At 41.5% G+C, this 57,671-nt stretch carries 36 protein-coding genes (2 of these 36 running past the window's edge); 21 read left to right on the forward strand and 15 right to left on the reverse strand.

All coding sequences use genetic code 11. The features are described 5' to 3' along the window. The 6 genes from F824_RS0112410 to F824_RS0112440 all read right to left on the reverse strand — a co-directional run. A protein-coding gene (locus F824_RS0112410; protein ID WP_019598223.1) for a hypothetical protein crosses the window boundary here: on the reverse strand, nt 1-2,002 show its 5' portion. The gene continues 281 nt to the left of window position 1, outside the view; the window shows 2,002 of its 2,283 coding nt (coding positions 1-2,002); it begins with the start codon at nt 2,000-2,002; its stop codon lies off the left edge, out of view. 24 nt (nt 2,003-2,026) lie between these two features. Continuing rightward, nucleotides 2,027-3,055 carry a hypothetical protein gene (locus F824_RS0112415; RefSeq protein ID WP_236613254.1) on the reverse strand — a complete coding sequence of 343 codons (1,029 nt, stop codon included), beginning with the start codon at nt 3,053-3,055 and terminating at the stop codon, nt 2,027-2,029. Between the two features lie 42 nt (nt 3,056-3,097). Further along, nucleotides 3,098-4,093, reverse strand: a complete 996-nt coding sequence (locus tag F824_RS0112420; RefSeq protein ID WP_019598225.1) for a hypothetical protein — start codon at nt 4,091-4,093, stop codon at nt 3,098-3,100. A 182-nt stretch (nt 4,094-4,275) separates the two neighbouring features. After that, nucleotides 4,276-5,226, reverse strand: a complete 951-nt coding sequence (locus tag F824_RS0112425; RefSeq protein ID WP_019598226.1) for a hypothetical protein — start codon at nt 5,224-5,226, stop codon at nt 4,276-4,278. Between the two features lie 20 nt (nt 5,227-5,246). After that, a complete protein-coding gene (locus F824_RS0112430; RefSeq protein ID WP_019598227.1) occupies nt 5,247-6,533 on the reverse strand; it encodes a S8 family peptidase in 1,287 nt (428 codons plus the stop codon). Nucleotides 6,534-6,882: 349 nt separating this feature from the next. Beyond that, nucleotides 6,883-8,322 (reverse strand): hypothetical protein, encoded by a 1,440-nt coding sequence (locus F824_RS0112440; RefSeq protein WP_019598229.1) that lies wholly within the window; start codon nt 8,320-8,322, stop codon nt 6,883-6,885. A 595-nt stretch (nt 8,323-8,917) separates the two neighbouring features. On the opposite strand from F824_RS0112440, the gene F824_RS0112450 reads away from it, so the two are divergent. From F824_RS0112450 to F824_RS0112475, 4 genes are all read left to right on the forward strand, one after another. Beyond that, nucleotides 8,918-9,787, forward strand: coding sequence for a sugar phosphate isomerase/epimerase family protein (locus F824_RS0112450; RefSeq protein ID WP_019598231.1), 870 nt, complete (start codon nt 8,918-8,920; stop codon nt 9,785-9,787). A 1,085-nt stretch (nt 9,788-10,872) separates the two neighbouring features. Continuing rightward, on the forward strand, nt 10,873-13,167 hold the full coding sequence (gene katG, locus F824_RS0112460) for a catalase/peroxidase HPI (RefSeq protein WP_033405337.1): 2,295 nt from the start codon (nt 10,873-10,875) through the stop codon (nt 13,165-13,167). Between the two features lie 637 nt (nt 13,168-13,804). After that, nucleotides 13,805-18,058, forward strand: coding sequence for an HYR domain-containing protein (locus F824_RS26825; RefSeq protein ID WP_019598235.1), 4,254 nt, complete (start codon nt 13,805-13,807; stop codon nt 18,056-18,058). Nucleotides 18,059-18,638: 580 nt separating this feature from the next. Beyond that, the gene (locus tag F824_RS0112475) at nt 18,639-23,180 is read left to right on the forward strand and encodes an HYR domain-containing protein (RefSeq protein ID WP_019598236.1); all 4,542 of its coding nucleotides are present in this window, start codon (nt 18,639-18,641) and stop codon (nt 23,178-23,180) included. Nucleotides 23,181-23,447: 267 nt separating this feature from the next. Here the strand turns inward: F824_RS0112475 and F824_RS25820 are convergent, their stop codons facing one another. After that, the gene (locus tag F824_RS25820) at nt 23,448-27,434 is read right to left on the reverse strand and encodes a hybrid sensor histidine kinase/response regulator transcription factor (protein ID WP_019598237.1); all 3,987 of its coding nucleotides are present in this window, start codon (nt 27,432-27,434) and stop codon (nt 23,448-23,450) included. Nucleotides 27,435-27,875: 441 nt separating this feature from the next. Here F824_RS25820 and F824_RS0112490 point away from each other — a divergent pair, with 441 nt between their 5' ends. The 5 genes from F824_RS0112490 (at nt 27,876) to F824_RS0112525 (ending at nt 31,916) form a co-directional block, all read left to right on the forward strand. After that, complete coding sequence (locus tag F824_RS0112490) at nt 27,876-28,481, forward strand: hypothetical protein (RefSeq protein ID WP_019598238.1); 606 nt, start codon at nt 27,876-27,878, stop codon at nt 28,479-28,481. A 124-nt stretch (nt 28,482-28,605) separates the two neighbouring features. Next, nucleotides 28,606-29,301 carry a hypothetical protein gene (locus tag F824_RS26830; RefSeq protein ID WP_139189794.1) on the forward strand — a complete coding sequence of 232 codons (696 nt, stop codon included), beginning with the start codon at nt 28,606-28,608 and terminating at the stop codon, nt 29,299-29,301. 311 nt (nt 29,302-29,612) lie between these two features. Next, nucleotides 29,613-30,164: a hypothetical protein gene (locus tag F824_RS26835; RefSeq protein ID WP_022582384.1), complete on the forward strand. Its 552-nt coding sequence runs from the start codon at nt 29,613-29,615 to the stop codon at nt 30,162-30,164. Nucleotides 30,165-30,528: 364 nt separating this feature from the next. Beyond that, the gene (locus F824_RS26840) at nt 30,529-31,068 is read left to right on the forward strand and encodes a hypothetical protein (RefSeq protein ID WP_019598242.1); all 540 of its coding nucleotides are present in this window, start codon (nt 30,529-30,531) and stop codon (nt 31,066-31,068) included. A 107-nt stretch (nt 31,069-31,175) separates the two neighbouring features. Further along, nucleotides 31,176-31,916 carry a hypothetical protein gene (locus F824_RS0112525; RefSeq protein WP_139189792.1) on the forward strand — a complete coding sequence of 247 codons (741 nt, stop codon included), beginning with the start codon at nt 31,176-31,178 and terminating at the stop codon, nt 31,914-31,916. 537 nt (nt 31,917-32,453) lie between these two features. Here F824_RS0112525 and F824_RS0112530 read toward each other — a convergent pair. Further along, on the reverse strand, nt 32,454-33,698 hold the full coding sequence (locus F824_RS0112530; RefSeq protein ID WP_019598244.1) for an Ig-like domain-containing protein: 1,245 nt from the start codon (nt 33,696-33,698) through the stop codon (nt 32,454-32,456). A gap of 939 nt (nt 33,699-34,637) precedes the next feature. On the opposite strand from F824_RS0112530, the gene F824_RS25840 reads away from it, so the two are divergent. The 12 genes from F824_RS25840 to F824_RS0112600 all read left to right on the forward strand — a co-directional run bounded on the left by F824_RS25840 (nt 34,638) and on the right by F824_RS0112600 (nt 50,073). Continuing rightward, nucleotides 34,638-36,512: a histidine kinase gene (locus F824_RS25840; protein ID WP_161629751.1), complete on the forward strand. Its 1,875-nt coding sequence runs from the start codon at nt 34,638-34,640 to the stop codon at nt 36,510-36,512. A 19-nt stretch (nt 36,513-36,531) separates the two neighbouring features. Then, nucleotides 36,532-37,293 carry a LytR/AlgR family response regulator transcription factor gene (locus F824_RS0112545; RefSeq protein WP_019598247.1) on the forward strand — a complete coding sequence of 254 codons (762 nt, stop codon included), beginning with the start codon at nt 36,532-36,534 and terminating at the stop codon, nt 37,291-37,293. Nucleotides 37,294-37,913: 620 nt separating this feature from the next. After that, complete coding sequence (locus tag F824_RS0112555) at nt 37,914-38,237, forward strand: DMT family transporter (RefSeq protein ID WP_019598249.1); 324 nt, start codon at nt 37,914-37,916, stop codon at nt 38,235-38,237. 249 nt (nt 38,238-38,486) lie between these two features. Beyond that, a complete protein-coding gene (gene hsdR / locus F824_RS0112560; protein WP_019598250.1) occupies nt 38,487-41,720 on the forward strand; it encodes a type I restriction-modification system endonuclease in 3,234 nt (1,077 codons plus the stop codon). Between the two features lie 9 nt (nt 41,721-41,729). Then, nucleotides 41,730-43,193: a class I SAM-dependent DNA methyltransferase gene (locus F824_RS0112565; RefSeq protein ID WP_019598251.1), complete on the forward strand. Its 1,464-nt coding sequence runs from the start codon at nt 41,730-41,732 to the stop codon at nt 43,191-43,193. Next, nucleotides 43,190-44,662 carry a restriction endonuclease subunit S gene (locus F824_RS26845; RefSeq protein WP_019598252.1) on the forward strand — a complete coding sequence of 491 codons (1,473 nt, stop codon included), beginning with the start codon at nt 43,190-43,192 and terminating at the stop codon, nt 44,660-44,662. The genes F824_RS0112565 and F824_RS26845 overlap by 4 nt, the downstream gene beginning before the upstream one ends. Nucleotides 44,663-44,756: 94 nt before the next feature. Beyond that, entirely contained in the window at nt 44,757-45,275 is a 519-nt protein-coding gene (locus tag F824_RS0112575) for a hypothetical protein (RefSeq protein WP_139189790.1), read from the forward strand. Continuing rightward, on the forward strand, nt 45,268-46,269 hold the full coding sequence (locus tag F824_RS0112580) for a hypothetical protein (RefSeq protein ID WP_019598254.1): 1,002 nt from the start codon (nt 45,268-45,270) through the stop codon (nt 46,267-46,269). Before F824_RS0112575 ends, F824_RS0112580 begins: the two co-directional genes overlap by 8 nt. Before the next feature lie 186 nt (nt 46,270-46,455). Further along, the gene (locus tag F824_RS0112585) at nt 46,456-47,739 is read left to right on the forward strand and encodes an AAA family ATPase (RefSeq protein WP_019598255.1); all 1,284 of its coding nucleotides are present in this window, start codon (nt 46,456-46,458) and stop codon (nt 47,737-47,739) included. Next, entirely contained in the window at nt 47,739-48,419 is a 681-nt protein-coding gene (locus tag F824_RS0112590) for an RloB family protein (RefSeq protein WP_019598256.1), read from the forward strand. Before F824_RS0112585 ends, F824_RS0112590 begins: the two co-directional genes overlap by 1 nt. 92 nt (nt 48,420-48,511) lie before the next feature. Continuing rightward, entirely contained in the window at nt 48,512-49,567 is a 1,056-nt protein-coding gene (locus tag F824_RS0112595) for a helix-turn-helix domain-containing protein (RefSeq protein WP_026333682.1), read from the forward strand. Next, nucleotides 49,567-50,073, forward strand: a complete 507-nt coding sequence (locus tag F824_RS0112600) for a PIN domain-containing protein (RefSeq protein ID WP_019598258.1) — start codon at nt 49,567-49,569, stop codon at nt 50,071-50,073. The genes F824_RS0112595 and F824_RS0112600 overlap by 1 nt, the downstream gene beginning before the upstream one ends. A 17-nt stretch (nt 50,074-50,090) precedes the next feature. Here the strand turns inward: F824_RS0112600 and F824_RS26850 are convergent, their stop codons facing one another. From F824_RS26850 to nrfH, 7 genes are all read right to left on the reverse strand, one after another. Next, the gene (locus tag F824_RS26850; protein ID WP_022582321.1) at nt 50,091-50,408 is read right to left on the reverse strand and encodes a hypothetical protein; all 318 of its coding nucleotides are present in this window, start codon (nt 50,406-50,408) and stop codon (nt 50,091-50,093) included. Next, nucleotides 50,395-51,129 carry an ImmA/IrrE family metallo-endopeptidase gene (locus F824_RS0112615; protein ID WP_019598259.1) on the reverse strand — a complete coding sequence of 245 codons (735 nt, stop codon included), beginning with the start codon at nt 51,127-51,129 and terminating at the stop codon, nt 50,395-50,397. Before F824_RS0112615 ends, F824_RS26850 begins: the two co-directional genes overlap by 14 nt. Continuing rightward, on the reverse strand, nt 51,110-51,466 hold the full coding sequence (locus F824_RS0112620; protein ID WP_019598260.1) for a helix-turn-helix domain-containing protein: 357 nt from the start codon (nt 51,464-51,466) through the stop codon (nt 51,110-51,112). Before F824_RS0112620 ends, F824_RS0112615 begins: the two co-directional genes overlap by 20 nt. A 145-nt stretch (nt 51,467-51,611) precedes the next feature. After that, nucleotides 51,612-54,740, reverse strand: a complete 3,129-nt coding sequence (gene ccsA, locus F824_RS0112625; RefSeq protein ID WP_019598261.1) for a cytochrome c biogenesis protein — start codon at nt 54,738-54,740, stop codon at nt 51,612-51,614. Nucleotides 54,741-54,744: 4 nt separating this feature from the next. Then, entirely contained in the window at nt 54,745-56,067 is a 1,323-nt protein-coding gene (locus F824_RS0112630) for an alginate export family protein (protein ID WP_026333683.1), read from the reverse strand. A gap of 13 nt (nt 56,068-56,080) precedes the next feature. Next, nucleotides 56,081-57,571, reverse strand: coding sequence for an ammonia-forming cytochrome c nitrite reductase subunit c552 (locus F824_RS0112635; RefSeq protein WP_026333684.1), 1,491 nt, complete (start codon nt 57,569-57,571; stop codon nt 56,081-56,083). A gap of 7 nt (nt 57,572-57,578) precedes the next feature. Next, nucleotides 57,579-57,671, reverse strand: partial view of a cytochrome c nitrite reductase small subunit gene (nrfH, locus tag F824_RS0112640; protein WP_019598264.1) — the final stretch only. The gene runs 558 nt beyond the window's last position; the window shows 93 of its 651 coding nt (coding positions 559-651); its start codon lies off the right edge, out of view; its stop codon occupies nt 57,579-57,581.

The following is a 57,671-nucleotide window of genomic DNA, read 5'->3' on the forward strand; positions in this document are numbered from 1 at the left end:
GCTTCATCAACTCATTGTAGGCTTCCAGACTTACTTCCATACCGGACATGATTTTTGTGCTGATTTTGCGTCTGTAATCTGACGACTCATCCCGGGCTGAATCGTGGATAACTTTCCGCCTTACCTCTAATTTCTTTATGTTTTCACTTTCCTCATTGATATGGTAATAGTATTTGCATTCCATGTCAATATTCCATCTCTTGTGCGTGGATGGGCCTCCTTCCCAGATCTTATGCCAATAATTTCGGAATCGATTGACATCATTTAGCATGAAATGATCCCGCATACGGCCACCGACTCTCTGGAAGAGGTACCCGTTTGAGAGGTAGATATAGTGGTTTTTAAATGTACCCACTGTTTTATTTCCTCTTTTCCAATTGAAAGTCAATTCTACTTTCAGGTCTTTTTGTAGTGGCAATTTGGAGATTTCATCCGCTTCTAGGAAAATATCTTGGATAGGGAGACCTAGAGGTATGTTTTTGACGCGGTACTTTTTTTCAAGCAATATTTCCATCGTATTTCCATCCTGAATGATCAATTGAAAAATACCTTTTGGAATATTTGCTTCTTGTTTTGATTCCGGGTCTTCATTCATCAATTGAACAGGAAAATGGATTTTCTGCCTAGAGTCATACACTACTTTCGCTTTGCCGGAGATGGGAGTAGTATGTGCATGAAGGAATTTTATGGACAAGGAATCATCGAATTTTGCCTTAATCGAAACAGCTGATTTAAAGCTCATTGAATTCACTATTTGATCCAAAGCAGGATCATCCACACCTGGGTTTATCCTTTCGAGATGATCCAGTTCCTGCTTGGAGTGTTTAAGACCTGCATCTGCGATGGCATTAAAAAGTTTCAAAGGCTGTTCTCCTACAGCTTTAATCGTTTCTGGAGACAATAAATTCTGCAGCAATGGCATAAGGGCTGGTAGGGCCGCCAACAAGGCCGGAGCGACTTTTGCCTGGCTATATTTGCTATTGGCACCATTGCTACCATTGGGATGTCTCATTGCTGAAACAATTTTATCCAACCCGGTATCATTTACACCCGGGTTAATTTTTTCCAAATGATCAAGTTCCATTTTTTGAAACTTCAGGGCACTGTCAGAGACTGCCTGAAAAAGCTTTACTGGACTGTCTCCTATGGCTGTAATGGTTTCTGGAGAAAGTACTTTTTCCAGCAAAGGCGCAAGCTGCAGCAACAGCGCGGGATTGATGGATAAATCACGGCTGAAGATGGATTTGTTTTCTGCCAATCCGTTTCCATTTTCTGTTTTTGGCGTTTGGCTTTGAATAACTTGTAAAATTGCCTGTAAAACTTCAGGAGAAATCTGCTGCATGATCTGTTGCAAGCCTCCCTGCCCAGGTTTTTCGGTCTGGGGGATTGTTTTCCCGATTTCAGGCAACACTTGTCCGGCAGTTTCCACTATTTTTCCAATGGTAGGCAGGGCATTCACCAAGCCAGGAATCAACTTTCCAATTGCCGGTAATGCAGTCCCCAACAAAGAAGGCAAGGCTCCGATAAGAACATTGAAAAACATGGCCTCACCTAATTTCTCTTCTTTTAACCGAAATGGAGCGTGCTCAACGATAATGTCATGATTCAACATTGGTTTTTGAGTTGATAACGTCATAATCTTAGGTAATTTAAAATCATCATTTTCCCCTGAAACCGTACCTGATAAGGTGACAACCTCTGAAATGGCAGGTGATAATTGGCTGGGGTTTTTGAAGCTGAAAAGCTGAATAAACCTTGAATTCCTATCCATCACATTTTTTGGCACCGCAATCGGGAATTTCGTATTGAACCCATTTCTGTTAGGAACCCGGGATAGAATTGATTCAGATTGGTATTGAATGTCATCTATGAAGTCCAGCCCATTGAAATTTCTTTTTGATTTCCCAATCTTATATTGATAGTATGCATTGGTACCAATATCCGCTTCGAAAATATATTTATCACCTACATTATTGATGTGTTTCAGTATCGCTAAAGCCATGGGTTCTACCTTTCAGAAATTCCATCACCTCTGTTGGGTTGCTGCATTTTTCTCTTCCTGTGAAACAGGACCATACATTTGGGCAAAATTATCCAGTTTGAAATAATCTGTTTTGAACTGAATTTTAACAAATCCTCTCAATTTTGCCTTTAATTCATCTTCTGATTTACTTTTTGTTGTGGAGACACTGAATTGGGTTTGTCTTGTACTGCTAGTACTCCCGAATCTTGGCCCCCCAAAAATAGAACCCAATAAGCCCCCACTGAAGCCTCCCGATGTTCCGGAGGAGGAGCTGGTTTTTACCGCGGCTTTATCAGCTTTGTCTAAATCACGTGTTCCCTTGAATTCAAAATTGACTTCAGCTTCCACCTCTCCCTTTTCTACCACCAATCGAGTCACTCCCATCAAAATCATTTCCCGCAAGGCTGCACGGTGTTCTTGGGCCATTTTGATTTTGGCATCCATGATTTTGGCTTTTACCTCATTGTCTCCAATGTCCACTTTTTCTCCTTTGGCATTGGTCAATTCCATCTTTTCTCCACCTTCTTTATCATCCTCCATTACAATTCCAAACTCATCACTGTTGTTTTCTGCGAGGTAAGCAAAAGTGGTCGTATTGTCCACTTGCTGTATAAAGGTGGACAATCCTGTTGTAGCCTGCTTCATCAACCGGATATAGTCATCCGTTTGGGCTTTCATCACAGAAATGTTCGCGTCAAAAACAGCTTTGAGCAGGTCTCTTACAAATTTTGGGAAATCAACAGAATCAATTAAATCCTCAAAAGCGTCTACTCCTCCCTCAAAACCTCTTTCATGGCGTTTGTCATTCAATAAATCACTCGATTTTTTTACGGTATTTTTATTCATTTGAGAGGCAAGCTCATTGTTTCCATTGCCCATCATTATTGCCATCTGTTCATTCATGACATCCTGGTAAATTTTCTTTTGGTCCACATAAGGCATGTGAGGGAAAGTGGAAGAACTTGCCAAAATGTTCCTTGTCCGCTCTTTGGCGGCTTCTTTCATATCAGTAAAATTGGTTGATCGCATCATTTTTTATGTTTTTAACTTTAAGAAAGTTAGTTTTCAAACCATTTAGAAATCCCAATCATCTTCCCCAAATTCATCCATTTCAGCTTTTTTAGGCTTCAATTTCTCCTTCTTATTTTCAGTCGTGCTTGGAGAATCCCCTAATTGGCTTTGGGAGATGATGAAGGATTCAATATTTTTCAAAAATTCCTGAAAAGCACTTTCAGACATCAAGCCTTCATCAAAGCTGGCAATAGTGGCAAAGATTTTATGACCACTTACCGCAGCGGTCCTCATCGCAGAGACATTTGGCTTGTATTGGAATTCTTCCTGACAGATCCTTTCAATTACATTCCACATGGATCTTCTATATCCCCAACCCAATTGGGCCTTTACATTATCATCATCAATGATGGCAACTGCTTTTTCGAATTGGGTATACATTTCCGGTAGGATTGCCTTTACCATTCCACTGGAATAGGTCGTCAGATTATATTGAAGTTCCTTGATCGCCTGAAAAATCCCAGCTTTGGATATGATATTAAAGTTGTTGTCCTTGGACTCATATTTGTCAATATATTTGACCGATTCTGTCATCAAAGAATCCCATAAAGGTGAAAAATCTCTATTTATGGCCATCTCATCCAGAACCTCTCCGTCTCCACTATCGAGTACAATCTTATAGAACATGGACCTTTCTTCAGCCGAAGCATAAGCGTCACGCATTTTATAATAACTGTACAATTTATTGGCGGTATTCCCTTGGGGGATGTCCAACATACCGGAAGTCCAACGCATTAAAACCGCATCAGCCACCCTCATAATACCCAGATCATCGGCAAGGGTCTTGATGTAATACAGGGTCCCAGCCGCTAAGATGTTTTCAACATCAACCCCTTGTTCATCTGCCGTCTCAAAATAATCAACCACATAGTTAAAAGAATAGGGGCTTCCATTCTGAAAAACATTGGTTACCGGATCATCTGTCTTTATTGACTTTTTAAGGGCATCTGTGTATGCCAAAGCCAGAAATTCATCATACTGTTCGAGAACATCTTTCATGGGTTTATTTAATTAATGATTAGCAATAGCAATGATTTGAATGACACTGGTTCTAATATTTTAAGTGTTTTGATAAATACAGGGCTTGACTGTTGTGGCCCAATTCCCTGGCAATAAGGTATCTGATTTTCAATTTGTGCGCTTTTCGCTTTCCAGATAACCTCCCTCAGTTTTATTTACCTTTATCCACCAAATGATTCAGTAGAATCCTCCTGAAAATCGCTTGCTTCCCGGTCATCTTCTTGATAGTCATCAGAATCATTGGAGCCACCCTGAACTCCCTGACCTTTTTGCTTGATTTTTTCAATGTCCTGATCCGTTATTTTAAGACCAATTTCCGCAAGGTATTTGACCATATGCTGCCGAATCTGTGGCGTTCCCCTCAACGGGTCAATACCTCCTGATTCAAAAAACTCATCAACCAAGGAATGAAGATTTCCATAATTCAGGTATTTTGTGATGATTTTTTGAATGGCATTAATGGGCACCCCATTCAAGTAGGAAATATTGGATTTCGCTACTTCCTCGAATATTTTTTTGCTTTGCTGCTCTTGAAGATTCAGGTGTTTTCCTTTGATGACCTCCCGTGCAAGCAACCTGTTAAAATAAGGCTTAATCTCTCTTTCACAGGTAATGATCACCCTTTCACTGATTCCCGCTGCATCCTTGACTTTTTCTTTATAGATGACATAGCTCAAGGCATACACATACAGATATTCGTGACTGAGTAAAAAGCGGAAGGAATGATCTGTACTGCTTCTGTTAATTCTGCTGCTGACATCCCCAATCACCGCATTGAAGCCATCCCGAGTTAGTTTTGCTTTGGTATTCAGATTTGCATCTTCGGAGGCTAAAATTTCACTCAATTTCCATCCCTTAATTTTTGAATTGTAGCTAAAACTTTTTTTGGACAGCACATCATTTACCTTAGTAGTCAGTTTGATGATTGCCGGATCAATTTTCACATTCGGGGCATGGATCTTAAAATCAGAGGGAGCGCGAAATTTCCCCAAGTTCAACAGGGGAAAATCAGGGATGGTCGGCTGTTCTAATACTGCTGCCCGAGACCCGTTTCCCAATCCCAGTATGGATCCTTCAAAGGGGAATTTTGGTTTGTTTTCTTCATTACTCATGATATTTCCGATTAGGTTTTTTAAATACTGAGTTTAAATTGTAGGAGTTTTATGGCATCCAAAAGATTTATTCGCCCATATCCGCTCTTGATATCCTTTATTCTATGGTCGAGTCGGTCAGCAGTATGCTTCAAGATATATTTCACCTGATTGTCCTTGAGTTGTACCCCCAAATTAAATGCGTAGGACTTTAACAAAGCTATTGCTCCAGCTACAAAAGGGGATGCCTGGGAGGTGCCCGATGATAAGGAATATTTGTTGCCTGGGAAGGAACTGATGATATTGGCCCCTGGAGCCACAAAAGAAACATGGTGCCCGTATGTCGAAAAACCGGCCACTTGGTCCTTTTCATCAACTGCTCCAACAGCAATGACTCCTGGAAGGGCTCCCGGATAATAAAGGTCCTTGTTTCCATCGTTTCCTGATGCGGCAACTATCGTCACTCCTTTACTCAATGCATATTTTATCACCTCTTCATGTGGCAATCCACCACCTTCATTTTTTATGCCCAAACTCATGTTGATGACATCAACTCCTTGATCAACAGCCCATTTGATGCCATTGTTGATGTTTCCTTTAAGCCCAGCTCCAACCAGTGCATTGCCTTTTTTTAGTGATCCCAATACTCTTACAGGTAGGATCTTGCATCGGGGAACTACGCCCTTGTTCATTTTTATTCCCTTGGCACACAGAATCCCACATACATGGGTGCCATGGCCCACCTCATCAAAAGGCTCATCGTCTAGATGGAGGTAATCACCGATAAACTTATCCGCTCCGTCTAAAATATCCACGAAGTCCATACCCGGGAGCAAGACCTCGGATAATTCTGAGTGATTGTGATCAACACCGGTATCTAAAACCGCGATGGTTATGTCCGGATGCCCGGAGCTGAAGGCATGGGCTTCATTAAGAAATATCGTTTCTGAAGGATTTCGCCTAAAACCCATCGGCTCGGAAATTTGAGGTATATCTGTTACTCCAATTCCAATAGCTTCTACTTTTTTTACCGAAGGAATAAGTTTTATTTCTTCCACCAAACCCTTTGGTATTTCCCTGTCCTGCTGAAAAATAATCCTGTAAACACAATGTAGACCACTCTTAATTTCATCTGGCGACCAACTGCTTCCAACAGACTTGTATTCGGAAGCATACCACACAGGTAAGTTGTATTTTTCAAAAAGAGCCGAAAATACCGGTAAAAAATATTCTGAAGCAGGTATTTTCTTGGATATAATATCTCCCCAATAGGGCAGGTCGACTGCTGCTTTACCTTGCGCCATCCAAACAATGATGTGATTTTTCATGACGATTCCACAAAATGTAACTCATTATTAATTACGGAATTATTTCGGATTAAAAAAAGAATTTTAAATAGGCTTGGTAAAGAAGGAGAATTGATCACCACCTTTCGTATAGGTCTGAAAAACAATAGTTTAATATTATTTTTTCTATCAAAAAATGACATTTACAGAAGTTTTTAATCTTAAAAAAACACAGACCAAGAGCATATTGTCAATTGCTGATTACCCATGCAATAATTTTGGAATAGAGGAATGCATCCTATTTGGCAAGAACAATGTGCCATTGAAAAACCCTTTGGACCATAACCAAAAGAGTTTTTCATTATTTGAAAAGGCGCAAAAAATTATCCTTTTAGGGTCGAGAAATTAAGTTTAATGGCAGAAGATAGCCAATGGTTTTATTGATATCAAAGATTTCGATACCCAAAGGATGCCATGGAAAATTGGTCTCAATAAATTCAACCCGTTTGGAAATTTCCAATGCATCAGATTTTCCAATAGGGGGAATGAAGGAGTCCTTCAACATATTCAACAAATGATGCATCCTCCTGTATTGAGTGCTTAGCATCTTGTTTTTTTTTGAGATTGTTTCAAGCTTAAATTGAAACCAATCAAGGTCTTTTAGTTCCAAAATACTGATAAGCTCTAAAAATCTCATCAAAATCAACCAGTTTTGATGTTTTAGAATTGTAAAGGACTTGGCATTGATCGCCTTAATGACTTCTTTGAAGTCTTTTTTTTGAAAACTTGAAAATATCGAATAGGCCTGCCATTTAAAATGGCAATTTTCATGTTCTAACATGATCTCAATTTTTGACGCTTCCTGGAGTATTGAAAATTGGGTTGATAGATTCGAAGATCGAAATGCAAGAAGAAATTTCAATTCACAAATGATAATCTTCCAATATTCATGGTTGCCTAAGACGGCTTCTGCCTTTTGTATCCATGTTGATCCTTCAAAATTATTGCCTAAGCATAAACAGCATTTGATTAATTCTATATAAATCAAACCCCTTACCTGTGTTTTATCGCGATACACCTGATGATTTTCTATTCCATTTGAAAAAATCATCAAAGCTAGGTAAGCTCCTTTATAGTCTCTTTTTTGAAACAATTTATTGATGGTGAAAAACTCCTCCAAAAGCCATCTGTTTTCACCATCGGCATAATAATTCTGGTCTTTCAGTAATTTTTCTCTAAAATCTTCATCACTGACATGAAATTTTTCTATAGACTCTTTCTGATATCTATTCAAGTAGCAATAAAAATCAATTTCTTCATGGAGGAGTTTGATTTGACTCCTTACTGAATTTCTATATGCAGATACTTTTTCAGAAAATGGAAAATATCTTGCATAAAGTGCTATTGCCTCAATATAAATATGGGGAAGTTGATGTTTTATAGCTTTGTCAATAATTTCTAAAATTAAAGAATGGGCCTCTTTCAAAAGCTTTTTATCGATAAAAATGGTGAAACAACACAGGTTTTTATGACAGTCCATCTCTACTTTTAGTTTGTCATCACCATGGTTTTCCTTGTTTTGTAAAAAAAAGAACATAATCAAATCATCCCATAATCGCTTCCTCAATTGATAATAGGCTTGTTTTGAATAGTTTTCATCTAAAAATGTTGTTGCATTTTCTTTTTTAGTTTCATGGTTAAAATTCAACCATTCATCAAATAGCATAAGTTTCTTTCCTTCACCACCCTTCTTTCCTGAGAGCAAAAAGCTCCTAAAAGCCTTGATGTCAGAGGCACTTAAATTATCCAAAATGACCTTAAAAGTTTTCAAGACGATTCAAAAATTAAATTTTTAACCAAACGAACTGCTGGAGCAAAATCAACATTAAAACGCAAAATGATTAAACTAATAAATTGAGTTTTAATTAAATTTATATTGTAAATTATAGTTTAATATGATTTATTGTAATTTTTATGTAATTAAATCAAGATATAAATAATTTCTAAATTAAAAAACAGTTCCTTTTGTTCCAACCACAAAATATAGCTCCCCAACACACTTTTTTTGATTGGAGGAATGTCATTTCTCCCAATCCTTAGCAAAATTCAGAAGGGCTGACAAAAAAACAATGTTATAGAATTTTAGATGTTGGATTGTATAATCCAGAAGCTGGCCTGGGACAACCAGGAAAATTTCTTCCTTTGGCAATTGATATTTGGCATAGTCAACCAGCACCCTCAATGAGTTGATGAAATACTTGTGGTCAAAAAGTAAAAACGACTATTTCCATAGTACTTGAAATTGAATTTTTTCACTTTATTATTTAGTGGAATTCAGGCCACAAAAAAATTTCTTTTATACCCAAGTCTGGTTTAACTTGGGCTTAAATTCAATTTTACGCTTCACAAAACCTAAAAAAACCAAAATGAAAAAGATTGTTTACACACAGGTACTGGCGATGATTCTCCTGCTTATCGTAGGATGTACCAGCGATGCACAGGATCGTCTGGGCGGAGTAAGTCTTTACACCGTCCGAAATGAAATGGGAACTGATCCCAAAGGAACCCTGAAAAAAGTAGCGGATATTGGCTACAAGTTTATAGAGGCAGCCGATTATAGTGACGGTAAATTTTATGGAATGTCTCCCGAAGCCTTCAAAAAAGAACTTTCGGATTTGGGCTTGACCCCTTTGAGTGCCCATATGGGTGCCGCCACGCTGGACAATATTGACGTACTCATTGCGGATGCAAAAGCTGCCGGATTCAAGTATTTCGTTGCTCCCGTGCCTCCGATGGGTCTTTTTAAATTCGATCCGGAAACCAAAAGTCTCTCCATGTCCGAAGATATCGAAACACTTGCCGACATCCTGAACACCATGGGTCTTAAATGCAAAGCTGCAGGCTTGGAGTTTTTGTACCACAACCACGGTTTTGAGTTTGAGGAAAACAAAAACGGAGTGATTCCCATCGTTTATTTGCTTGAGAAATTGGATGCCGATCATGTCAATTTCCAATTGGATCTGTATTGGGTGGCCAAAGCTGGCGCCGATCCGGTTTCTTACTTCAAAAAATATCCAGGACGCTTCGTGATCTGGCACATCAAGGACATGGATGACCAAGGAAGGTTCGCCCCAGTAGGTGAGGGGAATATTGACTTCAAGAGGATTCTCAAGGAAAAAGAAACTGCGGGGATGAAATATTACCTTGTGGAACAAGACCAGACTTTTGATGGTTTGGCTCCCTTGGACGCCATCAAAATCAGTCATGAAGGAATCAAGAAGATTGGTTTCAAATAAAATTGTATCCAATTCATTTACTTGCTCAAATGAAACCGAGCAACAATAAAAAAGCCCCAAGTCGAAAGATCTGGGTTTTTTTTATTGTCGGGGATTGAACCCGTTTTATGCATTTCGGATGCCATTCAATACAGTGTTTATCTGGTAATTAGTCAGTTGCTGACTTTTATTGACTTTACCATATCGGTATCAGGAAATGGTCTCCCAGTTGTCTGATTTCTTTTGGTTTCCATATCCTAAGAAAGCCTAATCCATATTTCGGGTGAAGCCCGAAAGACACCGAAAAAGTAAAGCTTCTAACTTGATTAAGGGAGATGGAAATCTGCATTCCGTTTCCAAATGGGATCGAAACGGCAAGAAAATCGGACTGTTTAAAGAATAGGGAACAGTACCGATTCGGTGAAGGCAAGATTAGAAACCATGACTGATGGTCAAACAATTTCAGCTTGGAATAGCATTGGTCATGGATGACCCGGGTTTAAGGGGTTGTTGTTGGACTTTTTTACCGATTCCTTCCAAACATCTAATTTTGATTTCTGTATACATTAACCAATTGTTCCTGTTTTATTTATTCTTTTCCTATTAAAAATTATAAAAATATTTTTAAATTGAGGATTAAATCAGAGATATGGCTCAGGTTTTCAAATGGGGTTGAAACTGTAAGAAAATCAGACTTTTTGAGAATTTGACGCAGTACCGGAATGATGAAGTCAAAAAAAGCAACTAACTGAAGTTTATGAAGAAATTTCAGGCCTTTAAAGAATTGGTAATGCCGAATACAGGTTAAATGTATAAGCTAGATTTTTGTCTTATTTAAACAGGATAATGATTCAAGTCTGTGGAAGTAAAAACTTCGATCAACTCAAATTCTTCAACCCTCAAATCAAGCACTTCATTTTTCAACTAATTTTTCCCCACTTAACCAGGGTAAGGGAAGTGGGCAAACCCCTAGCACCAAATAATTTAGTGTTTTCTGATTTGTTTTATCAATTGCAAATAGAAAATTTCGATTTAAACCCATAAACATAATACCCTACTTTTGATTTCGATTAGTACGATTCATCATTTAAACAACGAATATGAACATGAAAAAAATATTACTCCTGTGTGGGATGCTGCTTTCAAGTGTGTTGATCGCATCTGGCCAAGAGACCGACTACAAAAAAGAATCAGTAGACGGTTGGTCCGGGGCAACCAAAAAAAGCCCCAGTGCAGCGAGAGCGAGCAGCAATATAGATTGGTGGCCAAACCAGCTGAACCTCACGATGCTTCGCTACAACACCTCCAAGTCCAACCCAATGGCGGAAGATTTTAACTACATCCAGGAATTCAACAGCTTGGACTATGAAGCGTTGAAAACAGACATCCGTGCAGTCTTGACAGACTCGCAGGATTGGTGGCCTGCGGATTTTGGTACCTATGGCGGTCTTTTTATCAGGATGGCCTGGCACAGTGCCGGAACATACAGAAGTGCTGACGGTCGCGGCGGATCAAGATCCGGGCAGCAGCGTTTTGCCCCCTTGAACAGCTGGCCGGACAATGGCAACTTGGATAAAGCAAGAAGGTTGCTTTGGCCAATCAAGCAAAAGTACGGAAACAAGATTTCCTGGGCGGATTTGATGGTGCTGACCGGAAATGTATCTCTGGAAACCATGGGTTTTGAAACCTACGGATTTGCCGGAGGAAGAGAAGATGTCTATGAGCCTGAGTTGGATGTATATTGGGGTAAGGAAACCAAATGGCTGGACGACAAGCGTTATTCCGGTGACCGTCAATTGGAAAATCCGTTGGCAGCGGTTCAGATGGGATTGATCTATGTGAACCCAGAAGGACCAAATGGAAATCCAGATCCATTGCTTGCCGCAACTGATATTCGTGAAACATTTGCAAGAATGGGCATGAATGACGAAGAGACAGTTGCGCTGATCGCAGGTGGACACACTTTGGGCAAAACCCACGGAGCAGGTCCAGCCGAAAATGTAGGTGCTGAGCCAGAAGCAGCAGCCATCGAGGAGCAAGGTTTTGGATGGAAAAGCACTTACAAGTCAGGCAAGGGCGCCGATGCCATCACCTCCGGTTTGGAAGTGACTTGGACATCTACGCCGGCACAGTGGAGTCACGATTATTTGACATTCCTGTTCAAGTATGATTGGGAGTTGACGAAAAGCCCTGCAGGTGCGCACCAGTGGGTTGCCAAAGATGCCGGGAATATTATTCCTGATGCATTTGATGCAAACAAAAAGCAGCCACCGTACATGTTGACTACGGATATTTCCTTGAAAGTAGATCCCGTGTATGAGGAGATTTCCAGGAGATTCCTGGCAGACCAAGATGCCTTCAACAAAGCGTTTGCCATGGCTTGGTTTAAATTGACACACCGCGACATGGGACCAAAAACCACCTATTTGGGTCCAGAAGCACCTACGGAAGATTTGATCTGGCAAGATCCCATTCCAGCTGTAAACCATGCGTTGATCAATGGACGGGATATTGACAATTTGAAAAAATCCCTGTTGAATTCAGGATTATCCATTTCTGAAATGGTGACTACTGCTTGGGCTTCGGCTTCTACATACAGGATTTCTGACAGAAGAGGAGGTGCCAATGGTGCCAGAATCCGATTGGCTCCACAAAAAGATTGGGAAGTAAACAACCCTGCGCAACTGAACAAAGTATTGACGGCATTGGAGAAAATCCAGAATGACTTCAATTCAAAATCAGGAGCGAAGAAGGTATCGATGGCAGACTTGATCGTCTTGGCAGGAAATACGGGCGTAGAAAAGGCCGCAGCCAATGCCGGGCACAAGATCGAAATCCCATTCACCGCAGGTCGTATGGATGCTACAGCGGCACAAACAGACATCGAATCCTTTTCCTTGCTTGAGCCGATGGCAGACGGATTCAGAAATTATCTGAAGACCCAATACACAATTTCCACCGAGGAATTGTTGGTGGACAAAGCGCAGTTGTTGACATTGACCGCTCCCGAAATGACCGTACTGGTAGGAGGGATGCGCGCGCTGAATGCCAACTATGACGGTTCCAAAGAAGGTATCTTTACCGACAAGAAGGACATGCTTACGAATGATTTCTTCGTCAACCTCTTGGACATGCGTACCGAATGGAAGGCGGGTGACGAGACCAAGGAGATCTTCGAGGGCAGAGACAGAAAATCAGGAGACCTGACCTATACCGCCAGTCGTGTGGATTTGGTATTCGGTTCACACTCCGAATTGAGAGCCTTGGCCGAGGTATATGCACAGGAAGATGCCAAAGATAAGTTTGTGACGGATTTTATAGCCGCCTGGAACAAAGTGATGAACTTGGATAGATTTGATGAGGTTTACAAGAAAAAGCCGATAGCGATTTCCAAAAAATAATTTAAAAAGCCAGTCTGCGAAGACTGGCTTTTTTTTGGTTTTAACCAGGGTGAGGCACTACTAAGTCTTTTCTGTCCTGAAATTATTTAATAATCAGTCTTTGTTTACATTTTTTGAATCACCCTACTGGTTATCACCTTTTCCCCAAGCAGTCTGATTTTTTTACGTTCTCAACACCTACCAGGAAATCCAATCCCCATCTCGCTTCTCGATAGATGATAAATAACTTTCTTACCGCATTTTTGATTCCCGCGCGAATGGAATTCATTTAAACCCGAAATAGGTATTAGATTTCCAGACGGGGTTTCAAACTGCAAGAAAATCAGGCTATTGGAAGAATAAGGCATATTACCAATATGGTGATTCAAAAACAATAAACTGCCGACTGATTATGAAGCGTTTTTAGGCTAGAATTGAATTGGTATTGCATAAAACGGGTTAAAATGAAATACCCCCAAAAAATTGAAATAAAGCCCTAAATAAGAGTGATTTGGTTAAAATAGTCTGCTCGTTTCTGGAATATTCAATTTAATTGCCCACATTGTTTTACTTTGAGCGAAGATCAATAGTTAGTCAAATAATTCCGGATTACTTTGATACCTACTAAAACTATTTCTGGAACTTGAACCTTTCCACTATGAAAAGAAAACTACTCCTTCTTTTTTATTTCTTATTTTCTTTTTTTGTCTCAGCCCAGGATGGATCCAACGACCCTAGCTTCAATGCTGATCAGATCAATCTTAGAGGAGATGGACCAAGCGGAACTGTTTCTACTACCATCATTCAGCCTGATGGGAAGCTTATTATCGGAGGAGCTTTTGGTTCCTACAACGGAACGGCAAGGAGCAATATCGCTAGGCTAAATGCCGACGGAAGCTTAGATAACGAATTCAATCCCGGTACAGGGGCAAATAGTAGTATTCAAACCCTTGCGCTTCAGCCCGATGGTAAACTCATTATCGGGGGTCTTTTCACTTCATTCAACGGTACAGCAAGGAACTATATTGCCCGGCTAAATGTGGACGGTAGTTTGGATACTGGGTTTAATCCCGGAATGGGGGCAAACAATGATGTTAGAACTATTAGCCTTCAGTCCGATGGAAAGATCATTATAGGGGGAAATTTTAATTCCTATAACGGTACTCTAATAAATCGTATTGCCCGTTTGAACGCGGACGGTAGCCTTGATGCCGGGTTCAATCTCGGTTCAGGGGTAATCGGTGGAGTTTTTACTACAAACATTCAGCCCGATGGGAAGATTATTATTGGGGGAGCTATTATTTCCTTTAACGGCACGGTAAGGAATAATATCGCTCGGCTGAACCCAGACGGCAGCCTGGACACCAATTTCAATCCAGGTACGGGGGCCAACAGTACTATAACAACCATTGCGCTTCAGTCTGATGGTAAACTCATTATCGGGGGAATTTTCACTTCCTATAACGGTACTGCAAGAAACCATATCGCCCGGCTGAATGTGGACGGTAGCCTTGACTCCTCGTTTAATCCCGGTATGGGGGCAAATGGCATGATTAGGACTGCTTCCATTCAGTCCGATGGGAACATCATTATTAATGGAGATTTTACATTCTACAATGGTATTGCAATAAACCGTATCGCCCGGCTGAATGCAGACGGCAGTCTTGATGCCGGATTCAGTCTCGGTACAGGGGCAAACGACAGAATTTTCACTGCCAGCGTTCAGTCAAATGGTACGATCATTATTGGGGGATCCTTTACTTTCTACAATGGTACGGCAATAAACCGTATCGCCAGGCTGAATACGGACGGCAGCCTAGATACCGGGTTTAATACCAACACAGGAGCTAACGCCCAGGTTTTTGCTGCCAGTATTCAGCCATCTGGAAAGATCATTATCGGAGGACATTTTACTTCCTACAACGGTACAAATATTAATCATATTGCTAGGCTGAACGTTGACGGCAGCTTGGATACTGGATTTAATTCCGGCACGGGACCAAACAACAGTGTTTCTAAAATTTTTCTTCAGCCAAACGGAAAGCTTATTATTATTGGACTTTTTACTTCCTACAACGGCACGGAAATAAAAGGTATCGCCCGGCTAAATGCGGATGGCAGCCTAGATACCTCGTTTAATCCTGTTCTCGGGTCATATGCTTCGATCATGACTGTTGCCTTTCAGCCTGACGGGAAACTTATAATAGTGGGAAGTTTTACTTTCTTCAACGATAGTAAAATCAACTATATCGCCAGGTTGAATTCAGATGGAAGCTTGGATTCTGAGTATAATACCGGCACGGGAACAAGTAACACGATATTGACTGCCTTCATTCAGCCCGACGGGAAGCTCGTTATTGGGGGGCAATTTACTTTTTACAACGGTATTGCAGTAAAGCCAATCGTCCGGCTGAATGTGGATGGCACCCTTGACACCGATTTTAACCCTGAAATAGGGATGATTAACTCTATTATGACTGCCATCCTTCAGCCCGGTGGTAAGATAATTATCAAGGGAAATTTTATTTCATTAGGTACTGTTACAAGAAGAATCGCTCGGCTAAATGCTGACGGTAGCCTAGATACAAGCTTCAACGATGGTACAGGTCCAAACCAACGTGTTTTTACTGTCACTCTACAGCCCGATGGTAAGCTCCTTGTTGGAGGAGATTTTACTTCCTACAATGGCATCGCATTAAACCATATTGCACGGCTGAACACCGACGGTAGCATTGATTCCACGTTTAATCCAGGTACAGGATCAAACAACACGGTTAGAACTGCAGTCCTGCAACCCGACGGCAAAATCATTATCGGTGGGGATTTCACAAGTTATGACAATGTCAGCCGTGTTCGGATCAATCGTCTGTTGAATTCAATCGAACCAGAAAAAGACGAAGAAGCCCCGGTTCCGGATAAAGAAACCCTCGCTGTTTTTGTGGCCCAGTGTATTGTCAATTTTGAAGACTTGACTATTCCAACTGCCACGGACAATGTGGACGGAACAATTCAGGGGACTACCGATGAGGGTATTTTCCCTATTACGATTCAGGGCAGTACGATCATCACTTGGACCTACACAGATGCTGCGGGAAACAGCAGCACCCAGACTCAGGAAATTCTGATTGCGGATACCGAGAAGCCGATAATAGCAGCAACACAGGATATTCTACAGGCAGCAGATGCCGGATCCTGTGAAGCTGTCTTATCCATTTCAGCCCCTTCTGTAACAGACAACTGCAATACGAGAATTGTAGCTAATGGGCTCAGAAGTGATGGACTGTCTTTGAATGAACCTTATCCCTTGGGGATTACTACAATAACTTGGACAGCCGTGGATAGCGCAGGAAACCAAGCAGATGTGGTACAGCAAAATATATCCGTAATTGATGAGGAAAAACCAATTATAGGAGGAGTAAGCCCTATCACCCAACCCTCAGATATAGGAAGTTGTGGTGCAATCCTCACCACAATAGCTCCATTGGCTTTGGATAATTGCGATAATCCTGTTGCAACAGGGACCAGATCCGATGGCCTTGAATTAAGTGACGTTTTCCCCGTCGGTGTTACAATTATTACTTGGTCTGCCAAAGATGCTTCTGGAAATGAGGCAGAAGTGAAAACGCAAATGGTGACAGTTACTGATGAAGAAGGTCCTAAAATAGTTAGTCTGCCATCAGATATTGAAAAATTCAATGATCCTGGACTTTGTAGTGCTTTAGTTAGCTGGACTGCGCCTACTGTTACAGACAATTGTGGGGAAAGTACGCTTACCCAAACGTCGGGCCTGACAAATGGATCAGTATTTCCCGTTGGAAGCACTACAGTTACTTACACGGCCACAGATGCTTCCGGAAATGCGCATTCAGAGAGTTTCAAGGTTACCGTCAACGATAACGAACAGCCTGAGATAGTTGGTCTTCCATCGGATATGCTAGCAAAAACTGACTTGGGCTTATGTGGAGTTACGGTAAACTGGACTGCGCCTACTGTTACAGACAACTGTGGGGGAAGCACCATTGCCCAAACATCGGGACTGACAAATGGATCAGTGTTTCCTATCGGGACCAATACAATTACTTACACAGCTACTGATGCTTCCGGAAATACTAATTCAGGAAGTTTTACCATAACAGTTACAAATGAGGAAAAGCCATCTATCATCGGACTTCCGGATAATATTTTGAAAAATAATGATACTGGACTCTGTGGTGCGGTGGTAAGTTGGACATTGCCTACTTCATCAGACAGTTGCGGCGGCAGTTCGATTACACAGACAGCAGGACCGTTAAATGGCTCATTTTTCCCCGTTGGAACCACCCTTGTAACTTATACTGCTACCGATGATTCCGGTAATAGCTACTCGGAGACCTTTACAGTGGGTGTGATTGATAACCAAGCGCCAACTGTTTTGGTAAAAAATCACACACTTCAACTGGATAATTCAGGGAATGCAACTTTATCTGTTTCAGATATCAATAATGGAAGCATTGATAACTGTTCAATTGAGTCTGAATTGATTTATGAATTATCCAAGTCCGCCTTTACGATTTCAGATGTAGGGGTGAATAGGGTGACATTGACCATCATTGATGCAGTGGGCAATTCTAATTCAGCAAATGCGATAGTGACAGTGCTGAACCCGAAAAATCTTTCTACTGAAAATTTAAACTTTATCATATTTCCGAACCCGGCAATTAGCGAAACTAATATATTGGTAAATTTGATTGAGGAAGCCACTGTTACCATCAGTCTATACGATGCTGCAGGTAAGCTTCTTATCAGGAATGAAACTTTCAGAGCAGGGAGTTTTATGGAGACATTCCTACTTGATGGCCTGGCTCCGGGTTTGTACAATATTCAATTACAAGTCGGAAATACGTCAAAGACCAAGCGATTGATCAAATTGTAATTGCAATAAGCTTAATCAATCAAAAATCCTCTTTCGCATTGAAGGAGGATTTTTTTGCTATTATAAAGTCTGAATAATAAAGTTTTTGGATTATTTCTATTTGAAAGCCACAATTCCCATGGTATCATGATCCAAAAAAAAATCCCTCAAATGAAGATCATGGCTAACTTCATGAGAGCCTAATGATTTCAAGTTTATTAAATGTAGCTTGATTGGTTAGTCTTCTAAGGGAATGAAACTCCAGATTAATTGGTATAAAATTCGCCTTTTATAAAGAATAGTTTTCACTAAAAATTAAAGTTTAACTAAGCCGTGTTTTTGACGAGTCAAATTGCTAAACATTAGTTTAAAAAAAGGATACCGTTGAAAAAATAAATCTATCATAAATCAACAAAATGAATGTTAGACTAAATATAATAATTGATATATTTATATAGATGAATTACTCCATAATAAGCTAATTCATATTCTAGGTCCAATTCTTCTTTCAAAGAAAGATTTATAATTCATAAGCAATAAAATTGACCAAGGAAATTACAGGGATTGTCAGAAGCCTTTATTCAACTTCAACATTTTCTTTATGCGAGGACAAGTGCTCCTTCTTTTTTATCTCCTGTTTCCTTTATTCTCTTGGGCACAGGATGGAACCAATGACCTGAGTTTCAATTCTGGCCAGCTCAATCTGGGCTATGGAACAAACTCTGGAGTTAATGCCATAGCACATCTGTCCGATGGTAAAATCCTGTTGGCAGGAAATTTCACCTTGTACAACGGAACATCCCGGAATTTCATTGCATGCATCCATCCCGACGGCGTTTTAGACAGTTCATTCGATCCAGGTTTGGGGGCAAACCAATTAATTAGAAGCATGGTAATTCAGCCAGACGGTAAAATCTTAATCGGGGGAGATTTCACCTCCTATAACGGCACAGAAAGAAACAGGATTGCCCGTATTCACCCTGACGGCAGCTTGGACACTTCCTTTGATCCCGGAACGGGTGTAAACGGGAGCGTTTCTTCGATTGTTTTACGGTCCGATGGCCGGATTCTCATTGGGGGAGTTTTTACTTCCATCAATGGAACAGAAAAAAACCGAGTCGCCATGCTTAACACAAACGGCAGTCTGGATGCCTCTTTCAATGTTGGTATTGTACCATACAACACCTTCGTTCGGGCCATTGCACTTCAGCCCGATGGTAAGATTCTGATTGGAGGAATGTTTACGTCCCTTGATGGTATTGAAAGAAACCGGATTGCACGGTTGAACGCAAACGGCAGTCTGGATCTCTCTTTTGATGCTGGCACAGTTTATCCTGGTACTTGGGCAAATGAATGGGTCAGTACTATTGCGCTTCAATCGGATGGAAAGATTTTAATCGGGGGAAATTTCACCAACATTAATGGAGTAAATAGGAATTTAATTGCACGTCTTTTGCCTGACGGCACTCTGGACAAGTCCTTTGTTTCTGTTTTGAAGTTAAATATAATGATTCCCCATTGGGATTTTGTTAATTCTATCGCGCTTCAGTCTGACGGGAAAATCCTAGTGGGGGGAGCTTTTACTTTCTCCAACGAAGAACAAAGGAAATACATTACACGTCTTCAACCCGACGGCAATTTGGACAACACCTTTGACCCAGGTATTGGGACAAACAATGGGGTTAACATAATTGTCCCTATGCCTGACGGGAGGATTCTAATTGGTGGAAATTTCACTGCTTACAACGACACAAGAAAGGATCACATCGCTCGAATCAATCCTGATGGCAGTCTGGACAAGACAATCAATCCCGAACCTGGTGCAAATATGAATATTTCTTCTGTAGCCCTTCAGCAGGATGGGAAGATACTTATTGGAGGATTCTTCACCAGTTATAACGGCACAGATAGGAACCATATTGCACGTCTCAAATCCGATGGCAGCCTAGACCCTACCTTTGATCCTGGTGAGGGAGCGAACGGACCTGTTAGGAGTATGGCCCTTCTATCTGACGGCAAAATTTTAATCGGAGGAGGTTTCACCACCTACAACGGCACTGCAAGGAACCATATCGCACGCCTCCATCCAGACGGTAGCCTAGATTGGTCCTTTGATCCAGGAATTGGTGCAAGCAGCTGGGTAAACACCATAGCATTACAGTCCGACGGGAAGATCCTTATTGGAGGATTGTTCACTTCCTACAACGGTACGTTAAAAAACAATATTGCCCGGCTGAACCCCGACGGCAGTCTGGACAGCTCCTTCGACAGCTATATTGGGCCAAATCTTTATGTTTCGACCATAGCCCTGCAGCCAGACGGCAAGATACTTTTTGGAGGAGGTTTCACCTTTTATAGTAGCACCGGAAGAAATGGGATGATTGCACGTCTCCACCCCGACGGCAGCCTGGATAGCTCCTTTGATCCAGGAGAAGGGGCAAATAGCTCAGTTAACACCCTCGCTCTTCAGCCCAATGGGAAGATCCTGATTGGGGGAGATTTTACTTCATACAACGGTATAGAAAGGAACAAGATTGCGCTGATTCAACCCGACGGCAGCCTGGACAGTTCCTTTGACCCCGGTACAGGTGCAACGAACTGGGTTATTGCCCTCGCTCTTCAGCCCGACGGGAAGATTCTGATCGCAGGAGGTTTCACCTCCTACAACAGCACAATTAGGAACCGCATTGCTCGCATCCACCCCGACGGCAACCTAGACAGTTTCTTTGATCCCGGTACTGGTGCAGACGGCATGATTAATACTATGGCGCTTCAGCCCGACGGCAAGATCATTATTGGGGGAGATTTTATAAGTTATGACAATGTCAGCCGTGTTCGGATCAATCGTCTGTTGAATTCAATCGAACCAGAAAAAGACGAAGAAGACCCGGTTCCGGATAAAGAAACCCTCGCTGTTTTTGAGGCCCAGTGTGTTGTCAATTTTGAAGACTTGACTATTCCAACTGCCACGGACAATGTGGACGGAACAATTCAAGGGACTACCGATGAGGGTATTTTCCCTATTACGATTCGGGGCAGTACGATCATCACTTGGACCTATACAGATGCCGCTGGCAACAGCAGTACCCAGAACCAGGAAATCCTGATTGCTGATACTGAGAAACCATCAATAGCAGCAACACAGGATATTCTACAGGCAGCAGATGCCGGATCCTGTGAAGCTGTCTTATCGATTTCAGCGCCTTCTGTGACAGACAACTGCAATACAAGAATTGTAGCTAATGGGCTCAGAAGTGATGGACTGTCTTTGAATGAACCTTATCCCTTGGGGAGGACCATAATAATTTGGACTGCAGAGGACGCTTCGGGTAATCAAGCAGTTGAAATGCAGCAGAATATATCCATACTTGATGAGGAAAAACCAATTATAGAAGAAGTAAGCACTGTTACCCAATCAGCAGTTGCCGGCAGCTGTGGGGCGTTAATCAACATAAATCCTCCATCTGTTTCAGATAATTGCGGAAATCCCGTTGCGATAGGGGTCAGAGAAGATGGTCTTGAACTCAGTGATTCTTACCCTGTAGGGATCACAGCCATTACCTGGTCAGCAAAAGATGCTTCGGGAAATGGGGCCACTTTGGTAATGCAGACTGTGAGGGTTACGGATGATCAAAAGCCTACGATAATTGGTCTTCCAGGTGCTATCGCAATAAGCACCGATCCGGGGTTGTGTGGCTCGAAGGTAAGCTGGACGGCACCTACTGTCACCGACAACTGTGAAGGAAGTTTTCTTGCCCAGACAGCAGGCCCCGCAAGTGGCTCAATATTCCCAGTCGGAACGACCACGGTCACCTATGTGGCCACTGATGCTTCCGGGAACACTTCCTCGGAAAGTTTTATTGTGAGGGTTACGGATGATCAAAAGCCTACCATAATAGAACTTCCAGGTGCTATCGCAACAAGCACCGACCCGGGATTGTGTGGCTCAAAGGTAAGCTGGTCGGCACCTACTGTCACCGACAACTGTGAAGGAAGTTTTCTTGCCCAGACAGCAGGCCCCTCAAGCGGCTCCATATTCCCCGTCGGTACTACCACTGTCACCTATATGGCCACTGATGCTTCCGGGAACACTTCCTCGGAGACCTTTATTGTCAAGGTGACCGCTGAAGAAGGACCTAAGATAATTGGTCTTCCAGTTGCTATCGCAACAAGCACCGACCCGGGATTGTGTGGCTCAAGGGTAAGCTGGACGGCACCTACTGTCACGGGCAACTGTGAAGGAAGTATTCTTGCCCAGACAGCAGGCCCCTCAAGTGGCTCCATATTCCCCGTCGGCACTACCACGGTCACCTATATGGCCACAGATGCTTCCGGTAACACTTCCTCGGAAAGCTTTATGGTGATGGTGAAGGATGATCAAAAGCCCTCCATAATAGGACTTCCAGGTGCTATCGCAACAAGCACCGACCCGGGATTGTGTGGCTCAAGGGTAAGCTGGACGGCACCTACTGTCACGGGCAACTGTGAAGGAAGTATTCTTGCCCAGACAGCAGGCCCCTCAAGTGGCTCCATATTCCCCGTCGGCACTACCACGGTCACCTATATGGCCACAGATGCTTCCGGTAACACTTCCTCGGAAAGCTTTATGGTGATGGTGAAGGATGAGGAGGCACCGACAGTGTTGGTTAAGAATTACAATCTCCAACTGAACAATTCAGGGAATGCAACCTTACTCATTTCAGACATAAATAACGGAAGCCAGGATAACTGTTCATCAGAGGCTGAATTAATTTACAGTTTATCCAAAATAGCCTTCACCATAGCAGATCAAGGTGAAAATATGGTGACATTGACGGTTACTGATGCAGGGGGCAATTCCAGCACTGCCAATGCGAAGGTCAATGTCCTTCTCCCCCAAAACTTAAAATCCGGAAAGCTGGATTTTATTTTGTTCCCAAATCCCGCACTTCACGAAACCACTGTGCTCGTTAATCTGGTGGAGGAAGCCATAGTTACTATTCGTATTTATGATGTTTTAGGGAAGTTGGTCTTAGAAAATAAAGCCTTAAGAAAAGGAGGATTTAGTCAGACTTTCCATTTAGATGGACTTTCTGCAGGATTGTACATGATCCGCGTAGAATCAGGAAATGCCGTCATGACAAAGCGATTAATTAAAAAGTAAGGGTACTGCATACACGCGCCTACATTAAACACGAAATATGCAATAGGTTTCCAAATGAGATTGGAACCGATAGAAAATCAGCCTATTGAGAGAATGATTTCAGATACCAATAAGGTGAAAGCAAGAATAGTCAAAATGCAATTGATTGTCATTCAATTACGATATTGCGTTGAGTCCGTAATGCATAAAACGGGTTGAATACTTTCTGGTAAAGAAGGAAGTTCCCCGCTTCTTACTGCAATAGCATTGTGTTTTTATAAGACATGCTCATTTTTCTTTTTCCAGAAATTCGTTTGGCGTAAGACCATAAGTTTCTTTGAAACATTTGATGAAGTAGGAGGGGGAACTGAAACCTACCGCATAGGCTATTTCTGAAATGGATTCACCGGATTTTTCAAGCCTCTGTATGGACAGTCGGAGCCTTTGGTCCCGAATAAATGCTGTGGTGGAGAGTCCGGTGAGTGCCGTCAGCTTCCTGTGCAGCTGCATCCTGCTCATGCCGATTTTTTTGCAGAATTCCTCTACCGTGAAATTGGAATCCCCAAGGTCCCCGTCAACGATACGCTGGATTTTCGCAAGAAATTTCTCATCTGTGGAAGTGATGGCGATTTCATTGGGGGAAATTTTGGTTTTTCCTGAATACCTGATCCTCAAGTTCCGCCGCAACTCTATCAGTTTTTCTATCCTTACCAATAGCTGTTTGATCCCAAAGGGTTTGAGCATATAGTCATCCGCACCTACCTCCAGCCCCTTAAGAATGTTGTCTTCCTCGGATTTGGCCGTCAACAGGATAATCGGGATGTGCGAGGTCTTTTCGTCGTTTTTCAATGTTTGACAGAGTTCAATCCCGTCCATTTCCGGCATCATCACATCTGAAATAATCAGATCCGGAATTTTCTTTAAAGCGATAAAAAGCCCCTCTTTACCATTGTCGGCTTCAAGAATTTGGTAATAGGGTGTAAGTTCACTGATGATAAATGAGCGGACCTTATAATTGTCTTCCACTACGAGTACAAGAGGTGCATCTTCTCCGGCCGGTATTTCATTTGCTTTGGGCCCGCTGCCCTCGGTATATTCTTCCTCTTCCACGATCTGTTCGGGGCGGAATGCATATTTTTCCACAGGAATTGTCAGGTCGACTTTGAAGCCATCTTTTTCTTCCAAATGCAGGTTGATCTGGCCTTTGTTGAGTTCCACCAAGTCCTTGACCAAGGGAAGACCGATCCCAAAACCCTCTGTCTTGGCATCAGGTTTATAGAATTTGTCAAAAAGATGTGAGATCTCTTCTTGGCTATACCGGACCAAACTTTGGTTGGAAACGCTTAGATGCAGTTGCTTTTCTATGATTTGGGATTTCAGCATTACTGTTGTCCCGGGCTTGCCGTATTTGATGGCATTCTGTAGGAGGTTGCCCACAATCTTTTCGATTTTGTCGGGATCAAACCATACCTCGGTCATCAGGGGGATTTCTGTCTTGATCCGGATGTCCTTTTCTGCAGCAAAATAGAAGAAGTTGGAAACTATGGACTGTAGAAGAAGGCCCAAATTCCCTTTTTGAATTCTTAGCCGCAGCTTCCCGGATTTTATTTTGGATACTTCCAGGAGTTGGTCCACCAGGTTCAGGAGGCGCTGGGAATTCTGTTTGATCAGGTTGAGCTGGGACTTGAAAATAGGGCTCTCTGACTGGCTCATCAGCCTTTCCACAGGTCCGGCGATCAGGGTCAATGGCGTCCTGAATTCATGAGAAATATTGGTGAACAGATTGGTTTTGAACCTGTCGATTTCCAGAAGTCGGTCGGCCTCTTCCTCTTTCATTTTTATTAAAAATTTTATTTGCCAACGCCATTTGAGGTATTGGTAAACCCAGATCACTGCCAGGGTAAAAAACAACAAATAAGCCAATTTGGCCCATATACTCAGGTACCAAGGCGGCAGTATGGTGAATTGGAGCGAAACGGGCTCTTCAGACCAAACACCATCATAGTTGCTGGATTTGGCCAAAAAATTATATTCCCCGGGGGACAAGTTGGTGTACCGGGCCTGATGGTTATTCCCAGCCAAAACCCAATTTTCATCATGGTTTTCCAATTTGTATTGGAACTCATTTTTGTCCGGAGAAGAAAATACCAAGCTTGCCATATTGATGGTCAGGGTGTTTTCATGGTGCCGCAAGGTGATTTTATCGCTGAGAGCGACCGGTTTGTCAAAAATGTAGAGTTCGGTAACTGCTGTTTTTGGGGGGATTTCATTGAGTGAAATGTCTTCAGAGCTGAACCAATAGAAGCCTTCCAAGCTCCCAAAATACAATGATCCATCCCTGTTTTTGAAATAGGCTCCTGTATTGAACTCCGTGGCAAGGCCATCATAATTGGTGTAGTTGGTGATGGTGTAATCTGGGGAGTGAGAGCTTGGAACGGTGATTTTTGTGATGCCTTTGTTCGAACTCAGCCACAGGTTGCCGGATGCATCGGGCAAAATCCCATAGACCACATCATTGGCCAGACCATCCTTGGTGGATATCCTCTTCAACTCCTTCGTGTCGATGTTCAGGGCGTTGATCCCTGACCCGTTTGTGCCTATCCACAGGAGGCTTCCTCCGTCAAAGTACAGGGATTTGATGCTATTGGAGGAAATCGACTTTGGGTTCTCCTCTTGGTAGGAGAAGGGATGGAATTTTCCGGAAGTGAAATCAAACCGGGCGATTCCCTGGTTTTCGGTGCCGACCCATAATTCGCCTTTTCTTCCTTCCACTATGGTCCTGATGTTGTTTCCCGGGATACTGAAAGGGTCATTGGGATCATGTAAAAATTGTTGTTCCACACCTTTTTTCGGGTCAAACTGGATCAGCCCATCATTGCGTGTCGCCAGCCAAAATCTCCCGGCGCTGTCTTGGAATATTTTCCAGATGGTATTGCTGGGCAGGGGTATTTTACTGTCGGGTTTAAAATGCCTGAACTCGCCTGTTTTGAGATCCATGATGCTGAGTCCTTCTTCCTGATAGCCGATCCAAAGCTTTCCTTTTCCATCGCCCATCAGACTCATGACCCTATTGTTTGCGATGGTATTGGGTGATTTTCCTGCAGTGGTGCGGGTTTCCCAAGTTTTGGTTTTTGGATCAAAGGAGGTAAGACCTTTGCCTGATGTGCCAATCCAGATTGTATTGTTTTCATCCACATACAATGCCCGCACAACATCGATGTTGATATTTTCAGGCACCTGTTGGTTGTGGAAAAAATTGAATTTTTCCAGATACGTATCGTGAAAACTCAACCCGGCACCATCAGTTCCAAACCAGAGCGTCCCGGTGTAATCTTCGTAAATACAGAGGATATCGTCATAGTGAACAGAACGCGGGTTTTGTTTTTGGTAAGCATAGTTTTGGATGGTATTGTCTTTTGTGTTTAGCCGAATGATGCCTTGACCATACGTTGCCGCCCAGATTGTGCCTTTGGTATCCACCATGATATCCAAAATCATTTCTTGGTCCAATTTCCCGGGCCGATTATGGAAAAAAGCCTGAATGGATTTTGGGGATTTTTCTCCTTTGGGGAGCACCAATATCCCTGCATTTAAGGTACCGATCCAAATGTTCCCGGCAGGGTCTGGTATCGCGCAGGAATAGATATTGCCGTTTTCGGGGAATTGAAAATCAGTGACGGATTGATTTTGGATGTCCCACAAGACCACACGCTCTTTAAAGGTGAGAAGGAGATGATTGTCGTCAAGGTCTGCGATGTCCAAAATTTGGCGGGAAGGCGCCGTCCATATCATTTCGGGCGATTGGATACTTTCGTTCCATCTAAACAATTGACCCGAAAATGTCCCGATCCAAATATCCCCATGAATATCTTCGTGGATGCTGCTTGCGGCATGTACTCCCTTAATGGGGACAAATGCATCTTTTCCGGGATTCAAAAGCTCAGGAACCGAGGATTCCGGGATGATCCAAATCCTGTTTTTACGGTCGGCGATTACTTTCCCCAATTGCAAGTGGGACTCTTGCGTGATGTCTGCAAATTTTTTGTTGAACACCTTGAATTCTTTGCCGTCATACCTGTTCAGCCCTTCTTGGGTGGCGATCCACAGGAAGCCATGGTTGTCCTGAGCTACTGAGACTACGGAATTTTGGGAAAGGCCATCATTGACCGACAGTTGTCTAAAGGAAAGGTCTGTCTGGCCAACTACTGGCACCGCCAAATACAGGAGAATCGGAAGCAGAATTAAAACGCTATTTTTTCCAAAAAGTGATTCCATGATGTTTGGACAAAAACTTAAAGCTCCAAGTAATATTTCGTCAATTATCCAAATATATCAAATTTCGCAGAAAGGAATATTTTTATTTGGACGATATCCACCCCAATATTTAAGGATGTCAAATGCTTTAAACCCCTGTGCTGCATGATCCATTCAATTCCAGCCTGACATTGATTCACAATCAGTCAGATGTTGCCTGTTTTTGATTTCACCCTATCGGTATTGTGCCTAATTCTCCAAACAGTCTGATTTTCCTGCAGTTTCAATCCCATTGGGAAATCAAATGCCTATTTTGGGATAAACCTGCTCCCATTTCTTAACACATCCATCCCACTTTTTTAGAATTGTTACAGGACGCATACCCATTGATACAATGGAGATATACTTTTGATTTTGGCGGAATTAATTTTGCTATCATTTTGATTTAATCCAGCATTGAAAATGACTGAAAAAACAAAATCCAACAGAAAGCAATTTTGGATGTGCTTCCTGATTATCTTCTTGGTAATTCTGGGCTTTTCCTGTCAAAAAAAGCGCTCGCCCATACTTGAAACCAATGGTAAGTCCTTGCAGGATGAGGAGTTGTCAGCAAAGGATTTGTCCTTGAAGATCCCATTTACAAGAGAAGAATTGAAAAACTGGATTCCAACAGCTCTGGGAGATTTCAAAATTATCAAGACCGTCATTGGGTACAATGAATCTGTTGACATGAGTGCCATAAAAGCAACCTATAGCCATCAATCAGATTCGACAAAACAGATAGTTTTGGAGGTGCTGGATGGAGCCGGGCCAGTTGCATCGGTTCTTTTGTCAGGAAGTATTCAAAAATTAAACCTGGATTTTGAGGAGTTGAAAGCGGATGGGTTTTCCAGGATCCACGAAAGGAAAGGCCGAAGGGTTTGGGAAGCTGAATATACAAATCAAGGGGTCGCTGAACTTGAATTTATCCACGCCGGAAGATTTCTTGTTTCGGTAAAAGGCAAGCATCTCCGGAATGAAGACGTATGGGCATTTGTGGAAAAGCTGGATTTTGAAGGCTTGAAATAAAGTTTTTTTCAGGATGTTACAGGAGTATTATGCTTTGGTACATGCCTTTCATCCAAACCGGCGCTTTGAAAATATATTTGTATGCGTCAAACATTTTATACCACACCATAAATTATCAATCAAAATGAAATCGACTTTAACCTTATTCTTTATGTTCTGCTACTTGTGGACAAGCGCGCAGGAAATTACAGGAAATATCAAAAACCACGGGAAAACCGAAATGGAGATGGTCCTGATGCTATTTGGGATGGACAACACCATTTCTATCGGTACGGTTGATAAGAAGGGTCAGTTTATCGCCAATCTCACCCAGCTCAACACTGAGAATATACCTGAAGAAAACAAGTCCATGTCCATGGGTGAACTTTATTTCAATTTTTATTTCAAATGTAACAACAGAGATGCTTTTGGGGACAATGCCGAAATACCGGCTGCAAGGCAGGATTATGTCAGGTTGACCAACAAGGGAGAATGGAAAGGAACTGTTTTTTTGGTTTCCGATCAAAAACTCATTCCATGGCTGGAGGACTCCGGATATAACAATGCCATAAATGGGTCTTTTTATGAGGTCATGTATGTCGAGGAGGATATGGAGGTAAATATGACTTGCAGCAGTAGTGTCTATGTGTCCGAAAACGAAGAGGCTGAAACCGAATACAATTTTGACATTCAATTGAAAAAAGGCTTCAATTGGGTGGAATATACCATTGAAGAAGTATATGAAACGGATCCCGATATCAGGGCCTCCTTTCCATCCAAAGTCACCATAAGTAATTTAAAAGACCCCTCAAAAATGCAATGGATAGGTGTTTATTATTGATTCTTTCAACCCGAAATAGGCATTCCGTTTTTCAGTAGGTGTTGATACTGCAAGAAAATCAGACTTTTGGAGAATCAGGCACATACCCGCAAGGGTGAAGTGAAGAATGGCAGAAAAAGGCTGATTATGAAGGGCTTACAGGATGGAGTCGGATGAAATTGGTGATGAATAAAATCGGTTAAACTGCAAGAAAATCAGACAATTGGCGAATAATTAGTATTTCCGATAGGGTGAAGCATTGATGGATTGTCAAACAATGATGGGCTGGATCAAAAAGGTAAATGCATATCATGGGATAAAATCAAATCAATATGAAAAAGTCAATGAATATCAATCAAATACTCCTTGCGCTGTTGGTTTCCGTCATGGCTTTTGGCTGTGGAAGTAAGGATGAACAGGATTTGAATCCTGATAAAAATTCCTCCGGATATTTTTTGAAAGCAAAAGTGAACGGTACACTTGTGGAATTTAAAACAACAACACTCTTGGGGGCCGATCTTTCGTCATCAATTCAAGGTGTCTATGATTTTTCGGCTTCAGGGGCAAGGCAGGTGACAGGCCAATCGGCATTGGCAGAATCCATTTCAATAATTTTACGGGAAACTTCGCCCATCACCGAAAAAAGCTATGTAGGGCTTGTCCCATTTGATTATGGCTTTAAAGGGGTTATTCTAGCTTATAGCTTAGAAGTGGAGGATAAAGTCTATACCACAGACGTCACAGAACCGAATGTGACCCTTGAAATCACCGAAATCAAACCAGCCTTTGTCAAAGGGAGGTTCAATGGTGTAGTCAGGGATTTCCTGAGCGGAGAGACCAAAACCATCACTGAAGGAGAGTTTTTTGTCAAAAGGGGCAATTGATTTTTTTGGCAATTATTTTATTGGAATCTAAACCCGTGTTCTGCTTGTACAATTCTATGCCAGGCTGAAATGGATTAACATTCAGTGGCTTGTCTGTTTTTTTGACTTCGTCATATCGGTCTTGCTCCTGGTTTTCCAAAGGCGCTGAATTCCTTGCAGTTTCAACCTCCAATAGGAAAGCAAATGGACATGCCGAATAGGACTAAAATAATTGGCATCAAATGGCCTCAAAGAACTTTTGGGGCCTATTTTTTTGAGGATGTTACATCTGTGATACGCTTTGATACAAGACTGATATGCTTCCGAGCATGTGTTTTTTAGGTTTACATTTCAAAAATATCATAAACCATTTAAAAAATTAAGTATGAAAAAAATCAGCATTCTACTCGCTATCCTAATGTCATTTTCTTTAAGTGATATTTTAGCCCAAAAAGTTGACGGACGTATTTCGATCAGCGGATTTCAAAACGGTCAGACTTTAAAGGAAGCAACAGCTGTTGACCTTTTCAAAAGTTTCAGGGATGGAACTTATAAAATCAACTTTAGTTACAAAGCCGATAACGTAGGCAAAAGGGGATTGGTGGTTTTTGACATGAAAACATCGGTAAGGTACAATGGGAAGCTCATATCTGAGACGACACGAAGCAACTGGCCATGGTTGCCTGGTGATATGTTTGTTCCAATAGAATCCTTTGACCTGATTTCCGCTTTGCAGAAATTTACTTTTGATGTGCCTTCAGCCAATGTAAGGGAGATAAAGAAGCCTGACTCAAAGCAATATGCAAGAGAAACAGATTTACCCCTTCCCAAAGGTAAATATGAGGTGACTTTACAAATGATAGGGAAGCCGGGGAGTGATTTTGGTACGCTTGCCCCAGCAAGATTTTCATTCGAGGTGAAATAGCCGCAGAGGGTAGAAAACCTCCAGTTGGCGCAGTGAACCCTGAAAGATTCCAAGGCAATATTATCAGCATATAGCAGCAGGACATATCGATACAGAAATAATAGCTTATGAAAACTCGACTTCTATTTATTCTTGTGTTCATCTCTATCGGCCAACTGGAGGCAATCGCCCAGCGTGTTTTACAAGGTGTGCTCTCTGATTATGCCGAGGGAGATGGACTGATCATCTCCTATGATATCGTCACCGGCGATAAAATCAGCTGGGGATTTATCGACAAATCGGGAAACATTGAGATTCCTTTGCAAAGTAACCATCTGGATCGGGTCAAGAAAATGGCTGTCAAAGCCCAGAAAAAAGCACCCAAAGGTTTCACCCTGAAATTCCCGACTGTTGCAGATGAATTTACCTGCAGGTTTCCGGACATCAAATTTGAAAATCCGGACGGGATGCTTTCAGGCTTGCCGGATCTGATCCTGACAGACAAAAAGAAGAAAGCTGAAAACGGGAATATTTACCCCGTCAACCATCCAACCATTGCCAATTGGCTGCACAATCATCAACAAGGGGATATTGCGCTGGGATATTACCTGAGGTTTTGCTTTGCGGAGGAAAAAGGATCGGCAAAGGGAACCTGCGTGGTCAACACCTACACTGGCCTTGGTGACGAAAATTTTGATGCGTTTACCCTGTTTGACCTTGATCTCGAAGAAGGCTGGAATATCATCCGGTATGAAATCGAAGAGGTATTTCCGTCCAAGAGTGGGCGTATTTTTCCAAAAGTCACCCAAGTGAGCAAAATTGAAAAATTACCGGAAGACATGTCCTGGGAAAGGGTAGGGGGATCCTGAATTTTTTATGGATTTCTTTCCCCTTCTGATTTTTGACCCCTGTTTCATGTAGTTTTTTGGCCTGTTGGGTAGGGGTGGATTTTTTTGAGAGTTGCTTCATATTCTTATTTAAACCCAAATTCTAAGACAACGAAAAAGTAACATAAAGCAGCCAACTTGATTAAGTTAGATGGAATATGCATTTGGTTTTCTTAGGATGTTGAAACCGAAAGAAAATCAGGGAATAAGGAATAATACCGATATAGGAAAGTCAAAAACTGTAAACCGCTGAAGCTTATTGTGCAATTACAGGCTGAAATGGAATTGGTAAAGACACGGGTTTAATCAATATTTCAGGTACAAAACGTTTTCCAATTGTCACCAACTGGCTGCTTGTACAGCTGAAAGTAAATAATGAATTGATCAGGTACTAATTACCATTGAAATTGTTAAAAAAAATAATAGATGGCCAATCAAAATTTTGAGAAAGTAAAAAGGGAAGAATAAAATCTGGATAAATATTAAATTGATATTTATCCAGATCCTATCCCGTTATTCTTATAATTTAGACAATCTTACATCATAAGTAGTGAGGGTTCGACGGTCAGTATGCCTGGCTTTAATAGCAAATTCGTCTATAAAAGTCCCGGCACTGATAATAAATGTCCTGGCTCCTCCCTGAATTTCCTCAACCCAATTAATTGAGATTGATTTATCAGGGATGGACTCAATACCCATTACGATAAATGAAGATCCGTCAAATCGTTTTATTTCTCCTTTGTACGATCGGGTTATATCATTGGAACTTTCTATCGCTAATTCTATTACCGCGAAATTGTTGCCATTACTTTCTTCGCAAATATTCCATTTTCCCTCAAAATTTTCAGCCACTAATTTTTCTGATTTTGATACGGAGATAGTACCGTAACTTGAGATTTCCCCTACAGAGGCAGTCATTCTCGCGTTTCCGGGGGTGTAAGCGGAGACTAGTCCTACTTCATCGATATTGGCCAGGCATCCATTGCTTGACTTCCAATCAAATGTGATACCTGACATTTCTTGGTCGAATTGGTCAAATCCTTTTGCGGAAAACTGAATTTGTTCGCCTCTTTTTCCAGAAATGGTTTTGGGAAAAACCTCAATCTTAGTAAGTACCAAATCTTCTGAAGTCACAGTTACGGGGATTTTAGAGGATTTTGCGGAAACTTCAAAATGTATTTCGGTACTTCCGGCTCTTAACCCTTCTACCAGTCCACCATCGCTCACGGTGCTTACTTGCTCATCATGGGATTTGTACAATATTTCAGGATTCTCAATTTCGACTCCATCGATATCAAATACTTTTATTTCAACCTGGACCTTTTGACCCACTTCTATAATAATCTCAGAAGGTGTTACTTCAAAGCGATGGGGTTCCTTTGGAGATTCTGCTTCAGGTTCTAATGCATTAAAATTGTGGGCTACCTTAATACCTGTTTGGTTTTTTACTTCAATAGAGGCAGTTCCGGAACTTTTTGCTTGTGCCAAACCACCTGAATCAACGCTGATCACATTGGGATTTGAAGAAGTCCAAGTCAAAGTTTGATTGTTCATTGTATTTCCCTCATTGTCCTTGACCAGAGCTTTTAAATTCATGGTTTCCCCTACGGTCAATTCCGATTTGGGAAACTCCATTTCAATTGAGGAAGCCACCGGTAATTCTGGGGTGATATCTTCTTCTTCAGAAGTGCACATCCCAGAAGTTAGAATTACTGTTGCAATCAAAAGAATAAAATTGGCTTGGGATCGAAAAGATTTTTTCATGGTTTATATGTTTATTTGGAATATTGTACATTGATGATTTCGCCCGGAGGATCTTCCTTTGAATATGAAAAATTAACTTTTTCAGCTTATCGGTAAATTTTGCAGGAATGAACCCAGTGTATTGTTTCATCGCCTAATTCCCTTTTACTTTCCACTGGACTTGAATCGCAAGCAACAGCGGAATTTGCAGTTGCACCTTAAATGTTAACTTTGAAATTTCCCGCTTTTTGACTTGCATTTGAAGATTCTGACACGTAGAAAGAAAAATTAAACATCAGCGGCATAAGAAATAATGTTAAACTCGTTTTATGCATTGCGAATGCCATTCAATACTGTATTTATCTGATAATTAGTCCCTTGTTTACTTTAATTGACTTCACCATATCGGTTTCAGGAATTGGTCTCCCAATTGTTTGATTTTCTTTCGGTTTCAATATCCTTAGAAAGCCCAATGCATATTTCGGGTTAAAATGAAGTCATCCATCGACATACAAAATGAAGGTTAAGAAAATCAAAAAGAGACTGTTTCAGAAAGAATATTACCTTAGTTACCGTATATTTCTTTACAAATAAACCTCCGGTGAGTCAAACCTATACCTGATCATGAATAAGCTGGGTTTGGGTTAGTTTCAGCTATTTTGATTTTGAAAAGTGGCTACAAATAGGGCCGGAAATGTTACCAAATTCATAAGCGGTTCACCCATTTTTTAAGTGCATATATTAAAATAATCGTTATATTCATGATTCATATGTTTTTTTAAATCAGCTTTTTAACAAAAAAATATTGACACCATCAATCGCTCTGGTCCAATGAAAATAAAAATTTTGTTCATTTTAATCCTCTTTTCCCCCTTACAATCACATTCACAACAAAGAATTGACAGTTTAAAGAGCGTGTTGCTCAAAGGCCTACCCGATTCATCTATTATTCTTACAGAAATGGAGCTTTCGAGAGCTTTAAACAGAAGCAGGTCCAATGATTCTGTACAGTACCTGCATGCCCAAAATGCTATAGATTTGGCCCTTCAGCTAGACGACACACTTCTGTATGCCAGAGCACTGGATAATTTGGGACTGCTGTATCGCTATCATCAGCAATATTCAGATGCGGGACAATTTCATTCAAAAGCATTTTCGCTCATTGAACACAAGCCGTATGATCCTCTATATAAAATGATCTTTGCCAACAACGCGGGTCTGGCTTCACGGTATGACCAATCCTATGATAAGGCCGTTTATTTCTATCTCAAAGCTTTGAATATTGCTGAAAGCCAAAAGGACCTGAAAAACATAGCGATCTCCTGCAATGGATTGGGCAATACATTTTCCCAAATCCCCTCCAAGGAGAATGAATCACTTGAATATTTTGAGCGGTCATTGGATGCGGAAGAAAAAAGAAACAATCCCTTGGGGATGGCCATGAATTATCTCTCGATCAGCGATCATTACATTGGAAAGCAGCAATTTGATATTTCCCGTGAATATTTGAACAAGCTGCTCAAGCTGAATGAAGCAAGAAAAGATAAATTCGGATTGGCCATAACCTATGAGTATTTTGGCCACAGTTACTTGGCGGAGAATAAAAACTCCGATTTGGCCATCAATTATTACCAAAGGTCTTTAACCGCCTTTGAGGAGTTGAACAACAAACACAAAGTAGCAGGATTGTTAAGTAATCTGGGACAAGCAAGTTTGAGGGTCGGTCAGACCCATGCATCAAAAAACTACTATCTTAAATCCTTGGAACTTGCCAAGGAAATTAACAATAAAGCCCTAATAATGCAAAGCGCCAAAGGATTGGCAGATGTCTCAGAAAAGCTGGCAGACTATAAGAATTCACTGCTCTACACTCATTTTTCCAACCAATATAAAGACAGCATCAATCTATTTGAACAAGAAACTCAGATAGCAGCAATCACCCGTCAATATGATCTTGAGAAAAAAGAATCTCAGATCGTTCTTTTAGAGAAAAACAGAAATCTTCAGGAAGCAGAACTGAAAGCCCAAACTCAAAAATTCAAAACGCAACAGGCATTCTTGATTTTGATTGCGGTGGTCTTGATCGCCCTGATCATTACTTCGATTCTGGTATTGAGAGATGTGAAAAACAAAAAGAAAACCACACAGCTATTACAGCAGAAAGAAAAAGAACGGGTGGAGCATGAGTATAAAATAAACCTGCTTCAAGCAGAAATGTTGGCTACCCGCATGCAGATGAATCCACATTTTTTATTCAATTGTCTGAATGCTGTTAAATACCTGATACAAACAGAGAACTATTTTAAAGCGAAGGACTACTTGATTGTGTTCAGTAAATTTGTCCGTTTGGTCTTAGAAACAAGTCAAAAACAGGTAATTCCTATTGAAGAGGAATTGGGAATAGTCTGCAAATACCTAAAGCTTGAAGAAAACAGATTTGATCAGAGCTTTCTCTATCAAGTCAATAATTCACTTACGGATGCGGTATCGAAAGAGGTCATGTTGCCTCCTATGTTACTTCAGCCTTTTGTCGAGAATTCTATATGGCATGGCTTATTGCCCAGTAATAAAGCCGAGAAAGTGATCGCGATAAACATATCCGGCGATCTTGATCAGATCAAAGTGGAAATTGTTGATAATGGAGTAGGGAGAAAAATAAATTCCCGGGAATCATCCTCCATGCTCCATAAAAGTATGGGTACCCGCATTACCCAAGATAGAATTAACCTGTTTAATAAAACCAGTAATTATACGATCTCTTTTAAAATCAATGATATTCTCGATGCTCAAAAACTATCCGGAACCAAAGTAGTGATTTTACTACAGGCGACGTAATCAACTAAATTAACTGTAAATGAAAGTAGCCATAGTGGACGATGAAATGCATTGCATTGAAAGCCTTGTTTTAGACCTACAAAGTATCGATAAGAACATTGAGTTGGTCTATAAAAACAACAAACCCGAAGAGGCCTTGGATCAGCTGGCCAATCTGGAATTAGACCTGCTTTTTTTGGATGTGGAGATGCCAGGCATGAATGGTTTTGAGTTTCTGGAGCAAATGGGTACTATTCCCTATGATGTTATTTTTACAACAGCCCACAGCCAATATGCAGTAAAAGCATTTAAATATCACGCTTTCAGTTATTTGATGAAGCCTATAGATGACAAAGAACTGGCCGAAGTAATTCACCAATGGGAAAAGGGAAAGGTGAAATCCAATGATCAAGTCAATAATATCAAATCCCTTCTAACACAAATGAAAAGTGAAGGTATTCTGAAAAGCAAGATAGCGCTTCCGGTTTATGATGGATATGAATTTTTGGAAGTCGACGACATTACCTATTGCCAAAGTGATAATAATTACGCTACTTTTTACTTAAAAGATGGAAGTAAAATGTTGATAAGCAAGACGCTGAAGGAGGTGGAAAAGATACTGGAAAAACACATGTTTTTGCGTATCCATCAATCCTTTCTGATCAATCCCAAATACCTTAAAAAATACCAGCGGACAGACGGAGGCTATGTGATCATGGAGGATGGCACTTCCATCCGGGTCAGTAATCAAAAAAAAGAATTGATAATCGGTTTTTTTGAAGCAGTAAAAAGGAGTGAATAAATTAAACCCAAAGTGAATACACTTACTCTAAAATAATTGAAAAGCGATCCCAAATAGGGCCTTCCTAGGAATTAAACCCATGTTCTGCCTGACCAATCCCACTCCAGTCATAAATTACCGGATAATCAGTCGGGTATTTACTTTTTCAGGCTTTGTCAAATCGGGAATACTCCTTATTCTCCAATAGAATGGTTTTATTTTCTTGCCCCTATAAACCAATGGGGAAACCCAATGCATATCGGCTAATAAAGAGATATCCTAGTAATATTGAGAAGCGCTCTCAGAAATTTGATTTTTCCGAACAATTCCGGAAGGGTGCAGCACCTCATGTTTTTTCCCCAATGTCACTTTAAGGGCGCTCTGTCAAAACCATTGTAATCTGCTGTCCAAATTGTTTTCTTCTTCAAGTCGGTAAGCAACAAGTTTCCCGCCTTTTGCTACACTGTAATCCAATCAGCAAATATTTTTCCTGTAGACCAAGGGTTTTCCTTTCAGCCAATAATGTCCGAAGAATACTTTTTTGTCCAGGATCTGTCAATGGCACAAAAATTAAATCTTCATTTTCATCAATTGAAAATATTTGCCCAGCTTACTTTTTATCTTTGCACCAAAAAAAAGAAATGAGTTGGATTGTTTTAATTGTAGCAGGATTATTTGAAGTGGCATTTGCTTATTGTTTAGGCAAAGCGAAATTCACGACAGGAAATGAAATGTATTTATGGTATTTGGGTTTTCTGATCGCGCTTGCCATGAGTATGGGACTCTTGATCAAAGCAACCCAAACCTTACCCATCGGAACAGCTTATGCTGTATGGACAGGGATAGGAGCGGTTGGAACCGTTTTGATCGGGATTTTTGTCTTTAAAGAGCCTTCCACATTTTTGCGTGTCTTCTTTATCGTCACCTTGATTGGCTCTATTGTCGGGCTTAAGGCAGTTTCTTAATGAAATCGAGGCTGTTTAACTATTTGGAGATCATTGGCTTTAAATAAGTAAAGCATGAAAAGAATATTTTGCGTATTCCAGAGTCAATCTATTCGCTCCAAATTGAGCTCCTATCAATGGAGTTCTAATTTAATCTGCCAAGAACATTAAGTTCAAAATAAAATTTTAGGTTTAGTTTTAAATTTACTATTTTAGGCGGAGGAAAATGTTTTTGTTTCCTCTTTTGAACCCGTGACCCCAATCTAATAAATGAGTAAATCTAATTTTTCATGTTTGGAAACAGAATTCCCCATACTTTTCAATATTGGCCAAGCAGCTGAATTCAACTTACATCAAGACCCGGTTACCTCCCTTTTCAAATTGCGCCAATTTGGGGAGCGCCTGACTGAGTTTCTATTTGAGGAACATCACCTCGAATTTCCTTATGACAACACTTTTCATAACCGAATTAAAACGTTAGAGCTTGAAAAAATCATTCCCGCACAGGTAAATGATCTACTGAACAGCATCAAGCATAAAGGGAATATTGCCGTTCACCAGAATAAAGGATCTCTTAAGGAAGCGGAAGAATTGCTGTTCTCAACCTTTAAGATTGCCAAGTGGTTTTACCAATCTTATTCTGAGGAGAATGCAGATTTGAGCCAATCCAGATTCAAGGTTCCTGAAAAATTGGATGCACGACATGCCTTGAATGAATTGGAACTTCAATATTCTGAACTCCAAGGCAAATTTCAAGTTCTCCTGGATCAACGGGATAAAACAACACTTCCTGCCGATAAACAAGAAGAAATTAAAATTCGCTCTCAGCAAGCAGCCAAGAAGATTGAAATGTCTGAGGCGGAAACGAGAATGCTCATCGATGAGCAACTGCGACAGGCTGGATGGGAAATAGATACCAATCGGTTAAATTTCAAACTCCACAAAACATTACCACAACGTGGAAAAAATATGGCCATTGCAGAATGGCCAAGTGGATCTAAATGGGCTGATTATGCTCTTTTTGTAGGATTTGAGCTTTACGGAATCGTGGAAGCAAAAAAATATGCTTCGGATATTTCTACTGATTTACAGCAGTCCAAAGTTTATGCGGAATTGATTTCTCCTGGCAATGAATCCAAGTTTATGGGAAAATGGGGTGATTACAATGTCCCTTTTCTTTTTTCTACCAATGGAAGGCCTTACCTCGAACAGATCAAAACCAAAAGTGGCGTTTGGTTTCTGGACGTAAGAAATTCCCATTCCAGATCTCGCGCCTTGCAAGGTTGGTATAGTCCAGAAGGTCTGGTTAAATTATTTGAAAAGGATATTAACGCATCCGAGGAAAAACTCAAAAATGAATCTGCTGATTTTCTAAAGGCAAGCTCGGGGCTGGGATTGAGAAATTATCAGATCAAGGCAATAGCCGCGGTAGAGAAAAAACTGATCGAAAAACCCGAGGACAGAAGGAGCCTGATTGCCATGGCAACGGGTACTGGAAAGACGAGAACCATCATCGGTCTTTGCTACCGATTGATTCAATCAAACAGATTTAAGCGAATACTTTTTTTGGTAGATCGATCACTTCTGGCAAATCAGGCAATCGATGCTTTCAAAGATAACAAAATCATCGGCCTGAATACTTTTTCGGAAATTTATGATGTAAAAGGACTGAAGCAGGCCATTCCTGAACTTGACACCCGTTTGCATTTTGCGACGGTGCAGGGCATGGTCAAGCGGCTTTTTTACAATGATGATGTAGCGATTCCTTCTGTGGATCAGTATGACTGTATCATTATTGATGAGGCCCACCGCGGATACCTGCTCGACAGAGAGATGGACGAGGATGATCTGGATTTACGCGATCAGCGGGATTATGTCAGCAAGTATCGGATGGTCTTGGACTATTTTGATGCCCATGCGATCGCAATGACAGCAACACCAGCCCTTCATACCACAGAGATTTTTGGATCGGCCGTTTACACCTATTCCTATCGTGAGGCTGTTATTGACGGTTTTTTGATAGATCACGATCCGCCGATTCTTATCAAGACCAAACTTGGCGAGGAAGGAATCAAATGGGAAAAGGGAGAAAGACCCAAAGTCCATGACAAGGAATCCAATTCCATTTTGGAAATGGAGCAATTGGAAGACGAACTCAAAATTGACATCGCAGGATTCAACAAGCAGGTAATTACTGAGAATTTTAACCGAACGGTCATTCAGCACTTGGTGACGGAATTGGATCCCGATGGTGAGGAAAAGACATTGATCTTTGCTGCTACGGATGAACATGCAGACCGAGTGGTCCAATACCTGAAAGAGGAGTTTGAAGCCATCGGTGTGGATGTAGCAGATGATGCCATCCAAAAAATAACAGGTAAATCCTATGATCCCCAGGACCAACTGACCCGGTTCAAAAATGAAAAATATCCGAATATAGCGGTCACTGTGGACCTGCTGACAACGGGAATTGATGTGCCATCGATTTGTAATTTGGTATTTCTTCGCAGGATCAAATCCCGGATTCTCTATGAACAAATGCTGGGCAGGGCTACCCGTCGCTGTGATGAAATAGGAAAGGAAATTTTTCAAATCTATGATGCGGTACGCATTTATGAAACCTTGGAAGAATTTTCGCAGATGAAACCTGTGGTGGCCAATCCGAAAGCCAGTTTTAAACAGCTGGTGGATGAACTGAATCATATAGAAAAAGAAGATCGGGTCAAGCGGCAAATCGAACAGATCATTGCTAAAATCCAGCGTAAAAAGAAATACCTCAAGGAACAAAAGGTAGAGCAGTTTCGCTACAATGCCAAAGGAGAAGATCCTGATAGTCTGATCGAACACCTGAAAAATGATCCGCAATCCACCTCAGTCGAAAAATTAAGGGAGCTTTCTGGTCTATGGAAATTTTTGGATGCGCTAAAGCCTTCACCTGTGGGGACTTTGGTATCAGATCATGAGGATAAATTTTTGGGAATAGACCGAGGTTATGGAAAAGGCCAAAAACCTGAGGATTATTTGGATAACTTTGCGCTCTTTATCAAGGAAAACCAAAATAAGATTGGCGCGCTTAAAATCGTTTGTTCGAGGCCTTCAGAACTGGATCGAAAATCCCTGAAAGAATTGTTGATGGCCTTGGATCAGGCAGGCTACAATGCAAACTCACTGAAAACTGCCTGGAAGGCTGCCAAAAATGAAGAAATTGCGGCTGATATTATTTCCTTTATCCGTACGCTTTCTTTGGGCAACTCCCTTGTCAGTCATGAGGAGAGGATCAGGAAGGCTGTCAATTCCATCCGGGAGATGAAATCCTGGAACAAAATCCAACTGAAATGGATAGATCGCTTTGAATTTCAGTTATTAAAAGAGTCGATTTTAAGAAAAGAAGACTTGGATGCTCCTCCGTTTAATGATGCTGGGGGATTTGACAGGTTGAATAAATTATTTGAAGATCAGCTGGAAGAGGTAATCTCCCGACTGAATCAAAACTTATATGCTTAAGACAAAACAATGAGTGCAGAGCAAATAGCGAAGAAACTGTGGGAACTGTGTAATGTGCTCCGGGATGATGGGGTGACCTATCACCAGTACCTGAATGAACTGACCTACATCCTTTTTCTTCGACTTTCCGAAGTCAAGAAGTTTGATCAGGATATTCCGGAAAACTACCGATGGACCAAACTGAAGGAAATCAAGGATAATAAAGAACTCTTTGATACCTACCGGGATTTGCTGGCCAATTTGGGCGCAATGTCAACCAATGAATCCATCACGGAGATTTATACCAATGCTTCGACTACCCTTCGTAAGCCGGTCAATTTGAGGACGCTGATTACCAATATCGATCAGATCGATTGGTTTGAAGATGAGGAACAGGACAAGATTGCCAGTATCTATGAGGAGCTGCTTGAAAAGAATGCCGGAGAGAAAAAGAGTGGGGCTGGCCAATATTTTACACCCCGTCCGCTGATCAATGTGATGGTGGAATTGCTTTCGCCCAAAATTGGCGAACGCTGGAATGATCCTGCAGCTGGGACATTCGGGTTTATGATCGCGGCGGATGAATACCTGAAGCGAAAGCATCATGAGTATTATGAGCTGGGACAGAAAGAACGGGATTTCCAGATCAACGAGGCATTTTCCGGTTGTGAACTCGTACAGGATGCCCATCGACTGGCATTGATGAATGCCAAATTACATGGCTTGGAAAGCAGGATAGAAATGGGTGACACCCTGACGGAATTGGGAAAAACCTTCAGAAACTACGATGGTGTGCTGGCAAATCCCCCCTTCGGTACCAAGCAGGGCGGAGAGCGTCCATCACGGGATGATCTGACCATAAAGACTTCCAACAAACAGCTCAACTTCCTACAACATATCTACCGCTCCCTGCGACGTGATACCGGGACGGCAAGAGCGGCAGTGGTACTGCCGGATAATGTGCTTTTCGAAGACAATGACGGGCAAAAAATCCGTCGTGACTTGATGGATAAATGCGACCTGCATACTATTCTGAGGCTTCCAACCGGAATATTCTATGCTGCCGGAGTGAAGACCAATGTGTTGTTTTTTACGCGGGGCAAAAAAGAAACAGGCAATACCCAGCGTGTATGGATCTATGATATGCGGACCAATGCCCCCAGCTTTGGGAAGCGAACGCCTTTTACCAGAGAAGCATTTGCCGACTTTGTCAAAGCGTATACTGGAGGAATTTCTATTGACCAAGTGAAGGATGACTATACCGGTGAAATCAATGATGCCAAACGAAAGGTGATTCAAGATCCAAGGTGGCAAGTCTACTCCCGAGAGCAAATTGCAGCCAAAAACGATTCCCTGGATATCGGGCTGATCGAGGATGAAAACATCAGCAAAAATTCAGACCTAGGAGATCCTTTGGATATTGCTAGAGCCGCCTCCGATGAATTGGATGCAATCAAAAGAGAGTTTGACCAGATAATCGAGCTGTTGGGATGAGAGATGAAAAATTACCGAAGGGGTGGAAAAATTGTGTAGTAGGCGACCTCTTTAGTTTTGTAGGTGGTGGTACTCCAAGCAAATCCAATTTAAATTATTGGAACGGAGCAGTTCCCTGGGCGTCTATAAAAGATATTTCAAGGGTTGATGTTATAAAATCCACGATTGACTCTATTTCAGAAGAAGGATTAGCAAATAGTGCTTCTAATTTGGCTTCAAAAGGAGACTTGATAATTGGCACAAGAATGTCCGTAGGTAAGGTGGTAATAACAGAAATTGAAACCGCTATTAATCAAGATTTAAAGATCCTTAGAAGTGAATTACCAAATAAGTTTTCGTTCTATTGGTTTTCACACTTACGAAAGGAACTTGAAGAATTGTCAAGTGGTACAACGGTGAAAGGAATTAGGCTTGAAAACTTAAGGAGCCTCTCATTTCCTCTCCCACCCTTCCCCGAACAACAACGCATTGTCGCCAAGTTGGATGCAATATTTGGGCACTTGGATGTATTGCGGGAGAAGCTGGATCGGATTCCGGTGTTGCTGAAAAACTTCCGTCAGCAGGTACTTACTCAGGCTGTGACGGGGAAGTTGACGAAGGAGTGGAGAGAGACAAACTACGTAACATTAGATTTTTCTATTATAGAGGGAAAAGAAATTATTTCAGTAAAGAAAAATCTATACAATAATCAAACTGCAAATTTTTTAGAAAAGTTAGAAGAATCCTTAAGCCTTGATTTAAACGGGGTTTTCTTTTCAAATGATTGGTGCACTATTAAGCCGGAATTCATCTCTTCACCAGAGAAATATTCGATTGGAATAGGACCATTTGGAAGTAATTTAAAAGTAAGTGATTATAAAACTGAAGGATACCCTTTGATTTTTGTCAGAAATGTAATTGCAAATAAATTCGATGGATTGGATCCGAAATTTGTAGATGAAGAAAAGTTTAACGAATTATTGCCCCATACGATAAAGCCGGGTGATCTGTTAATAACAAAAATGGGGACACCTCCTGGAGATTGTAAATTATACCCTGAAAACGCTAAAGACGGGATAATAACTAGTGACATTCTTAAAGTAAGAATATGGAAAAAGTATTTTATTCCAAAATTCTATGAATATGTTATTTCTTCCAAAATTGTGAGAACACAAATTGAAGAAATAACAAAAGGAGTTGCACACCAAAAAATAAGTTTAAAAAGATTCAAAGATATCGACTTGCCCTTCCCAACAAGAATCGAACAAGAAGAAATTGTCAAAAGAGTAGATTCCTTATTCGAACTCGCTGACAGAATCGAATCCCAATATCAGTCCTTAAAAGCCAAGATTGATCAATTGCCTCAGGCGGTATTGAATAAGGCATTTAGAGGGGAATTGGTGGGACAGGAAGTGAAGGAATATGTGAGGGAGGCTGGGGAGGAGATGTTGGCGGCTGAGGGGGTAGAAGGTTATAATAAACTCAATTAGAAATAATGCGATGATTAATCTAACGTTGAAATCAGACTTGCCCAGCCTCGAATTAGATTTAGAAAATCTATTGAACCAAATTGAGTCCAAAAAAATGCCTAGAACTGGTGAAATAGATAAAGAGATCAAAGCCCTATTCAACAGACATTTTTCCAACTCTGAGACATTTCTTGAAGATTATTATTATCAATATAAAAATTCATCATTTGCTTTCGTTTGGTACGATGGTATGCCTGAATCAGCAGAGGACAGAATAAGAGAAGAAGAATCAAGCAAATTTACCAAATGTGAATTTATCCGACATTTTTTATCCCTAGCGCCTCATGTGAATTATTTCAAAGGGGAAAAATCTCCATTCCGAAATAAGCCTGAAGGGTTTAGTAATCTAGCATTTTACTTTCTTTCCAAGCTCGCAGAACTCGAATCTGAAAGCTATTTTAACTATGATTGGATTCTATTTGCTGAAGGAATTCAGATAGGGAATAAACTAAAGGAGGATTTAAGAAAGTATTTAATTGAAAAAGACTTTGTTGAACATGATTTAAACCACGACCTCCGTATATCCTACAAAGGGAGATTATTTATCGAAGAAAAATTGTTGAGCCATGGCTAGAATAGTTTATTTAATTGGAGCAGGTGCGAGCGCGCATACCCTACCAATAGTTTCTCAGATTCCTACAAAACTAGAAGAAGTCATAAAGGATGTGTCGAATCTAAAAGAATTGGAGACTCTTCAAGAAAAAGAACTAGAAAGAATTAAATATGTAATTGAAGATTTAACTTGGCTACATAGAGAATCAGCGAAGCATGCTAGTATTGATACTTTTGCAAAAAAGTTATTTGTAAAAAAGAAATCAGAGGAACTTACCCGACTAAAATCTTCAACGGGGTTATTTTTTTCAATTCTTCAAACAAAATATAAAGTTGACCCAAGGTATGATCAATTTATATCTTCCATAATTGGTAGTTCTATCAGAGATTTACCGAAAGATATCTGTATTGTAAGTTGGAATTATGACAATCAATTTGAATTGGCTTTTCGAGAATATAGTGAACATCCAGATATTGAAGTACAAGAAGCATTTCTTGGAATGATCCATAAAAATCACTTGAATCAATACGAAAAAGATAAATTTAAAATAATTAAGATAAATGGAACATCAGGAAGTTTTTCATATGGAAATGGAACAAAATCCAACTTTATTAAACGATCCGATAAAAAGTATGATAACGATTTTCTAAGAAATCTTATTGATGATTATGTTCAGGTGTGTTTTAATCTCGAATCACCAAATTTTAAACCACTAATGTCATTTGCTTGGGGAAAAGATGAAAAATTTGATGAATTAATGAATCATTTGAAGCAGGAAATTTCGGCATGCCAAACTCTTGTAATTATTGGATATTCAATTCCTTTCTTTAATAGGAAAATTGATAAAGAAATTCTTGACACTATGGACAATCTGAGGACAATTTATATCCAAGACATGTATCCAGAAACAATAAAGCAGAGGTTGTTTCAGCTTATTCCAATAACAGAGCAAAAAAGCATAAGGGTGGAATATTCAAATGACCTTAACCAGTTTCTGGTACCTTACGAGCTATAGTTAATAAACTCTTTAAAGGATATCTTTCTTGGTGAGATTTCCCTCCCTTTGATTTCGTCGAAGGGTGTTTGAATATAGATTGGCTTTAGTATTAAAATTCAATGCAAAATAAAACTGGTAAAAACTGGCAAATCCTACCTCATATTCTCATATTTGTGAAAAATTCACGAATAATAATTTTACAATATGATCGAGGAATTCAGCTTTGGCAACTTTTGGTCCTTCAAGGACATTCAGACCCTGAATATGACCGCTGCCAAGATCAAGTCCAAAAACAGCCGTCTCGATACCGTAAACCTGATTCCAATCGATGAAGAACTCAATCTGCTGAAATCCAAAGCCATCTATGGGGCTAATGCCAGCGGAAAAAGTAATGTGATCAAGGCTTTGGTTACTTTCATCAGAATTATCAAGGAATCTGTACGAGATGAAAAGGTGCTAGAATTGATCGATTCATTTCAGCTTTCTTCGGAAACTGTCAATAAGCCTACCTTCTTTCAAATCCTGTTTAGGTTAGATGGGATTCGCTTTCGGTATGGTTTCGAGGCTGATGACACTTCAGTTAAGAGTGAGTGGTTATTTTCAACTCCAAATTTGAGAGAGCAGCCACTTTTTATCAGAGAAAACGATCAGATTATCGAGATAAATCAAACTCACTTCCCAGAAGGAAAAATGTCTATTGATCTATCAGGAGGTGAAGGTCAAATCTTTAGGAACAATTCTCTGTTTTTATCCTCTTTAGCTTCTTTTGGTTTTGGAAAGGTGTCTAAACGAATTATAGATGATATTTCATCAATTTCAGTTATAAATGGTTTAGGTCACCATGGAATGTACGGCCTTGCCGGGGACTCTTTGAGTGATAAAACAAAAAAGAAATTCATTTTAGAATTCTTGAAAAACGCTGATTTAGGTATTGAAGATCTCTTCACAATTGAATTGAAGGGAGAAGATTTTCCCGATGAAATGGATGAAAAGTCAAAAGAGGACCTGAAAAAAGGAAAAATGATCATTTCAAGTAGGGCCCAATTTGATGAAAATCTAAAGCCTACAGGAAAAAGTGACTTTTCATTTGGTTTTCAAGAGTCAGAAGGGACGAGAAAGATGTTTGAGTTGAGTCCTTTTATTTTCCGGGCCTTTAAAGAAGGGACACCTTTGCTGATCGATGAATTTGACGCACGATTTCATCCCTTGTTGACCAAAAAGATTGTTGAACTTTTTAATTCAGAAGCAAATAAAGGAGCTCAATTGATCTTTACCACGCATGACACTAATCTCTTGTCTTCGGATTTGTTGAGAAGAGACCAAATCGACTTTGTGGAAAAAGACCGGTATGGCGCTAGCCATTTGTACACCTTGGTAGAAATCAAAGGGGTCAGAAATGATGCCTCCTTTGAAAAGGATTACATCCAAGGGAAATATGGAGCCATCCCGTTTCTGGGCGATTTTTCATCCCTTACTGATTTTGAGTAATGCCAAAGAAAACCAAAGCTCGAAAAGTCACAGACAGTGAAAAGGCCTGGAATCGAAAATCCAAACCCACATCCTATCGGATAGAGGAAATCCCTATCAATAAGACCATCCTGATCGTCTGCGAAGGACAAACTGAGGAGATGTATTTCAAATCATTCGAGGTTTTGGGAGTAAGAGTGGACGCGATTAATCTTGGAGGTCAATCCAAGTTAAAACTTGTAGAGCAAACCGAATTAATTCAGCAGGAAGAAAGCCGAGATGAGGTTTGGTGTGTATTTGATATGGATGTCAGAAGAGGGGAAGCCGAATTCAGTGATTTTGATAATGCCATCGAGCGGGCAAAAAATTTAGGATACCAAGTTGCCTACTCCAATGATGCCTTTGAATTGTGGTTCTACCTCCATTTCGAGTACACAGATGCTGAAAACCATCGAACATTTTACTACGAAGAGCTTGGTAAAAGACTCGGATTGAATTACGAGAAGGATGGAAAACGCTATGATTTTTGCAAGAAATTATATACCATTTTAGAAACCCATGAGCAATCTTCACAGGCTAGAGCTATCGATCGCGCTAGAACGCTTTTTGAAGAAAGATCAGATTTACCTTATCATCAGCAGAATCCAGCTACCCTGGTTTTTGAATTAGTCGAAGAGTTAAATCGGAATTTGCGGAGGTAGATTTTCCAGAAAGAAAAAACTTATGGTTGACAAACACTGTATATTCACAGGTGCTTGTCAACCATTTTTCTTTTACTAAAATCCAAACCCCCATGAACTACTTCGCCACCCGACTCAAATCAGCCCGACTGATGAATGGACTTTCCCTTCAGGGCTTGGCTGACAAAATCAACAATCGGATCACCAAGCAATCACTCAGCAAATACGAGTTGGGTCAGGTCATCCCCGACAGTGAAATTATCGGGATCCTCTCTGAAGCGTTGGGAGTACGCCCGGACTATTTCTTTTCTGATCAGGTGCTTGAAATTGATATTAAGGAAAACCCTAGAATTAGCCAATTTCCCGCAAAGGAGCGCTCTCGGATAGTGGAAATCGCCAAGGATGAACTGGGGCGCTATCTGGAACTCGAGCAAATCCTGGGGATTGAAACCCAGTTTGTGAATCCCCTTCAGAACATGCCCATTCGATCCCAAGATGACATCGAAAAAGCTGCGGAAGCACTCAGGGATATTTGGGGCTTGGGAAGCGATGCACTTTCAAATGTAATTGAGCTATTGGAAGACCATCATGTCAAAGTCTTGGAAATTGATTCCTCAGAAGAGTTTGATGGCTTTTCCACTTGGGTAAATGGAAAAAGCATTCCATTGATTGTCCTGAATAAGGCCAAGCTAAGTGAAGTCACTGACCGAAAGCGGTTTACTGCATTGCATGAATTGGCGCATTTGATTTTGGACGTAAACCAGCTGCCTGAAAAAGAAAAGGAGAAGTATTGCCACGCTTTTGCGACTGCCATGCTGATTCCCAGAGAAACCCTAAGAAATGAACTCGGAGGGAATCGGAGCAAGCTCTCATTCCAGGAATTGGCAGCGATCAAGCAACAATATGGTATCTCCATGCAAGCCATCGTTTATCGTGCGAAGGATCTTAAGTTGATTTCGGAGAATTATCTCAGGCAGTTCTACATGGTCTTCAATCAGTTGGGTTACAGACAACATGAACCAGTTGACTATAAAGGTCAAGAGAGTTCCAATCGTTTTTCACAGCTTTTATTCAGAGCACTAGCAGAGAATTTCATTTCCATCAGTAAGGCTGCCTCTTTAAAAAATCAGAAATTGGCAGAATTCAGAAAGGAAAATTTGGTGATTTGATGATAGTTGCGGTCACGGATGCCTGTATTTTTATCGATTTAATCGAGTTGGATATTGTCACTGACTTTTTTCAGTCAGGGATGGAATTGCATACCACTGTGGCTGTGTTGAATGAACTCTACCAAGAACAAAAACTGATTCTTGAGGCTTATCAATCAGTAAATAAACTGTATGTTCACAATCTCAGGGAAGAGGATTTTTTGGAAATGGAGGATATTCCTTTTCCCAGAGGTTTGTCTCAGGAAGACCGATCAGTGATCTATTTGGCGAAAAAACTTGGAGGTGCGATCGTACTTAGTAGCGACAAATTGGTAAGAGAATTTGCAGGCTCACTTCAACTGCCATATCATGGCGTTTTTTGGATTCTAGACCAACTTGTTGAATTAGGCTTGCTTTCAAAAGCCAAATCAATTGAAATTCTTGACCAAATGCCCAAGGTCAATTCCTTGTACCATGGAGAGCTCATGAAAAAGGAGATTGAAAAAAGAATTCAACGATGGGGTTAAAATATTAAATCGGGTGATCACAGTATAAAGATTTTTCGGGATTTTAATGCAAGCAGATTCCCCTTCCTATTAAACAGTCTATTTTTAATATAATGGTATTCTTTTTTGATTCTTTGGTTGTCTTCTGGAAATGGGATTTGCTCAATCAGCTTGAATAAAAGCAGGTTATCCACCTCTGTTTTTCTTCCTGGCATCCGGGAGATTTCAGCATAGACCTTGTCCAGGATTTTGATGGGGTAGGGGAAGATTGTGGGAAGTAAAGTAATTAGCCCTCCGGAGACAAAATGGGAAATGACATCGGCATCGATCAGGATGAATTTCTCATTCTTTTTCATCCCCATTGCTTCCTAGGATAGAAAAATCAAGCCCTATGTCTTCCAAGAGCCCATAATAATGCGATTCGGAAATCCGATCCCGCTCAAACAATTTCCTCGCCAAGTCTCCATAATCACCGATCACTTCACTTTGACAGTCTTTTTCATAGAGCTTAAGTGAGTATCCATGATTCATGGCACTGGCCATTACGCCAGACCCATATTTTAGGTCTTGAACCTTATCAATAAGTTGCAATTCACGCAAGCGGTGCAACAAAGCAGCTCTTGAGCAGGAAAAATATTGCTCAATCTTTAAAACAGTCGCCAAGCTTACGTTTGCCTTGACCAATTCATTATCAGGAATCAAAGCCAAAATTCCTTCTTCGGGCATCAAAAATTTAGAGGCAAAAGAATCCCCATTGTATTCCTCTTTCTCCTTTTTGTTAAACTGCCCAACATGGCAAACTTGATTTTTAAAATCCTTTTGGATAAAGAGGTGATACAGCTCATGGCAAACTGTAAAGTGTTGGTGGCCGAGTGTGCGGGCGGTATTGATGAGCATAAATCGGTTGTTCTCGCCGACTTTGATTGCCATCCCGGATATTTCCATTTCCAATGGGCGAAAAACTGCAAGCACCCCTAATTTATGGAGCAGACTCTTGAGGTGAATGCTTTCTTTATTGCCAAAGCCATTTTCGGCCCTGAACTGAGAGGCATATTTTTCAAGAACCAGCAGACTCATTCTCAAAAAGGGTTTTCATACCAAGATAATTCCTGACTATTTTCTTAAACTTGGCGATCTGCTCCAAGTCCGCTGGTTTTAAGCTTTCAGCCCTGAAAGCGAGAGCAAGATTCAAATTCATCAAATCCATATTTTCTTCAAAAAAATCATATTCATCCACTCCATATAAATTTGCTGTTTTGCTCAATAGGGCAGAAGGCATGCTGCGTTTTCCATTTTCATAATAGCTGATTTCTTCCCTATTGATGCCCAAGAATTCCGCCACCTGGTCTTGGGTAAACCCCAATTTCTGGCGAAGTGCATGCAGGTTTTTTCCGATGATATGATTCTGATCCATAATTTGTTGATTAAAAAAATATGTTACGAATTTAAGATAAATATTTAAAATTTAAAAATATGTAACAAAAACCACTGTTTTAAAATCATTTAACCCGTCTTATGCATTCCAGACTCAAAATAGAACCAGCAATGCATAAGACGGATCAAACCACCAAATCCTTCTTTTCCTTGTCACTAAGGCCACGGTTTTTGACGATGGCAGCGATGGAGATGGCCAGCAAAACACCAACTATCCAATACACCCAGCCTGGAATGGGAACAGGATCGCCTGCTGCGTAGGAATGGAGTCCTGAGAGGTAATAATTCACCCCAAAGGAGGTCATCACAATGGAGGAAAATGCCCAAAGGCTCGCCAGGTTGAAGAGCAGAGAACTTTTTATGGCTGGGATTAATCTCAGGTGAATCACAAAGGCATACACAATGACCGAAATCAAGGCCCAGGTTTCTTTTGGATCCCATGCCCAGTATCGGCCCCAACTTTCATTGGCCCAGACACCTCCTAAGAAAGTGCCGACGGTCAGCAGGAATAGACCTATGGTGATGGAGAGTTCGTTCACGATATTCAGCTCTTTCATACTCAACCACCAATTGGCAGTGGGATGGGTCGGTTTGAAGATCATCAGCAGCAGACTCAGCAGCGCAAGGATTGCCGCCAAAGCCAAAGGCGCATAGCCACTGACGATGATGGCGACGTGAATTTTTAACCAATAGGAGTGGAGCACCGGCATCAGGTTGGTGATTTCGGGATTGAGCCAATCCAAGAAACTCACAAAAAGCAAGGTGCCTGAAAACAGCAAACTCAGCGGAACCGTAAACTTGGATTTGTTGGAAAAGAGCAGGCCAAAGAACAATACACCCCAAGCCACAAAGACCAGCATTTCAAAGCCATCACTCCAAGGTGGGTGTTGGGCAATATACCACCTGATGCCCAGATGAATGGTGAAAATGACCAGTCCCAACCAGCTGAGGACCTTGCCGATATTCCATGCGATCCGGATAGGTCTGGGTTCTTGAAAAAGCATGGTGATCCCCATGATCAACATGAAGATTCCCAACACCCAAAAAGGACCAAAAAGCTTGTTTCCCAAATTCATTCTGTTGTAAAGCAACTCGGCCACGATCATATTTGAGCTTGGGTACACTTCTTTTCCTGCCTGCTGCTGAAATAAATGGATATAGTCAAGCACCTCGTTGGCTTCTGCCCAATCTCCTTCTGAGATGCCTTTGTTCAGTCCCGAAAGAAAAAGGGAAGTGATGTTCTTGACAAAAACAGCATCCTCTTCCTCAAATCCTTTATTGGATTGTTGGCTGGTAAACCAGGTGTTGTTATGGTCCAATTTGTTGGGGAAAATCCGGAGAAAATCTCCTGTCAGCAGGGCATAGTAGATGTTGAAGCGTTCATCCGTCTTCAGCAGTTCATTGTGGCCTTCATTTCTTTCGGAGGGTTTCAGCAGATTGGCAGCTTCTACGAGGTCGTGCAGTAAATAATCACCATCATCGCTCAAAAAATCCTTGAAGCTGATTTTGTCCTGGGGTTCCATTTCCAATGCCGCAAAGGCAAACAGGGATTTTTTCTTGTCGATTTTTATGATGGGCAATTGGCTATAGGCCACGGGGTCCAATTGGACAGCCAAAAGAAACTGTTCGGCATTCATATTGACAATGCCGGATGCCGTAGGGATTTCGATAGAGGTTTTTCCATTTAGCTTGCGCAAAATTTCATTGGCAAGGGTATTCAATGGTTTCATCCGTCCGTCCAAATCCTGAACGATAAGTTTTCCATACGCAGTCGCCATATCAGCGGGTACTACTGGGAGTATTTCCGGTTCCTGCGCTTGGACAGCCATATTGCTGAAAACCATGAAAGCGATCAGCATCGCAGTGCCAGCCCTTTTCCGGATGGTGCCCAGTTTTTTGTTCAGCAAACTGAATCGGCTTCCTTTGGCAAAAAGGGTGAAGATCATCCCTATGGTCAATAATATATAGCCCAAATAGGTGATATAAGTGCCTGGCCTGTCTTGGCTAACGGAAAGTATTGTTCCTTTTTCATCTGTGTCAAAGGAAGATTGGTAAAATCTGTATCCCCTGTGATCCAAGACATTGTTCATGAAAACCCTGTAGGGAAACTCATTTTCTCCGTCCATCACCATCACCTCACTGGCATAACTTGCAGGACTCTTGCTGCCAGGATATCTTTCCAGTTCAAAGGCATTGAGATAGAGTTTGAAGGGTAAGGTTTCAGTCCTTGGTCCATAAGTGAGGGTGTAATCCGTGCCTTCATGGGTAAAAGGATGCCAAGCGGGATTGAAGCTTACCAGTTTCACAAAGCTTTCGGTCACTGTTTGATCATTTTGATCCAAAACCTTTATTTTGACTACATTGGGCAGGTTTTTGGCCAACATTTCATCTCTCTCGGCTTCGTATTCAAGTTGTGCATCTTCAAAGATGGATTTGATCAGGAATGCGCCGCCATCCCACTGATAAAGGGAGCGAAGTCTCAGCGGAAGGGTTTCTCCTGCATGGATGACCCCGATGTTTTGGGTAGCCATTTCCATCACCTGAAGGTGGACCTCAGTATGGATCATCCAAATACTGTCAGACTTGAAAATCCGAACAGGGTTTTGTGCATCTTTAACGGTGCCCAGAGAAATGACGCCAAGTGGTATGGCATTGCCTTCTGTAAGAAGGAAATCTTCCCTGCCTTCTCCCATCGCTACAGCGACATCTATGTAGGTATGCGCTCCGTCTGCAAAATTCTCTTTTGCCCCTAAAATATAATCTTCAAATACCACCTTAAATTCAGGTTTGCTGAAACCTGCCTTGATCGATTGGGGCTTAAAATTATGGCTGATCAGGGAATAGGGTTTTTCAAAGCTGACTTCTTTGCCTTCTGTGAGCTGTTTGATCTGAAGAAAATGTCCAGTCGAATAAAAGGTTTGCTCAGCATTGCCTTCACGGATATGGATGATACCTTCCTTGCTAAAATACCTGGTGATCCCTGCTCCCAAAATAATGATTACAAAAGAAAGGTGAAATAAGCCCACCGGCCATCTGTTTTTATGAAACATTTTGTACTGCCCTATGTGGCAGAGAAAATTGACTGCCAGCCAAACCATGATAATCTCAAACCACCAGGCATCATACACCAATCCCCTTGCCACTGCAGTACCGTGATCATTTTCCATGAAGGTGGCCGCCCCCATAGCGCCAGCAAAGGCGATCAACAATACCAATGTCATCTTGGTCGAAATCAAATAACTCAAATATTTCATGGTACTATAGTAATATACCTATAAATTTATTTTTCATCGTAGGCCTGAAAATCAGCATCAAATAAGCCCAATTTTGATTGTCACTTAAGGCCCCTCTTTTCTGGATCATTTCAAAAGTATCTGTATGGAAGAACTGGCTATACCCTCCCTGAATGGAAATGGCATCATTTAAAATAAAGCCAAGTGACAGGTCGAGTTCTGTTCCAAAAAACTTGTCCATTTTTTCGCCGGCCCCATTGGCGCGATACACGTCTGCTTGGGAATAGAACAAATGTCCATCCGTCTGCAAGAAAAATCTGGGGCCAAAGTCATATCTGCTGCGTAAGAAGTAATCCTGCAATCCCACATTGGTTTCATGGGTACCTCCTACATAAAACAGATCCATGTAGCCATTGAAGAGATGGTTGGTGCCGTAAAGAGGGGAGAAGGACCGGTTTTTTGAGAGATCATTGTTGGGTGTGCCGCTCAGAATTTCGAATCCAGCGGTGAGGCGTAATCTTTTGTCTGTTTGTGCTGCGCCAGTTATCTGGTGCGTCACCTGGGCGCTCAAGTCAAACCCGTTGACATTCCTGCCGGCAACGTCTGTACCCAATTGGTGATAATAAAAGGCGGAAAGTGTGGTATTGCCTATCGGATACCTTAAGGTAGGAAGCCCAATGGTTTGTTGGTAACGGATTCCCTCGTCTAAAATTTCTCCTGTAGCATTGGTTGTAACATATTGTCTTCCATCATTCCAGATCAGGGTTGAAAAATGAAAATCTCCCCATTTATTTTCAACCCTTGCCATTTGGGCTGCTTTGTATTGGTTGGGAACGGTGAAGATGTTTCCGGTCAGCATTTGGGCATCTTGGTTAAATCCACCGCCGAAATGAAACTTCAGGTTTTCCTTTTCATATTTTACCAAGGCAAAATCATGCGCCCTACCCTGAAGTGCCCAATCCAGATTTCCAAGAAAGCGGGCATTGTCATAGTTCAGTTCCTGACGGCCCAGTTTTACCTTCCAGTTTTGGGACAGTTTTGCTTCCACCCAAGCTTCGTGCACCGACAGAAAATTATCCGTGGCTTTTACCTGTGGAGTGTTTCCCCAGGTCCTGATGTCTTGGATGCTCATGTAAAAATCAAAGCTTTCCATTTTATAGCTTGCCTGTAATCGGGCACGATGGGCTATAAATCCTGCAGGTTTATCACCTTCAGGGAAGAGTCTGTTAAATCCATGTCTGTATTCGGCTCTCTGGATAAGCTGTCCGTCAAGATTGAACTGGGCATGGGAAATCGTAGAGGAAAGGGCCATCAATAAGCCCCATCCAAATAAAATTTTCTTGTACATCTCTTTGTGGAGTTTATCTATTGATGGATCTCACTGGCTTCTGGGCTTCGCGCGCTTTTCCTTCCTGTAGCCATTTGGGGACGACCTGCTCCAGGAAGTTGGCTTTCTGTGCCTTTTCCTTTCCCAAATCTACCCCGATATACGCCTGAAGAGCAGCTTTACTGTCGAGGTCTGGAGTATCCAAAGCCTTGATATGGCCTAAAATGGCCAGCACTCTGGTCAATTCAATTCGGGTTTCCTGGATGATGGACGAAGAGGATGCCAAGATGCGGTTTGCTTCGATAGGAGCGTGAAAACCAGCACCATGGGAGGCGGCCACATAATCCCATCTCCACTGGGCATGCCTGATACCCTTGAGGATATTTGCCATCTGTGCCTCCGTAGCGCCTAATTGCCATGCTTTTTCAGCTTCCAAATGTGCCATGGCGATCTGTCTTTGAAGTCTTTGGTTGGCAACTTTGAGTTTTGACTGGCGTTCATGCACATCCGCAACGAGGTCCGAAACTTTTTCTCTATGGCAGACAAAGCAGGAATTTTCCACATTCTGCAGGGGAGAGGCGATGTGGTGATCTGTAAATTTCTGACCTCCCTCGGTTTTGTAGGGCATATGGCAGTCTGCACAGGATACTCCTCTTTTGGCATGTACACTCATGGAGTACAATTCATAATCAGGGTGCTGGGCTTTCAGCATTCTGGCCTTGCTCAAAGGATGTACCCAGTCGGTGAAATCTATCTTATCATAATATGCTTCCACGGACTCCACATCTAATCCATCTGCCCAGGGAAATGTCAGGTATTGGGCACCTTCTTTTCCGGGCTTGGTCTTGTCAAAGTAATATTCAACATGGCATTGGGCACAAACCAAATTCCGCATTTCCTGATGAGAGGCTTGATTGATGTCTTTGCCCATCGCCTCGTATGCTTCCACAAGCGCAGGGCGGGTGATGGTCAGGTTCATGGTTTCAGGATTGTGACAATCCGCGCAACCGATGGGATTGATCACCTCGTTGCCAAGGTCAGATAATTTTTTACTGTAAAATTCGGTCACGCCCATTTCGCTCATCAGACGGGGGACGTCAGGACTTTTACAGGTCCAACAGGTGCTTGGCATTACCCCATCTCCGGCTTCCATGGGAGCACCGATTCTGATGGAACTCCGAACATCATCGAGCGCGTGCCCATGACCTCTTGGCTCACCATATCCTTTACTGAAGGCATAGCCCGCCCACAGGATGACCATTTCAGGGTTGTCCTCCAACATATCCCCAGGACGATCTGCATCAGAACCGGATTGGTGAGGAGATGGACCGGTTTTCATGTAAGATTGATATTGGCGGGGAAAATTCAAGCCCCATATTGAATCTCTAGGTTCGATGCCTTGAATCTCTACCTGAGGTTGGTAGGCAAATCTAGCCTCTGCCCGCCTGTCCATTATGGAGTAGGCGAGCATCGCCAATAAAAACACTGCCACACCTGTAGCAATAAAGAGTATCCAGTTTTTCATAATGCTTTTATTTTTGAGGTAATGTTTCTTGGTTTTTTTCCTGCATGGCATCTTTTAGCCAATTGGGGACGACTTGTAGGCCTGAGGGTGTCTGTGCTTT

Origin of the sequence: Rhodonellum psychrophilum GCM71 = DSM 17998, assembly GCF_000381545.1 — a bacterium.
Taxonomy (GTDB): Bacteria; Bacteroidota; Bacteroidia; order Cytophagales; family Cyclobacteriaceae; genus Rhodonellum; species Rhodonellum psychrophilum.

Excerpts from the sequence above, each read along its gene's own strand:
- F824_RS25820 (WP_019598237.1), bottom strand. The coding sequence starts at position 27,434 with ATGGAATCACTTTTTGGAAAAAATAGCGTTTTAATTCTGCTTCCGATT.
- F824_RS26825 (WP_019598235.1), top strand. The coding sequence starts at position 13,805 with ATGAAAAGAAAACTACTCCTTCTTTTTTATTTCTTATTTTCTTTTTTT.
- F824_RS0112555 (WP_019598249.1), top strand. The coding sequence starts at position 37,914 with ATGAGTTGGATTGTTTTAATTGTAGCAGGATTATTTGAAGTGGCATTT.
- F824_RS0112475 (WP_019598236.1), top strand. The coding sequence starts at position 18,639 with ATGCGAGGACAAGTGCTCCTTCTTTTTTATCTCCTGTTTCCTTTATTC.
- katG (WP_033405337.1), top strand. The coding sequence starts at position 10,873 with ATGAAAAAAATATTACTCCTGTGTGGGATGCTGCTTTCAAGTGTGTTG.
- F824_RS0112525 (WP_139189792.1), top strand. The coding sequence starts at position 31,176 with ATGAAAACTCGACTTCTATTTATTCTTGTGTTCATCTCTATCGGCCAA.
- F824_RS0112430 (WP_019598227.1), bottom strand. The coding sequence starts at position 6,533 with ATGAAAAATCACATCATTGTTTGGATGGCGCAAGGTAAAGCAGCAGTC.
- F824_RS25840 (WP_161629751.1), top strand. The coding sequence starts at position 34,638 with ATGGAGCTTTCGAGAGCTTTAAACAGAAGCAGGTCCAATGATTCTGTA.
- F824_RS0112425 (WP_019598226.1), bottom strand. The coding sequence starts at position 5,226 with ATGAGTAATGAAGAAAACAAACCAAAATTCCCCTTTGAAGGATCCATA.
- F824_RS0112580 (WP_019598254.1), top strand. The coding sequence starts at position 45,268 with ATGGCTAGAATAGTTTATTTAATTGGAGCAGGTGCGAGCGCGCATACC.
- F824_RS26840 (WP_019598242.1), top strand. The coding sequence starts at position 30,529 with ATGAAAAAAATCAGCATTCTACTCGCTATCCTAATGTCATTTTCTTTA.
- F824_RS0112415 (WP_236613254.1), bottom strand. The coding sequence starts at position 3,055 with ATGATGCGATCAACCAATTTTACTGATATGAAAGAAGCCGCCAAAGAG.
- F824_RS0112545 (WP_019598247.1), top strand. The coding sequence starts at position 36,532 with ATGAAAGTAGCCATAGTGGACGATGAAATGCATTGCATTGAAAGCCTT.
- F824_RS26835 (WP_022582384.1), top strand. The coding sequence starts at position 29,613 with ATGAAAAAGTCAATGAATATCAATCAAATACTCCTTGCGCTGTTGGTT.
- F824_RS0112600 (WP_019598258.1), top strand. The coding sequence starts at position 49,567 with ATGATAGTTGCGGTCACGGATGCCTGTATTTTTATCGATTTAATCGAG.
- F824_RS0112615 (WP_019598259.1), bottom strand. The coding sequence starts at position 51,129 with ATGAGTCTGCTGGTTCTTGAAAAATATGCCTCTCAGTTCAGGGCCGAA.
- F824_RS0112620 (WP_019598260.1), bottom strand. The coding sequence starts at position 51,466 with ATGGATCAGAATCATATCATCGGAAAAAACCTGCATGCACTTCGCCAG.
- ccsA (WP_019598261.1), bottom strand. The coding sequence starts at position 54,740 with ATGAAATATTTGAGTTATTTGATTTCGACCAAGATGACATTGGTATTG.
- F824_RS0112590 (WP_019598256.1), top strand. The coding sequence starts at position 47,739 with ATGCCAAAGAAAACCAAAGCTCGAAAAGTCACAGACAGTGAAAAGGCC.
- F824_RS0112490 (WP_019598238.1), top strand. The coding sequence starts at position 27,876 with ATGACTGAAAAAACAAAATCCAACAGAAAGCAATTTTGGATGTGCTTC.
- F824_RS0112585 (WP_019598255.1), top strand. The coding sequence starts at position 46,456 with ATGATCGAGGAATTCAGCTTTGGCAACTTTTGGTCCTTCAAGGACATT.
- F824_RS0112630 (WP_026333683.1), bottom strand. The coding sequence starts at position 56,067 with ATGTACAAGAAAATTTTATTTGGATGGGGCTTATTGATGGCCCTTTCC.
- F824_RS0112635 (WP_026333684.1), bottom strand. The coding sequence starts at position 57,571 with ATGAAAAACTGGATACTCTTTATTGCTACAGGTGTGGCAGTGTTTTTA.
- hsdR (WP_019598250.1), top strand. The coding sequence starts at position 38,487 with ATGAGTAAATCTAATTTTTCATGTTTGGAAACAGAATTCCCCATACTT.
- F824_RS0112575 (WP_139189790.1), top strand. The coding sequence starts at position 44,757 with ATGCCTAGAACTGGTGAAATAGATAAAGAGATCAAAGCCCTATTCAAC.
- F824_RS26845 (WP_019598252.1), top strand. The coding sequence starts at position 43,190 with ATGAGAGATGAAAAATTACCGAAGGGGTGGAAAAATTGTGTAGTAGGC.
- F824_RS0112450 (WP_019598231.1), top strand. The coding sequence starts at position 8,918 with ATGAAAAAGATTGTTTACACACAGGTACTGGCGATGATTCTCCTGCTT.
- F824_RS0112530 (WP_019598244.1), bottom strand. The coding sequence starts at position 33,698 with ATGAAAAAATCTTTTCGATCCCAAGCCAATTTTATTCTTTTGATTGCA.
- F824_RS0112420 (WP_019598225.1), bottom strand. The coding sequence starts at position 4,093 with ATGAAAGATGTTCTCGAACAGTATGATGAATTTCTGGCTTTGGCATAC.
- F824_RS0112565 (WP_019598251.1), top strand. The coding sequence starts at position 41,730 with ATGAGTGCAGAGCAAATAGCGAAGAAACTGTGGGAACTGTGTAATGTG.
- F824_RS26830 (WP_139189794.1), top strand. The coding sequence starts at position 28,606 with ATGAAATCGACTTTAACCTTATTCTTTATGTTCTGCTACTTGTGGACA.
- F824_RS0112595 (WP_026333682.1), top strand. The coding sequence starts at position 48,512 with ATGAACTACTTCGCCACCCGACTCAAATCAGCCCGACTGATGAATGGA.
- F824_RS26850 (WP_022582321.1), bottom strand. The coding sequence starts at position 50,408 with ATGAAAAAGAATGAGAAATTCATCCTGATCGATGCCGATGTCATTTCC.